Source organism: Mesorhizobium sp. M0037, assembly GCF_040323635.1.
Classification (GTDB): domain Bacteria; phylum Pseudomonadota; class Alphaproteobacteria; order Rhizobiales; family Rhizobiaceae; genus Mesorhizobium.
Map to the genome: position 1 here is coordinate 1 of NZ_JAMYVB010000006.1, position 53,219 is coordinate 53,219.

Annotated in this window: 63 protein-coding genes (1 of these 63 running past the window's edge); 30 read left to right on the forward strand and 33 right to left on the reverse strand. The window is 63.8% G+C overall.

The genetic code is table 11. The annotated features are described in order from the left end of the window. Positions 1-127: 127 nt before the first annotated feature. The 8 genes from NKJ78_RS11455 to NKJ78_RS11490 form a co-directional block, all read right to left on the reverse strand. Complete coding sequence (locus tag NKJ78_RS11455) at positions 128-748, reverse strand: 2,3-bisphosphoglycerate-dependent phosphoglycerate mutase (protein WP_352461061.1); 621 nt, start codon at positions 746-748, stop codon at positions 128-130. A gap of 27 nt (positions 749-775) precedes the next feature. Next, positions 776-1,597: a 4-hydroxy-tetrahydrodipicolinate reductase gene (gene dapB / locus NKJ78_RS11460; protein ID WP_352461060.1), complete on the reverse strand. Its 822-nt coding sequence runs from the start codon at positions 1,595-1,597 to the stop codon at positions 776-778. Then, positions 1,594-3,453 (reverse strand): ABC transporter ATP-binding protein, encoded by a 1,860-nt coding sequence (locus tag NKJ78_RS11465; RefSeq protein ID WP_023681221.1) that lies wholly within the window; start codon positions 3,451-3,453, stop codon positions 1,594-1,596. Before NKJ78_RS11465 ends, dapB begins: the two co-directional genes overlap by 4 nt. A gap of 280 nt (positions 3,454-3,733) precedes the next feature. Further along, on the reverse strand, positions 3,734-4,753 hold the full coding sequence (locus tag NKJ78_RS11470; protein WP_023740366.1) for a glucokinase: 1,020 nt from the start codon (positions 4,751-4,753) through the stop codon (positions 3,734-3,736). Between the two features lie 136 nt (positions 4,754-4,889). Further along, on the reverse strand, positions 4,890-5,972 hold the full coding sequence (mepA, locus tag NKJ78_RS11475) for a penicillin-insensitive murein endopeptidase (RefSeq protein ID WP_023740365.1): 1,083 nt from the start codon (positions 5,970-5,972) through the stop codon (positions 4,890-4,892). A gap of 72 nt (positions 5,973-6,044) precedes the next feature. Beyond that, positions 6,045-6,947, reverse strand: coding sequence for an SDR family oxidoreductase (locus NKJ78_RS11480; RefSeq protein ID WP_352461059.1), 903 nt, complete (start codon positions 6,945-6,947; stop codon positions 6,045-6,047). After that, on the reverse strand, positions 6,944-8,098 hold the full coding sequence (queG, locus tag NKJ78_RS11485; protein ID WP_352461058.1) for a tRNA epoxyqueuosine(34) reductase QueG: 1,155 nt from the start codon (positions 8,096-8,098) through the stop codon (positions 6,944-6,946). The genes NKJ78_RS11480 and queG overlap by 4 nt, the downstream gene beginning before the upstream one ends. Continuing rightward, complete coding sequence (locus NKJ78_RS11490) at positions 8,079-8,771, reverse strand: glutathione S-transferase family protein (RefSeq protein ID WP_023681225.1); 693 nt, start codon at positions 8,769-8,771, stop codon at positions 8,079-8,081. The genes queG and NKJ78_RS11490 overlap by 20 nt, the downstream gene beginning before the upstream one ends. 171 nt (positions 8,772-8,942) lie before the next feature. Here NKJ78_RS11490 and NKJ78_RS11495 point away from each other — a divergent pair, with 171 nt between their 5' ends. After that, positions 8,943-9,749: an undecaprenyl-diphosphate phosphatase gene (locus tag NKJ78_RS11495; RefSeq protein ID WP_023681226.1), complete on the forward strand. Its 807-nt coding sequence runs from the start codon at positions 8,943-8,945 to the stop codon at positions 9,747-9,749. Positions 9,750-9,925: 176 nt separating this feature from the next. Here the strand turns inward: NKJ78_RS11495 and NKJ78_RS11500 are convergent, their stop codons facing one another. Further along, on the reverse strand, positions 9,926-10,303 hold the full coding sequence (locus tag NKJ78_RS11500) for a YraN family protein (protein ID WP_023749682.1): 378 nt from the start codon (positions 10,301-10,303) through the stop codon (positions 9,926-9,928). Further along, positions 10,296-11,204 (reverse strand): 16S rRNA (cytidine(1402)-2'-O)-methyltransferase, encoded by a 909-nt coding sequence (gene rsmI / locus NKJ78_RS11505; protein ID WP_352461057.1) that lies wholly within the window; start codon positions 11,202-11,204, stop codon positions 10,296-10,298. The genes NKJ78_RS11500 and rsmI overlap by 8 nt, the downstream gene beginning before the upstream one ends. 173 nt (positions 11,205-11,377) lie before the next feature. Here rsmI and NKJ78_RS11510 point away from each other — a divergent pair, with 173 nt between their 5' ends. Together NKJ78_RS11510 and NKJ78_RS11515 are read left to right on the forward strand one after the other, a co-directional pair. Continuing rightward, positions 11,378-11,563 (forward strand): hypothetical protein, encoded by a 186-nt coding sequence (locus tag NKJ78_RS11510; protein ID WP_352461056.1) that lies wholly within the window; start codon positions 11,378-11,380, stop codon positions 11,561-11,563. Positions 11,564-11,570: 7 nt separating this feature from the next. Next, entirely contained in the window at positions 11,571-11,759 is a 189-nt protein-coding gene (locus NKJ78_RS11515) for a hypothetical protein (protein ID WP_023672058.1), read from the forward strand. A gap of 24 nt (positions 11,760-11,783) precedes the next feature. On the opposite strand, the gene hemW is transcribed toward NKJ78_RS11515, so the two are convergent. The 4 genes from hemW to rph all read right to left on the reverse strand — a co-directional run bounded on the left by hemW (position 11,784) and on the right by rph (position 14,905). Beyond that, positions 11,784-12,941, reverse strand: coding sequence for a radical SAM family heme chaperone HemW (gene hemW / locus NKJ78_RS11520; protein WP_352461055.1), 1,158 nt, complete (start codon positions 12,939-12,941; stop codon positions 11,784-11,786). Next, positions 12,941-13,588 carry an RdgB/HAM1 family non-canonical purine NTP pyrophosphatase gene (rdgB, locus tag NKJ78_RS11525; RefSeq protein ID WP_352461054.1) on the reverse strand — a complete coding sequence of 216 codons (648 nt, stop codon included), beginning with the start codon at positions 13,586-13,588 and terminating at the stop codon, positions 12,941-12,943. The genes hemW and rdgB overlap by 1 nt, the downstream gene beginning before the upstream one ends. Further along, positions 13,588-13,998 (reverse strand): VOC family protein, encoded by a 411-nt coding sequence (locus NKJ78_RS11530; protein ID WP_352461053.1) that lies wholly within the window; start codon positions 13,996-13,998, stop codon positions 13,588-13,590. The genes rdgB and NKJ78_RS11530 overlap by 1 nt, the downstream gene beginning before the upstream one ends. Before the next feature lie 190 nt (positions 13,999-14,188). Further along, entirely contained in the window at positions 14,189-14,905 is a 717-nt protein-coding gene (rph, locus tag NKJ78_RS11535; RefSeq protein WP_023672052.1) for a ribonuclease PH, read from the reverse strand. A 155-nt stretch (positions 14,906-15,060) separates the two neighbouring features. Here rph and hrcA point away from each other — a divergent pair, with 155 nt between their 5' ends. The 3 genes from hrcA (at position 15,061) to NKJ78_RS11550 (ending at position 17,842) form a co-directional block, all read left to right on the forward strand. After that, positions 15,061-16,146 (forward strand): heat-inducible transcriptional repressor HrcA, encoded by a 1,086-nt coding sequence (gene hrcA / locus NKJ78_RS11540; protein ID WP_023681233.1) that lies wholly within the window; start codon positions 15,061-15,063, stop codon positions 16,144-16,146. 36 nt (positions 16,147-16,182) lie between these two features. Continuing rightward, on the forward strand, positions 16,183-16,383 hold the full coding sequence (locus NKJ78_RS11545; protein ID WP_023672050.1) for a hypothetical protein: 201 nt from the start codon (positions 16,183-16,185) through the stop codon (positions 16,381-16,383). A 109-nt stretch (positions 16,384-16,492) separates the two neighbouring features. Next, the gene (locus NKJ78_RS11550) at positions 16,493-17,842 is read left to right on the forward strand and encodes a PQQ-dependent sugar dehydrogenase (protein WP_352461052.1); all 1,350 of its coding nucleotides are present in this window, start codon (positions 16,493-16,495) and stop codon (positions 17,840-17,842) included. A gap of 24 nt (positions 17,843-17,866) precedes the next feature. On the opposite strand, the gene NKJ78_RS11555 is transcribed toward NKJ78_RS11550, so the two are convergent. Then, on the reverse strand, positions 17,867-18,772 hold the full coding sequence (locus NKJ78_RS11555; RefSeq protein ID WP_352461051.1) for a hypothetical protein: 906 nt from the start codon (positions 18,770-18,772) through the stop codon (positions 17,867-17,869). 178 nt (positions 18,773-18,950) lie between these two features. Here NKJ78_RS11555 and NKJ78_RS11560 point away from each other — a divergent pair, with 178 nt between their 5' ends. The 3 genes from NKJ78_RS11560 (at position 18,951) to NKJ78_RS11570 (ending at position 21,549) form a co-directional block, all read left to right on the forward strand. After that, positions 18,951-19,568: a LysE family translocator gene (locus tag NKJ78_RS11560; RefSeq protein WP_023672046.1), complete on the forward strand. Its 618-nt coding sequence runs from the start codon at positions 18,951-18,953 to the stop codon at positions 19,566-19,568. 179 nt (positions 19,569-19,747) lie between these two features. After that, on the forward strand, positions 19,748-20,722 hold the full coding sequence (gene cysK / locus NKJ78_RS11565; protein ID WP_023672045.1) for a cysteine synthase A: 975 nt from the start codon (positions 19,748-19,750) through the stop codon (positions 20,720-20,722). A 200-nt stretch (positions 20,723-20,922) separates the two neighbouring features. Beyond that, entirely contained in the window at positions 20,923-21,549 is a 627-nt protein-coding gene (locus NKJ78_RS11570) for a glutathione S-transferase family protein (protein WP_352461050.1), read from the forward strand. A 9-nt stretch (positions 21,550-21,558) separates the two neighbouring features. Here the strand turns inward: NKJ78_RS11570 and NKJ78_RS11575 are convergent, their stop codons facing one another. Then, positions 21,559-22,803, reverse strand: a complete 1,245-nt coding sequence (locus NKJ78_RS11575; RefSeq protein ID WP_352461049.1) for an RNA polymerase sigma factor — start codon at positions 22,801-22,803, stop codon at positions 21,559-21,561. 7 nt (positions 22,804-22,810) lie between these two features. Beyond that, complete coding sequence (locus NKJ78_RS11580) at positions 22,811-23,179, reverse strand: YciI family protein (protein WP_023681239.1); 369 nt, start codon at positions 23,177-23,179, stop codon at positions 22,811-22,813. Positions 23,180-23,414: 235 nt separating this feature from the next. Between NKJ78_RS11580 and NKJ78_RS11585 the strand changes: the two genes are divergently transcribed. After that, positions 23,415-23,876, forward strand: a complete 462-nt coding sequence (locus tag NKJ78_RS11585) for a RidA family protein (protein WP_352461048.1) — start codon at positions 23,415-23,417, stop codon at positions 23,874-23,876. On the opposite strand, the gene NKJ78_RS11590 is transcribed toward NKJ78_RS11585, so the two are convergent. From NKJ78_RS11590 to NKJ78_RS11600, 3 genes are all read right to left on the reverse strand, one after another. After that, positions 23,839-24,093, reverse strand: coding sequence for a hypothetical protein (locus tag NKJ78_RS11590; protein ID WP_023749321.1), 255 nt, complete (start codon positions 24,091-24,093; stop codon positions 23,839-23,841). The two genes, NKJ78_RS11585 and NKJ78_RS11590, sit on opposite strands and share 38 nt — an antisense overlap. A 61-nt stretch (positions 24,094-24,154) precedes the next feature. Then, positions 24,155-24,580, reverse strand: coding sequence for a thiol-disulfide oxidoreductase DCC family protein (locus NKJ78_RS11595; RefSeq protein WP_352562439.1), 426 nt, complete (start codon positions 24,578-24,580; stop codon positions 24,155-24,157). Positions 24,581-24,759: 179 nt separating this feature from the next. Further along, positions 24,760-24,909 carry a hypothetical protein gene (locus NKJ78_RS11600; protein ID WP_196813601.1) on the reverse strand — a complete coding sequence of 50 codons (150 nt, stop codon included), beginning with the start codon at positions 24,907-24,909 and terminating at the stop codon, positions 24,760-24,762. Between the two features lie 345 nt (positions 24,910-25,254). Between NKJ78_RS11600 and ku the strand changes: the two genes are divergently transcribed. Together ku and ligD are read left to right on the forward strand one after the other, a co-directional pair. Beyond that, a complete protein-coding gene (gene ku, locus NKJ78_RS11605; RefSeq protein WP_023681243.1) occupies positions 25,255-26,121 on the forward strand; it encodes a non-homologous end joining protein Ku in 867 nt (288 codons plus the stop codon). Positions 26,122-26,132: 11 nt separating this feature from the next. Beyond that, positions 26,133-28,643 (forward strand): DNA ligase D, encoded by a 2,511-nt coding sequence (ligD, locus tag NKJ78_RS11610; RefSeq protein ID WP_352461047.1) that lies wholly within the window; start codon positions 26,133-26,135, stop codon positions 28,641-28,643. Between the two features lie 111 nt (positions 28,644-28,754). Here ligD and NKJ78_RS11615 read toward each other — a convergent pair whose 3' ends face one another. Then, positions 28,755-29,474 carry an ArsR/SmtB family transcription factor gene (locus NKJ78_RS11615; RefSeq protein ID WP_023740310.1) on the reverse strand — a complete coding sequence of 240 codons (720 nt, stop codon included), beginning with the start codon at positions 29,472-29,474 and terminating at the stop codon, positions 28,755-28,757. Positions 29,475-29,543: 69 nt separating this feature from the next. On the opposite strand from NKJ78_RS11615, the gene NKJ78_RS11620 reads away from it, so the two are divergent. The 3 genes from NKJ78_RS11620 to NKJ78_RS11630 all read left to right on the forward strand — a co-directional run bounded on the left by NKJ78_RS11620 (position 29,544) and on the right by NKJ78_RS11630 (position 30,530). Beyond that, positions 29,544-29,747: a DUF1127 domain-containing protein gene (locus tag NKJ78_RS11620; RefSeq protein ID WP_023681245.1), complete on the forward strand. Its 204-nt coding sequence runs from the start codon at positions 29,544-29,546 to the stop codon at positions 29,745-29,747. Positions 29,748-29,832: 85 nt separating this feature from the next. Beyond that, positions 29,833-30,189 carry an NIPSNAP family protein gene (locus tag NKJ78_RS11625; RefSeq protein WP_023740309.1) on the forward strand — a complete coding sequence of 119 codons (357 nt, stop codon included), beginning with the start codon at positions 29,833-29,835 and terminating at the stop codon, positions 30,187-30,189. Continuing rightward, complete coding sequence (locus NKJ78_RS11630) at positions 30,186-30,530, forward strand: antibiotic biosynthesis monooxygenase family protein (RefSeq protein ID WP_023740308.1); 345 nt, start codon at positions 30,186-30,188, stop codon at positions 30,528-30,530. Before NKJ78_RS11625 ends, NKJ78_RS11630 begins: the two co-directional genes overlap by 4 nt. 160 nt (positions 30,531-30,690) lie before the next feature. Here the strand turns inward: NKJ78_RS11630 and mbfA are convergent, their stop codons facing one another. Beyond that, a complete protein-coding gene (gene mbfA, locus NKJ78_RS11635) occupies positions 30,691-31,674 on the reverse strand; it encodes an iron exporter MbfA (RefSeq protein WP_023681248.1) in 984 nt (327 codons plus the stop codon). A gap of 162 nt (positions 31,675-31,836) precedes the next feature. On the opposite strand from mbfA, the gene NKJ78_RS11640 reads away from it, so the two are divergent. Continuing rightward, complete coding sequence (locus NKJ78_RS11640; protein ID WP_023681249.1) at positions 31,837-32,157, forward strand: hypothetical protein; 321 nt, start codon at positions 31,837-31,839, stop codon at positions 32,155-32,157. 194 nt (positions 32,158-32,351) lie between these two features. On the opposite strand, the gene NKJ78_RS11645 is transcribed toward NKJ78_RS11640, so the two are convergent. The 3 genes from NKJ78_RS11645 to NKJ78_RS11655 all read right to left on the reverse strand — a co-directional run bounded on the left by NKJ78_RS11645 (position 32,352) and on the right by NKJ78_RS11655 (position 34,181). Beyond that, positions 32,352-32,723, reverse strand: coding sequence for a hypothetical protein (locus NKJ78_RS11645; RefSeq protein ID WP_352461046.1), 372 nt, complete (start codon positions 32,721-32,723; stop codon positions 32,352-32,354). Positions 32,724-33,039: 316 nt separating this feature from the next. Next, complete coding sequence (locus tag NKJ78_RS11650) at positions 33,040-33,387, reverse strand: hypothetical protein (RefSeq protein ID WP_352461045.1); 348 nt, start codon at positions 33,385-33,387, stop codon at positions 33,040-33,042. 482 nt (positions 33,388-33,869) lie between these two features. Continuing rightward, positions 33,870-34,181 carry a hypothetical protein gene (locus NKJ78_RS11655; RefSeq protein ID WP_245271448.1) on the reverse strand — a complete coding sequence of 104 codons (312 nt, stop codon included), beginning with the start codon at positions 34,179-34,181 and terminating at the stop codon, positions 33,870-33,872. 503 nt (positions 34,182-34,684) lie between these two features. Here NKJ78_RS11655 and dcd point away from each other — a divergent pair. After that, entirely contained in the window at positions 34,685-35,254 is a 570-nt protein-coding gene (gene dcd / locus NKJ78_RS11660) for a dCTP deaminase (protein ID WP_031209598.1), read from the forward strand. Positions 35,255-35,492: 238 nt separating this feature from the next. Here dcd and NKJ78_RS11665 read toward each other — a convergent pair whose 3' ends face one another. The 4 genes from NKJ78_RS11665 to NKJ78_RS11680 form a co-directional block, all read right to left on the reverse strand. Further along, a complete protein-coding gene (locus NKJ78_RS11665; protein WP_023701925.1) occupies positions 35,493-35,864 on the reverse strand; it encodes a hypothetical protein in 372 nt (123 codons plus the stop codon). Beyond that, positions 35,861-36,382, reverse strand: a complete 522-nt coding sequence (locus NKJ78_RS11670) for a hypothetical protein (RefSeq protein WP_156951497.1) — start codon at positions 36,380-36,382, stop codon at positions 35,861-35,863. Before NKJ78_RS11670 ends, NKJ78_RS11665 begins: the two co-directional genes overlap by 4 nt. A 103-nt stretch (positions 36,383-36,485) precedes the next feature. Further along, positions 36,486-38,291 (reverse strand): translation elongation factor 4, encoded by a 1,806-nt coding sequence (lepA, locus tag NKJ78_RS11675; protein WP_352519091.1) that lies wholly within the window; start codon positions 38,289-38,291, stop codon positions 36,486-36,488. A gap of 139 nt (positions 38,292-38,430) precedes the next feature. Further along, the gene (locus NKJ78_RS11680) at positions 38,431-38,802 is read right to left on the reverse strand and encodes an endonuclease domain-containing protein (RefSeq protein WP_023681256.1); all 372 of its coding nucleotides are present in this window, start codon (positions 38,800-38,802) and stop codon (positions 38,431-38,433) included. A gap of 194 nt (positions 38,803-38,996) precedes the next feature. Between NKJ78_RS11680 and NKJ78_RS11685 the strand changes: the two genes are divergently transcribed. The 3 genes from NKJ78_RS11685 to msrA all read left to right on the forward strand — a co-directional run bounded on the left by NKJ78_RS11685 (position 38,997) and on the right by msrA (position 40,899). After that, positions 38,997-39,698 carry a DUF1223 domain-containing protein gene (locus NKJ78_RS11685; protein WP_352460026.1) on the forward strand — a complete coding sequence of 234 codons (702 nt, stop codon included), beginning with the start codon at positions 38,997-38,999 and terminating at the stop codon, positions 39,696-39,698. Positions 39,699-39,777: 79 nt separating this feature from the next. Further along, entirely contained in the window at positions 39,778-40,062 is a 285-nt protein-coding gene (locus NKJ78_RS11690; protein ID WP_023752369.1) for a hypothetical protein, read from the forward strand. 111 nt (positions 40,063-40,173) lie between these two features. Further along, positions 40,174-40,899 carry a peptide-methionine (S)-S-oxide reductase MsrA gene (msrA, locus tag NKJ78_RS11695; protein WP_352460025.1) on the forward strand — a complete coding sequence of 242 codons (726 nt, stop codon included), beginning with the start codon at positions 40,174-40,176 and terminating at the stop codon, positions 40,897-40,899. 244 nt (positions 40,900-41,143) lie between these two features. On the opposite strand, the gene NKJ78_RS11700 is transcribed toward msrA, so the two are convergent. Both NKJ78_RS11700 and NKJ78_RS11705 read right to left on the reverse strand, forming a co-directional pair. Beyond that, positions 41,144-42,148 (reverse strand): cytochrome d ubiquinol oxidase subunit II, encoded by a 1,005-nt coding sequence (locus NKJ78_RS11700; RefSeq protein ID WP_023701932.1) that lies wholly within the window; start codon positions 42,146-42,148, stop codon positions 41,144-41,146. A gap of 4 nt (positions 42,149-42,152) precedes the next feature. Further along, positions 42,153-43,514, reverse strand: coding sequence for a cytochrome ubiquinol oxidase subunit I (locus tag NKJ78_RS11705; protein ID WP_352460024.1), 1,362 nt, complete (start codon positions 43,512-43,514; stop codon positions 42,153-42,155). Positions 43,515-43,783: 269 nt separating this feature from the next. Here NKJ78_RS11705 and NKJ78_RS11710 point away from each other — a divergent pair, with 269 nt between their 5' ends. Continuing rightward, positions 43,784-44,710, forward strand: coding sequence for an ABC transporter ATP-binding protein (locus NKJ78_RS11710; RefSeq protein ID WP_023681262.1), 927 nt, complete (start codon positions 43,784-43,786; stop codon positions 44,708-44,710). After that, positions 44,707-45,468: an ABC transporter permease gene (locus NKJ78_RS11715; protein WP_023681263.1), complete on the forward strand. Its 762-nt coding sequence runs from the start codon at positions 44,707-44,709 to the stop codon at positions 45,466-45,468. The genes NKJ78_RS11710 and NKJ78_RS11715 overlap by 4 nt, the downstream gene beginning before the upstream one ends. A 188-nt stretch (positions 45,469-45,656) precedes the next feature. On the opposite strand, the gene NKJ78_RS11720 is transcribed toward NKJ78_RS11715, so the two are convergent. Next, positions 45,657-46,688: a phosphatidylglycerol lysyltransferase domain-containing protein gene (locus NKJ78_RS11720; RefSeq protein WP_352562440.1), complete on the reverse strand. Its 1,032-nt coding sequence runs from the start codon at positions 46,686-46,688 to the stop codon at positions 45,657-45,659. 163 nt (positions 46,689-46,851) lie between these two features. Between NKJ78_RS11720 and NKJ78_RS11725 the strand changes: the two genes are divergently transcribed. The 4 genes from NKJ78_RS11725 to NKJ78_RS11740 all read left to right on the forward strand — a co-directional run bounded on the left by NKJ78_RS11725 (position 46,852) and on the right by NKJ78_RS11740 (position 49,418). Then, on the forward strand, positions 46,852-47,301 hold the full coding sequence (locus NKJ78_RS11725) for an FAD-dependent oxidoreductase (protein WP_352460023.1): 450 nt from the start codon (positions 46,852-46,854) through the stop codon (positions 47,299-47,301). Continuing rightward, the gene (locus NKJ78_RS11730; protein WP_352460022.1) at positions 47,298-48,023 is read left to right on the forward strand and encodes an NAD(P)/FAD-dependent oxidoreductase; all 726 of its coding nucleotides are present in this window, start codon (positions 47,298-47,300) and stop codon (positions 48,021-48,023) included. Before NKJ78_RS11725 ends, NKJ78_RS11730 begins: the two co-directional genes overlap by 4 nt. 232 nt (positions 48,024-48,255) lie before the next feature. Continuing rightward, a complete protein-coding gene (locus NKJ78_RS11735) occupies positions 48,256-48,741 on the forward strand; it encodes a MarR family winged helix-turn-helix transcriptional regulator (protein ID WP_352460021.1) in 486 nt (161 codons plus the stop codon). Then, complete coding sequence (locus NKJ78_RS11740) at positions 48,738-49,418, forward strand: GNAT family N-acetyltransferase (RefSeq protein WP_352460020.1); 681 nt, start codon at positions 48,738-48,740, stop codon at positions 49,416-49,418. The genes NKJ78_RS11735 and NKJ78_RS11740 overlap by 4 nt, the downstream gene beginning before the upstream one ends. A 118-nt stretch (positions 49,419-49,536) precedes the next feature. On the opposite strand, the gene NKJ78_RS11745 is transcribed toward NKJ78_RS11740, so the two are convergent. Then, on the reverse strand, positions 49,537-49,761 hold the full coding sequence (locus tag NKJ78_RS11745; protein ID WP_023673272.1) for a hypothetical protein: 225 nt from the start codon (positions 49,759-49,761) through the stop codon (positions 49,537-49,539). 241 nt (positions 49,762-50,002) lie between these two features. On the opposite strand from NKJ78_RS11745, the gene NKJ78_RS11750 reads away from it, so the two are divergent. The 4 genes from NKJ78_RS11750 to NKJ78_RS11765 form a co-directional block, all read left to right on the forward strand. Beyond that, on the forward strand, positions 50,003-50,344 hold the full coding sequence (locus NKJ78_RS11750) for a hypothetical protein (protein ID WP_352460019.1): 342 nt from the start codon (positions 50,003-50,005) through the stop codon (positions 50,342-50,344). Positions 50,345-50,348: 4 nt separating this feature from the next. Then, entirely contained in the window at positions 50,349-51,059 is a 711-nt protein-coding gene (locus NKJ78_RS11755; protein ID WP_023687516.1) for a phosphatase PAP2 family protein, read from the forward strand. A gap of 271 nt (positions 51,060-51,330) precedes the next feature. Next, entirely contained in the window at positions 51,331-51,600 is a 270-nt protein-coding gene (locus NKJ78_RS11760) for a helix-turn-helix domain-containing protein (protein ID WP_023673276.1), read from the forward strand. A 79-nt stretch (positions 51,601-51,679) separates the two neighbouring features. Beyond that, positions 51,680-53,219, forward strand: partial view of a SulP family inorganic anion transporter gene (locus tag NKJ78_RS11765; protein WP_352460018.1) — the 5' portion only. 182 nt of this gene lie beyond the right edge of the window; only the first 1,540 of its 1,722 coding nucleotides appear in the window; its start codon is at positions 51,680-51,682; its stop codon lies off the right edge, out of view.

Here is a 53,219-nt window from a genome sequence, read left to right on the forward strand (position 1 = left end):
CGCCGCAGCGCCGCGCCAACCAATCCGCTTGGCGCTGCGGCGGACGCATAGGGGGAGAGAAGTGTCACCTATGTATCCGGTTCAATGAGGGGCAGCGCCGACTCGGCGAATGAGTTGGCCGAAAACCTCACCCCTCCAGCACGTCCTTCGACGCCACAGTGGAATCGGCGTTGAGCTCGTAGATCACCGGCACGCCGGTGCCGAGCTCGAGCTTGACGATCTCCTCGCCGCTCTTGCCGTCCAGCGCCATGATCAGTGCGCGCAGCGAATTGCCATGCGCGGCGACCAGCACGGTGCCGCCTTTCAGAACATGCGACTGCATGTCGTGCAGGTAATAGGGCCAGACGCGGGCGCCGGTGTCCTTCAGGCTTTCGCCGCCGGGCGGCGGCACGTCGTAGGAGCGGCGCCAGATGTGCACCTGCTCCTCGCCCCACTTCTGGCGCGCGTCGTCCTTGTTGAGGCCGGAGAGATCGCCATAGTTGCGCTCGTTCAGCGCCTGGTCGCGGATCGTCTTCAAATCGCTCTGGCCGACCGCGTCGAGAATGTGCTGGCAGGTCTTCTGCGCCCGGATCAGCGCCGAGGTGAAGGCAATGTCGAATTTCAAGCCGCGTGCCTTGAGCTTCTGGCCGGCTTCCTTGGCCTCCTTGTGGCCCTGCTCGGTAAGGTCGACATCGCGCCAGCCGGTGAACAGGTTCTTCAGGTTCCATTCGCTCTGGCCGTGGCGCACGAGCACGAGAGTTCCCGACATGTTTGCTCCTTCCAAATTATGGATAGTTTAGCTCAAGCCGAGCACGTCCCGCATGGAATAAAGTCCGGGCTTTTTACCGCGCGCCCAGAGCGCGGCCTTGACGGCGCCGCGGGCAAAGATGGCGCGGTCCTCGGCATGGTGCGACAGCGTGATGCGCTCGCCGGTTCCGGCCAGGATGACGCTGTGGTCGCCGACCACCGAGCCGCCGCGCAAGCTGGCAAAGCCGATGGTTCCTGGCTTGCGCACGCCGGTATGGCCGTCGCGTGACCGCACATCTTTGCCGGCAAGGGAAATGCCGCGTCCCGCCGCCGCCGCTTCGCCGAGCAGCAAGGCGGTGCCCGAGGGCGCGTCGACCTTGTGCTTGTGGTGCATTTCGAGGATCTCGATGTCGAAATCCTCTGGACCGAGCGCGCGCGCGGCCTGCTCGACCAGCACCGCCAGAAGATTGACGCCGAGGCTCATATTGCCGGATTTGACGATCGTCGCGTGGCGCGCCGCGGCCTCGATCCTGGCGTCGTCTTCCGCCGAGCAGCCGGTGGTGCCGATGACATGGGCAATGCGTGCCTGCGCGGCATAGCCTGCGAATTCGACGGTGGCTGCCGGCATGGTGAAATCGAGCACGCCGTCGGCCTTGGCGAACACCGGCAGCGGATCGTCGCCGATCGTCACATTGATGATGCCGATGCCGGCAAGCTCGCCCGCATCCCTGCCGAGATAGGGCGATCCGGTTCGTTCGACCGCGCCGACGACGCGGGCGCCGGGGATCGAATGGATGGCGCGGATCAGCGTCTGGCCCATGCGGCCGGCCGCCCCCACCACCACCAGGCCCATTTCGCTGGATTCGCTCATGCTGTTCTCCCCACCGCCTTCTTGGCGCGGCTGCGCCGGACCGGAGTTTGGACGGGCTTCGAGTCGTCGACAAGCCCCAGTCCGTTCTTGCCTTGAATGCGGTGGAAGCGGGCGTAGACACTGTTTGGATCGGCCATCAGTGCGGCATGGGTGCCTTCCTCGACCAGGCGCCCCTCTTCAAGCACGATAATGTGGTCGGCGTTGACGACCGTCGACAGGCGATGCGCTATCACGATGGTGGTGCGCCCTTCCATCACATGGGTCAACGCCTCCTGGACGCGCGCCTCGGCCTCGTTGTCGAGCGCCGAGGTCGCTTCGTCGAGCAAAAGGATCGGCGCGTTGCGCACGATCGCCCGCGCAATCGAGACGCGCTGGCGCTGGCCGCCGGAAAGTGTCGAGCCGCCCTCGCCGACGGGCGTGTCGTAACCCTGCGGCTGCTGACGGATGAACTCGTCGGCCGCCGCCAGCACCGCCGCCCGCTCGATCTCGGCGTCGGTCGCCGAAAGTCGGCCAAAACGGATGTTGTCGCGTATGCTGCCTTCGAACAGATAGGGGGCCTGCGAGACATAGGCGATCGAGCCGCGCAGCGAGTGCTTGGTGACTTTGGAAATGTCCTGACCATCGATCTCGATCGAACCCTTGTCGACATCGTAGAAGCGCTGCAGCAGCGCCACGAGCGTCGTCTTGCCGGCGCCCGAGGCCCCGACCACCGCCGTAACCTTGCCGGCCGCGGCGGTGAAACTCAGGTTCCTGATCACCGGCATGTCGGCGCTGTAGCCGAACGTCACATTGTCGAAGCGAACCTCGCCGGTGGTGATCCTGGCTTCGACCGCGTCGGGCGCATCGCCCTGTTTAGGCTCCAGGTCGAGCAGCTCGTAAATCATCCGGGCGTTGACCAGGGCACGTTCCATACCGACCTGCGTACGAGCCAGGCGCCGTGCCGGATCGTAGGCCATGATCAGCGCGGTGATGAAGGAAAACACAGCGCCTGGTGGTTGTCCGAGCACCAGCGCCCGGTAGCCGGAATAGGCAAGGACGGAGGTAATGGCGAGACCGCCCAAAATCTCGGAAATCGGCGACAGCCGCTCCGCGACCCGGGCGATCTTGTTGTTACGCTGCTCGGCCGTATCGGCCATGATGCCGATCCGGCGCGCCAGCTCGGCTTCCAGAGTGAAGGCCTTGACGATGGCAATGCCTTGGGTGGCCTCCTGCACGGACCCGTTCAGCCGCGAGTTGATCAGCACCGATTCCCGGTTGATGCGCCGCAATCGGCGGGTGATGTAGACGACGGCCCAGATCAGCGGCGGCCCGATCAGCAGCGAGCTGAGCGACAACACCGGATCCTGGTAGATCATGACGCCGACGAGGGCGATCAGCGAGACCGCGTCGCGGCTGATGGAGGTCAGCGTCAGCGATAGCAGATCGCGAACGCCCCCGACATTCTCGTTGACCTGTGCCGCCAGCCGACCGGAACGCGTATCGTTGAAGAAGTCGACGCCGAGCTTCATCAGGTGGTCGAAGCTGCGCTTCTGGTAGCGGGCGACCAGATTGTTGCCGATCTTGGCCAACGCGACCGCCTGGCCGTAACCGGCGAAGCCGCGCAGCACGGAGGCGGCCATGAACCCGGCGCAGATCCAGACGATCATGTCGCCGCGTCGTTCGTAGAAGATCTCGTTGATCATCGGGGCCATGATCCACGCCGTGAAGGCGGTGGTGGCGGAAACAATCAGCAGGCAGCCGACGGCAACGACATAGGTCCAGCGATATTCACTACCGTTTTCGGCCAGGATGCGGCGCAGCACCGCAGTGACCTCAGCTGGCTGGACTTTCAGTTTGAGTGGACTTTGAGCGGTCAAATCGCGGGCGCTTCGTGGTTTGCTAGAGCATGATGCCGAGAAGTGTGAAGCGGTTTTCGGACGACATCATGCTCTATCTCTTTGATTTAGAGCCGGATTCAGATTTCAGGTCGATTCGATCTGAAATCATCCGGCTCTAGGGATGCCAGGCTGGAATTCGGCCCCCTCTTAGCGCCCCGGCTACGGCTTGCCTATGGCGAAACTTCATCGCGGCCCGAGGTTAGGGTCACGAAAGCGGCAGCCATTTCCAGGAAAAGACCCGTTTTCGGGACGAAATGGATCATGCCCGCCAGCGCCGCCCCGCGGTCTGGACGCCGAACAGCGACGGGTTGCGGGCATAGGCGGCAAGGCCCAGAAGCGCCGCCAGCGGGTGGGTGATGACATAGACCGGCATCGAGGCCATCAGCGCGCTGTGCGGCGCCTTGTCCTCGAAGGCGGCGCGGAAATTGCCCTCCTTCAGTGCCGGAACGATCTTTTGCGCGATGCCGCCGGTCAAGAACACGCCGCCGCGGCTCATGAACACCAGTGCGAGATCGCCGGCGGTGCGGCCGAGGCAGGTGACGAACAGCGCCAGCGCTTCCTCGGCGACCGCATCGGTCTTGGCCAGAGCCGCCCCGGTGATTTCGGCCGGCGTGGCGAACGGCGCCGGCTTACCGTCGGCCTTGGCGACCGCCCGGTAGACATTGACCAGACCGCGCCCGCACAGGATCTGCTCGCCCGAAATGCGGCCGTCCAGCTTTTCGATATGCGGGAACACCTCGAAATCGCGCGGCGTCCGCGGACCGATATCCATATGGCCGCCTTCGCCAGGCACCGGTATCCAGTGGTGGAGGGCATGAACCAACCCAGCGACGCCGAGGCCGGTGCCGGGACCGAGCACGACACGCCCGGCATTCTCCTCCGGCGCGCCGCCGCCGATCTTTTCCATATGCTCTTCGCCGAGCGCCACGACGGCCAGCGCCTGCGCCTCGAAATCGTTGAGCACGACGATGTCGCCCAGGCCCAGATTGGCAAACATCTGCTTCGGCTTCACCACCCAGGGACAGTTGGTAAGCGGGATCTCGTCGCCATCGACCGGCCCGGCGATGGCCAGCACTGCCGAATTCGGCCGGATGGACGACCGGTCGAGCACCGCCGCCTGGATCGCCTCGTCTATGGTGGCGAAATTGGCGGTTTGCACGATATGCGGCTCACCGGCTTCCGAATTTGCGTCGAGCACGATCGAAAAGCGCGCATTGGTGCCGCCGATGTCGCCGATCAGCACTGGAAACCGCAACGCGGTGTCGTCGTCGCCTGACATGCTCTTGCTCGTCCCCTTTGCGGCGCCGTTGCGACCGTTTCAATCGCCCGGTGTTCAATCGCCCGGTGTTCAATCGCCCGGTGTTCAATCGATTGACTAGCGCATGGCCCCGGAAAGGGAAAGCGTCAGTTCGCCATCACTGTCCGACGTTTGCCGGCGGCCGTCGCCTCGGCAGGGGAATGCCGATCTCCGGCGTGGCGGTGAAGGCGTTGGCTGCGCCAGGCAAGCCGCCCGCATTGCCCGCAATAGGCGGAGGCGCGTCGGGTTCCGGCGCCCTGGCGGCCATCGGCACGCCGCCGCCGCGATAGGTGACGGCTTCGGCCGAGTCGGCATCGGGCTGGTCGAGCACGAACTGGCATTGTTTCGGCAGGTTCGCCATCGTCATCAGGTCGCGCGCCTTGGGCGCGTCCGGGTTCTTGTTGGGCCGCCACGGCTCCTCGGTAAACCACCAGGCCAGCGGCTTGCCGCAGCCGTCGTCGTCGGGCGTCGCTTCCTGCCCCTTGCAGTTGGGCGAGCCCGGCTGGCAGCCGATGCGGATGTGGAAATGATAGTCATGGCCCCAGAACGGCCGGATTTTTCTCAGCCAGGTACGGTCGCCGGTGACGGTGTCGCACAGCTTCTTCTTGATCCCGGGATTGACCAGGATGCGCTCGACTTCCGGATAGCTCGCGGCGCGCTTCAACAGCTTGGTATGTATCGGCTTCCACAGCCTGTCCTTCACCAGATGCGTCTTGTCGTCGACCATCAGCGTGGCGCTGATGTTTTCGCGCTCCTGGGTCGTAAGCTTGCGGTCGGGCATCGGCGTCAGCCAGATGTCGGCGTCGAGGCCGATCTGGTGCGAGGCGTGCCCGGTCAGCATCGGGCCGCCGCGCGGCTGCGAAATGTCGCCGATCAGAAGCCCCGGCCAGCCGTCGGCGGCGGCATCGCGCGACAGCTTCTCGATCAGCGCGATCATCGTTGGATGACCCCAGCGCCGGTTGCGCGAGGGACGCATCACCTCCCAGTTCTGGCCGTCCATCGGAATGGCGACGCCGCCGGTGAAGCAGCCCTTTGAATAGAAGCCGAAGGATTGCGCCGCAGCCACCGCCGGCAGCTTCTTGGCGCCGAACAGGTCTTTTGCCCGTGGCTCGGCCGTGATTGCGCCCGCCACCAGCCCGGCCAGCGCCACGATCGCCAGCGCCGCCGTCAGGAACGGCCGTCTGCCGGTTAAGGATCGCATTGAAATCGTCATGAACCCCCGCTGCAAAAGTCGGCGACACCGAATCATATCACGCTCGGGCTCGCGTTTCGATTATCCGCCGTTCATCGGGCTGCGCGGCTCGCCGTCGCGCCAGCTGCCGTCGGCCCACATTCGGTCGAACGCCTGGCGGTAGTCCGGATAGCGGAACCGGTAGCCCGCTGCCTTGATCGCGGCGTTGGCGACGCGCTTGTTCTCGCCATAGAAGGACCGCGCCATAGGCGAAAGTTGGGCGGTCTCAAAAGGAATTTCCAGCGGCGGCTCAATGCCCATCAGGCCGGCGGCATAGGTGACGACATCCTGCGGCGGCGCCGGCTCGTCATCGGTGACGTTGAAAATGCCGCCTCTATTGCCACCGATGAGGTGCCAGAGCGCGCCGGCGATGTCGTCGCAATGGATGCGGTTGAACACCTGGCCGGGCTTGACCAGCCGCCGCGCCGTGCCGTTTTCCAGATTGACCAGCGCGTTGCGTCCTTGCCCGTAAATGCCGGAAAGCCGCAGGATCGCCACCGGCTTGCCGGTATCGAGGCCAAGCTGCAGCCAGTCTCGCTCGGCCGCCACTCGCATCGACGAGCGTTTCGACACCGGCCGGCACTCGGCCGTTTCATCGACCCAGGCGCCGTCATAATTGCCATAGACGCCGACGGTCGAAAGATAGCCGATCCAGCGAAGCGCCGGCATCGCCTCGATCGCCTTGCGCGCGGCGAGAAGCACAGGGTCGCCGGCCTCCTCCGGGGCTACGGAGATGACAAGATGGGTGGTGGTCTCCAGCGTTTCGCCGATTTCAGGTGTCAGGGCGCCGTGAAACAGCAGCGGCGCGATGCCGGCCTGACGCAATGCCTCGAATTTCTCGGCCGAGCGCGTGGTGCCGAAGATCGTAATCGCCTCCGCATTGGCCCGTGCAAAGGCTTTGCCCGAATAGCCGGCGCCGAAGATAAAAACCTGTTTTTCGCTCATGCGTGCGCCTCAATTGGCAATGCGGACAGCCATTCGTCCTGCACTGTCGTGTCGGTTTCGGTTTTCAAGTAGATCGCCGCCTGCCCGTTGAATTCGGCGGCCGTCACCAGCCGCGCCAGCGCCCAGATCGCCGCGCCGCGCACCAGCGGCGAGGCGTCGCCAAGGAGGGTGCGGACAGGGTCAGCCAGCAAAGTATCGCCGGAATTGCCGGCCGCAACCAGCACGTTGCGGACAAAACGATCGCGGCCGATGCGCTTGATCGGCGAGCCCGAGAAGAAAGACCGGAACGCCGTGTCGTCCAGCTGCAACAGCTCGCCGAGCGGCGGCTCGCGCAGTTCGTCGCGGGCAGCAAGCTTGGCTTCCGAAGCGGCGCGGGCAAACTTGTTCCACGGGCAGGCGGCGAGACAATCGTCGCAGCCATAGACGCGGTTGCCGATCTTTTCGCGGAATTCTTGCGGGATGGGCCCCTTGTTCTCGATGGTCAGGTAGGAGATGCAGCGCCGGGCATCGAGCCGGTAGGGCGCCGGAAAGGCGTCGGTCGGGCAGGCGTCGAGACAGGCGCGGCAGGACCCGCAATGGTCTACCTCGGTCGCATCGGGCGTGAGCTCAGCCGTGGTGAAGATGGTGCCGAGAAACAGCCAGGAGCCGTGCTCGCGGCTGACCAGGTTGGTGTGCTTGCCTTGCCAGCCGAGCCCGGCGGCCTCAGCCAGCGGCTTTTCCATCACGGGCGCCGTATCGACGAAAACCTTCACGTCGCCGCCGGCCCGCGCGACGATCTTGCCGGCGATCTCCTTCAGCCGGCCCTTCATCACCTCGTGATAGTCGCGGTTTTGCGCATAGACCGAGATCGCGCCGAGATCGCGCCTTGCCTGCAGCGCACGCGGATCGTGGTCGGGGCCGTAATTCATTGCCAGCACGATGATCGAGCGCACCTCGGGCCACAGCGTCGAAGGCTCGCTGCGGCGTTGAAGCGTCGCCGCAATCCACGCCATCGAACCGTGAAAACCATCGGCGACGAATTCGGCCAATCTGGCTGGCGCCAGCGGGATCGCATCGGGCGTGGTGACGGCAACCGCATCGAAGCCGGCGCGCCGCGCCTCGGCGTCGACTAGCGCGCGCAGGGTTTGGCTTCTAGAAGTCGAGGTCCGCATAATGCGACACCGGCGACAGGCCGCGCACTCGGTCTGTGAGCAGCGGCCGGAACGACGGCCGCGATTTCACCCGCGTGTACCATTCGCGCGCCGCGGCATGCTCGCGCCAATCGATCTCGCCGAGATAATCCAGCACCGACAGCGTCGCGGCCGCCGCCAAGTCGGCATAGGTGACCTTGCTGCCGGCCAGCCAATGACGGGTGCCGGCCAGCCAGTTGGTGTACTTCATGTGCTGGCGAATGTTGGCGCGCGCCGCGCGGATTGCCGCCGAATCGGGGGAACCGCCGCCCGCCGTTTCCGGCATCACCGGCTTCAGCACGCGCTCGCGCACCAGATGTCGGGTCACTTCGCTCTCGGCCTTGTTGAGATACCAGTCGGTCAGGCGGCGGATTTCGGCGCGCTGCATCGGGTCTTCCGCAAACAGGCGCTTGTCGCGCTTTAGGACACCGCGCGTTTCGTCGAGATATTCAGCGATCACCATGGCGCCGACGATCGGCACGTCGCCCTCGGCCAGCAGGATAGGCAAGGTGCCGGCCGGGTTCAGCGCCAGAAACTCCTTGCGCCGCGTCCACGGCTTTTCCTCGATCAGCGCCAGCTCCTCGCCATATTCGCCGAAGGCGAGGCGCACGAAGCGGCAGGTGGCGAACATCGGGTGATGGAAAAGCGTCAGCATGATTCCGCGATATTAAGGCGCACTGGCGAATCGCCGTCCGCACCGGTAAGTCTTGGCGGCCCGTCATGCGGCCGTCACGGTGCTGCGACCTATAGGGGGACTTCCGCGCCGTGACAAGCAAGCCCTTTTGCCCGCCGTTTCCTTCCGTCCCTTGAATGCCGAGGTTGCCATATGGATAGCCATACCATTGTCGAAGCCCTGCTGCTCGGCCTGCTGGAGGGGCTGACCGAGTTCATCCCGGTCTCCTCGACCGGCCATATCCTGCTCGCCGGCCATTTCCTCGGCTTCCATTCCACCGGCAAGGCCTTTGAGATCCTGATCCAGCTGGGCGCCATCCTGGCGATCCTCAGCGTCTATTTCCGCCGCCTGTGGCAGATGCTGCTCGACCTGCCGCATGACCGGCTGACGCGGCATTTCGTCCTCGGCATCCTGATTGCCTTCCTGCCGGCCGCCATCATCGGCGCGCTGGCGCATGATTTCATCAAGACGGTGCTGTTCGAATCGCCAAGGCTGATCTGCATCATGCTGATCATCGGCGGCGTCGTGCTCTTGGTCGTCGACCGCATGAAGCTGCAGCCGGTCTACCGTGACGTCGAGCGCTTCCCGACAAGGCTTTACCTGCAGATCGGCCTGTTCCAGTGCCTGTCGCTGATCCCCGGCACGTCGCGCTCCGGTTCGACCATCGTCGGCGCGCTGCTGCTGGGCGTCGACAAGCGCGCGGCGGCGGAATTCTCCTTCTTCCTCGCCATCCCGACCATGGTCGGCGCCTTCGCCTTCGATCTGTTCAAGAACCGCAACGTGCTGAGCAGCGCCGATCTGCCGATCATCGCCATCGGCTTCGTCGCCGCCTTCGTTACCGCGCTGATCGTCGTGCGCTTCCTGCTCGATTACGTCTCGCGCAACGGCTATTCGCTGTTCGGCTGGTGGCGCCTGGTCGTGGGTGGCGTCGGGCTGGTGGCGTTGATGATCTGGGGGTGAGCTTTACTCTCCCCCTTGTGGGGGTCCGAAGGACGGGCGAGACAGGCGGCTCGGCCCGGTCAGTCGATCCGCAAAGCGGATCGGGGTGGGGGCGCCACACCCCCGCCCCGTTTCGCCAAAGACTCGTCGCGTCGCTTGCTCACCGACCCTCCCCACAAGGGGGAGGGTAAAGGCCGCTAACTCCTCCCAAAAAACGCGTTCTCGACATGCACCGGCCAGCGCCAGGGCAGCACCGCCACCATGTCGAAGCGCATCGACAATCTGCCGTAGTCCGGCTGCCGCGACAGCCAGATGTCGGCGGCGCCTTCGATGCGGCGCTCCGATTCGTGGCCGATCGCCTCCATCGCTTCCATCAGCGTGCGCCGCGCCTTGACCTCGACGAACAGCACCAGGTCGCCGCGCCTGGCGATCAGGTCGATCTCGCCGAAGCGGGTGCGATGCCGGCGGGCGAGGATGCGATAACCTTTCAGCATCAGCGCCGCTGCCGCCAGCCACTCGCCGCGATGGCCGCGCCGATAGGCTTTTTGGCGGCTGGCGGCCGGGCGCTCAGCCACCTTCGCCTTCTCCAACCGCATCCCTGAGTTCCAGCAGCCGGCGGTAGAGCGACTGCTTCTGCCCGCCTGTCATCTTCGCCGCTTCCGCCGCCGCCTTGGACGCCGGCATTTCGGCGGCCAGCGACAGCAGCAGCCTGTCGATGTCGGCGGGTTGGTCGGCCTTGATCTCGGCGGGCCCGACGCAGATGACGATCTCGCCCTTCGGCGTGTCAGCCGCCGCATAGTGGTCGGCCAGCGCCTGCAGCGTTCCCGTCCGCATCTCTTCAAAAGTCTTGGTCAGCTCGCGGCCGATGGCGGCCTTGCGCCCACCACCCAGCGCCTCGACCATCGCAACCAGCGTTTCGGCCAGCCGGCGTGGCGACTCGAAGAAGATCAGCGTTGCCGGCACCGCCCTGAACGTTTCCAGCTTTGTCATCCGCTGCCCTGATTTCACCGGCAGAAACCCGGCAAACAGGAAGGCGTCGGACGGCAGGCCCGACGCGGTCAGCGCCGCCAGCGGCGCCGATGGGCCGGGGATCGGCACCACGCGCAGGCCGCGCTCCAGCGCTTCGCCGACCAGCCGGTAGCCTGGGTCGGAGATCAGCGGCGTGCCGGCATCCGAAATCAGCGCCACGCTCTGCCCGGCCTCGAGTGCCGCGATCAGCTTCGGCCCGGCCTCGCCGGCGTTGTGCTCGTGATAAGCGGTGGTGCGCCGCCGGATGCCGTAGCGATCGAGCAACACGCGCGAGACGCGAGTGTCCTCGCAGGCGACGATGTCGGCGGCGGCCAGCGTCTCCAGCGCGCGCAGCGTGATGTCGGAGAGGTTGCCGATCGGCGTCGCCACCAGATACAGCGCCGGCGCCAGCGACCGGACCGCGATCTCGGTCTGCCCGATCACATAGCTGCGCTTCTCGCCGGTCACCGGGGTCTCTCCATTTCGCCCTGTTTGGCACGGCCTGCGCCGGGTTGCAAAACTCCCGAACGTCGAGCCAAACCTGACGCCGATGTAACCCGGCGGCCATGTCTTTGCCACAGTGGGGAACGAAAGCGTGGCTGGCGGATTGAATACCTGAGTCTCTTGAGGAGGAGGACAGGATGGACAGTCTGGAATTGCAGGACGTTTTCGAGCCCTATTATGCCGAGCGCAAGCGCTTCACTGCGCGAAAGGGCAAGCGTAGGCTCGCCGAAAGCGACCCCGGCCTGGCCAGTCGGGCGGCCACCGCCTTGCCGACGAATGTCAGGCTTTCGGACAACAAACCGGACAGCACGACGGAGCACTGACCGTACGATGCCCAATCGTTTCGATATCTTCATCACCCGTCTTGAAACGAAGAGCGCCCGCGAAGGCGCGCCGCCGCATCCGATGAACGACCAGAACAGCGTCCGCCGGGACAAGAGCGACGCCAAGCCGGCCCGGACCGGAGAGGCGCATGCCGAGAAACACCGCGGCAAGCGCCGCTTCAAGCACGACGCTTGACGAAGAGCACGTTTTTCAAAGGCGTTATCGCGCCAAATCCGCCACCACGGCATCGAGCACGATCATGCCGGCTGGCGTGGCGCGTAGCCTGGCATTGCCGATCGGCGCCACCAGCCCCTCATCCTGCAGCACGGTCAGCCGGGCGCTCGACAGGCCGCGCCCGGAAAACGCCTCGTAGCGGGAAAGGTCGATGCCTTCGGCCAACCTCAGCCCCATCAGCAGGAACTCGTCGGCCTCTTCGGAGCGCGTCAGGATCTCGCCGCCGGTGACGCCATGGCCCCTGGCCTCCACCAGATTGGCCCAGGTCTCCGGCATCCGCTCGGCGATCGTCACGGTGCGGTGGCCGTTCTCGATAAAGCGGCCATGCGCGCCCGGTCCGACGCCGACATATTCGCCATAGCGCCAATAGGTCAGATTGTGCCGGCTCTCGGCGCCCGGCCTGGCGTGGTTGGAAATCTCATAGGCCGGCAGGCCATGCGCTGCGGTGATCTCCTGCGTCAGCGCATAGAGATCGGCGGCCCGGTCATTATCGGGGATGATGAATTTCTTCGCCGCATGAAGGGCATGGAACGGCGTGCCTTCCTCGATGGTCAGCTGGTAGAGCGACAGATGGTCGGCGGCATGGCCGATCGCCTGTTCGAGCTCCGCCTGCCAGTCGTCCAGCGTCTGGCCGGGGCGGGCGTAGATCAGGTCGAAGGAAAGTCTTGGGAATATGTCCCGTGCCAGGCCAATTGCATGCAGCGCCTCGTCGACATTGTGCAGCCGGCCGAGGAAGCGCAGATCCTTGTCGTTCAGCGCCTGCACGCCGAGCGACACACGGTTGACGCCGGCGGCGCGGTAGCCGCGAAATCGCTCGGCCTCGACCGAGGACGGATTGGCTTCCAGCGTCACCTCGATGCCGTCGGGCACCGTCCAGTTCTTCGCCACGGCCTCCAGCACCGACGCCACCGTCTGCGGCTGCATCAGCGACGGTGTGCCGCCGCCGAGAAAGATACTGGTCACTTCGCGCGGCCCGGTCCGCTCGCTCATGGTCTTCAGCTCGGTCTCGAAGGCGCGGGCAAAGCGCTCCTGGTCGACCGGCTGGTGACGGACATGGCTGTTGAAGTCGCAATACGGGCATTTGGCCGCGCAGAACGGCCAATGGATGTAGACCCCGAAGCCCGGGCTGCGGTCCAGCGACATTAAGCTGAGCCTAACCTGGCGCGGGCGAATTTCTGGAAGGCGCGGGCGCGGTGCGACAGCGCCGTCGGCTGACCGGGCTTCCAGCCGTGTTTTTCCTCAGCGCTCATCTCGCCGAACGTCTTGTCGAAACCGTCGGGCAAAAACACCGGGTCGTAGCCGAAGCCCAGTTCGCCGCGCCGCGGCCACACCAGCGTTCCCTCAGCTTCGCCGCGATAATATTCAGCCTCGCCATTGGGGAAGGCCAGGCAGATGACGGCGACGAACCGCCCCTTGCGCTGCGCTGGCTTGGCGGCGCCGACCTCCTGCAAGGCCACTTCGGTGCGCTGCATGGCCATCCCGAAGTCGCGGCTGCCATCGGGAGCTTCGGCCCAATTGGCGGTGTAGACGCCGGGGGCGCCGTCGAGCGCGTCGACGCACAGGCCCGAATCGTCCGACAGCGCCGGCAGGCCGGTCGCCTTAGCCGCGGCGAAGGCCTTGATGTAGGCGTTTTCCTCGAAGGTGGTGCCGGTCTCCTCCGGTTCCGGCAGGCCGTAGTCCTTGGCCGACTTCGCCTCGAAGCCGAACGGACCCATCAAATCGGCGAATTCGCGCAGCTTGCCTTCATTGTGGCTGGCAACGACGATCTTCTTTCCATCGAGAGAATGCATCAAAGGCCCCAGATCCTTGGCTCGGCGAATTCGATCGAATTGCCCGAGGGGTCGCGTATGTAGATCGAGCGCCCGCCCTGCGGCCATTCGAATTCGCTTTCGATGGCGATGTTTTTCGCCTCAAGTTGCGCCTTCCACTGTGCGAGTTCATCCGCACTTGCGGCAAAGCAGAGATGGCCCTCGCCGACCGTGCCATGTGGCGGCACTTTCAGCCGCGCATCGGGCGCCGGCGGGATTCTGGTGGCTTCGGCATTGAAGACCAGCAGCACGCCCGGGCCGCAGCGGAAGAAGAGATGGCGGCCGTCGACCTTGCCGAGGAGAGGGAGGCCGAGGACATCGGAGTAGAAGGTCTCGGCAGCCGGCAAATCAGTGACGTAAAGTGCCGATTCCAGAATCGCGGAGGGAGTCACGAGGCACCCCCCTCTGCCCTGCCGGGCATCTCCCCCGCAAGGGGGGAGATTGGCAGTTCCGCTGGCGGCGTCTCAACGTTGATGGTTGGCGAAAACGGTAGCGACCTCTGATCTCCCCCCTTGCGGGGGAGATGGCCGGCAGGCCAGAGGGGGGTGTGAAGGATCGCCGACGTCATCACGTTAAATTCAATCAGGCCACAGCCATCTGCTGCAAGCTCACCAGCCGCTGAATGCCCTTCTTTGCCAGGCCCATCAGCTCCGCGAACTGCCCTTCCGAGAACGGCTCGCCCTCGGCGGTGCCCTGGATCTCGACGATGCCGCCCTTGCCGGTCATGACGAAATTGGCGTCGGTGCCGGCAGATGAATCCTCGATATAGTCGAGGTCGATGACCGGCTGGCCGTCATGGATGCCGCAGGAAATTGCCGCGACATGGTCCTTCAGTACCTTGGCAACACTGGCCATCTGCCGCGCTTCCATCCAGCGCAGGCAATCGTAGAGCGCCACCCAGCCGCCGGTGATCGAGGCCGTGCGGGTGCCGCCATCGGCCTGGATGACGTCGCAGTCGACGGTGATCTGCTGTTCGCCCAGTGCCTGCAGGTCGACAACGGCGCGCAAGGAGCGGCCGATCAGCCGCTGGATTTCCAGCGTGCGGCCGCCTTGCTTGCCGGCCGAGGCTTCACGGCGCATGCGCTCGCCGGTCGAACGCGGCAGCATGCCGTATTCCGCCGTCACCCAGCCCTTGCCGGAATTGCGCATCCAGCCTGGCACCTTTTCCTCCAGGCTTGCCGTACACAACACATGCGTGTCGCCGAATTTCACCAGGCACGAGCCTTCGGCGTGTTTGGAGACGCCGCGCTCGAACGAGATGGCGCGCATTTCGTCGGCTTGGCGTTTAGAAGGGCGCATCGAGGCCTCTTTCTGTTCTTTTACGGTTGCGTCGGCGGCTTGTAGACGCATGCAGCCCATGGCGCAAAGGAAAAGGCCGGGCGATCTGGCACAGACGCCGGGTTGCGCGGGGGCGATGGAAGTCTATATCCTTGAGCCGGAGGTTTTTGGCTCGAATGACCAAGGCAGTCACCGAACCCAGTCTGCTGGCGCCCGCGCTGCAATCGCTCGACATGCGTTCGCGCGACATTTTTAGGCGCATCGTCGAATCCTATCTGAAGGACGGTGAGCCTGTGGGATCGCGCAGCCTGTCGCGCATCCTGCCGTCGTCGCTGTCGCCGGCCACCATCCGCAACGTGATGAGCGACCTCGAGCATCTCGGCCTGATCTATGCCCCGCACATCTCGGCCGGGCGCCTGCCGACCCAGACCGGCCTGCGCTTCTTCGTCGATGCCTTCATGGAGCTTGGCGATCTCTCCGACGAGGAACGCCGGGTCATCGAGGCGCAGGTGCGCGCCTCCGGCTCGGGCGCGACGCTGGAACACATGCTGACCGAGGCCAGCCAGATGCTGTCGGGCATGTCGCGCGGCGCCGGCCTAGTGCTCGCCACCAAGAACGAGGTGGCGCTGAAGCACATCGAGTTCATCCAGCTCGAGCCGACCAAGGCGCTGGCGGTGATGGTGTCGCAGAATGGCGATGTCGAGAACCGCGTCGTCGACCTGCCGGCCGGCATCACCGTCTCGCAGCTGCACGAGGCCTCCAACTTCCTCAACGCCCATATCAGGGGCCGCACGCTCGCCGAGGCGCGCATCGAGATCGCCCGCATCAAGGACGAGACCAGGGCAGCGCTGGACACGCTGTCGCAGGATCTGGTCGAGAAAGGCCTGGCGGTGTGGGCCGGCGCCGATAGCGGCCTGCCGGCGCGCCTTATCGTGCGCGGCCGCGCCAATTTGCTCGAAAACGTCACCGCCCAGGCCGATATCGAATTGCTGCGCCACCTGTTCGAGGATCTGGAGACGCAGGACGGGCTGATCCAGCTGCTCGACCTCGCCGAGGACGGCCCCGGCGTGCGGATCTTCATCGGCTCGGAAAACAAGCTGTTCTCGCTCTCCGGCTCGTCGCTGGTCGTGGCGCCTTACCGCGACAAGGACGCCCGCGTCGTCGGCGCGCTCGGCGTCATCGGCCCGACCAGGCTGAATTATGCCCGCATCGTGCCTATGGTCGACTACACTGCGCAATTGATTACCCGGATGTTAAGATAATTCCGAAGCCGGGATCACCGTAAAGGAGGGCGCAGAATGGCGCTTGAATCGTTCAAGGCCCAGATCAGCATGCTGCTCGAAGAAATGGTCAACCAGCCGGAGGACGAGCACGAAATCCAGGAGCAGCTGCGCGAAAAACTGCGCGAAATGCGCGCCATGGGCTTGCCGCTGCCGGAAGATCTCGTCGCATTGGAAAAGCGTCTCGACGACGATCTCGACGTCGAAGAGGAAAGTTGAGCGGTTCTCTCGTCGAATCTGCGCGCGCGCACGCTTCTCTTTTGCGGCGGCCGCACAATATCTCCCTTGTGCATGGCGCGCCGACCGGCGCGAGTTCGAGGAGAACAGCATGATCCGGATTGCCGGCTTGGCAGGCCTTGCCCTGCTTCTGGCCACCAGCGCCTTCGCCCAGGAGGCCGATCAACCGCTGCTGACCGGCAAAGACGCTTTCGGCGACTGGACGGCCGACAAGCCAGGTGTGCGCCGGCTGATCAAGCCGGATGATCTGCAAAAGCCCAACATCACCGAATCCGCCTCCAACAGCGCCGGCCTTGGCGATCGGCCCGAGGGCGCGAAGCCCGTCCTGCTGCCTGGGTTTTCGGCCGAACTGGTTGCTTCCGGCATTTCCAATCCGCGGGTCGTGCGCGTGGCGCCGAACGGCGACCTGTTCGTCGCCGACAGTGACGCCAACCAGATCCGCGTCTATCGGCTGGCCAAGGGTAGCGCGAAGCCGGCCGAAGAGGGCATTTTTGCCGACAATCTCAACCAGCCCTATGGCATCGCCTTCTACCCGCCTGGCGACAAGCCGCAATGGGTCTACGTCGCCAACAATGACAGCGTGGTCCGCTACGCCTATCGCGACGGCGACCTTAAAGCCTCCGGCGAACCGGAGACGATTGTCTCCGACATCCCTACCGGCGGCCACTGGACCCGCGATATCGCCTTCTCGCCGGACGGGAAGACGCTGTATCTCTCGGTCGGCTCCGGATCTAACGTCGCGGAGGGCATGGGGAAGGCACCGAATAGCGGCGTTGACGCCTGGGCAAAATCACAGCCACTCGGCGCCACCTGGGGTTCCGAGGATGGCCGTGCCGACGTGCTGGCCTTCGGCCCCGACGGCAAGAATGGCCGCATCCTCGCTACCGGCCTGCGCAATTGTTCGGGCATGACCGTGCAGCCGGCGACCGGCGCGGTGTGGTGTGTCGTCAACGAGCGCGACGGTCTCGGCGACGATGTGCCGTTCGAATATGCCACCTCCGTCAAGGACGGCGCCTTCTATGGCTGGCCCTGGTATTATATCGGCGCCAACGAGGACCCGCGTCACGAGGGCGCGCGCCCAGACCTCGCCGGCTCGGTCACCGTGCCCGACGTGCTGATGCAGGCGCATTCGGCGCCGCTCAACATCGCGTTCTATGACGGCGGCAATTTCCCGGCAGAGTACAAGGGTGACGCCTTCGTCGCCCTGCACGGCTCCTGGAACCGTGGTATGAGGACCGGCTACAAGGTGGTGCGGCTGAGATTCAGCGACGGCAAGCCGACCGGCGAGTACCAGGATTTCATCACCGGCTTCGTCCTCTCCGACGACGCCGTCTGGGGCCGGCCGGTCGGCGTCGCGGTGGCCAGGGACGGTGCGCTTATCGTAACCGAGGATGGCAACGGCACCATCTGGCGCATCACCCATGTCGATGGCCCATCCTGAGCCGGCGAACAGCGCAATCCGGCCCTAATGCACGTCCCGATGGATCACCTTGGGATAGGTATGGATCACCTCGGCCGATGAGACGCGGTCATCGAAACCGGTATCCCTGAGATTGAAGAGGCCGACCGAGCCGAAGGACTTCTTCGCCCCTTGCGCGAAGCGGCCGTCGCTGAAATCGTGTTCGTAAAGCGTCACCGTGACGTGGCCGGCATTGAGCTTCGGCACGTAAACACTGCTGATGGTGTCGTTGGCGACGCCAAGCTGGTTGACGTTGAAGCGATAGAGGTCCTGCACCAGGCGCCGGGCCGCATTGCCATTGATCATCCAGTATTCGCGGCGCGAAGCGCGGTTCGGGTCGATGAGTTTGAGCGGCGCCTTGCGGCCAAGCCCGAGCCAGTGCTCGAACACCATCACATTGGCGCCCCAGGGATAGGGATAGTTGGACTTGTCGATGATGCGTGGCGGGCCATCCTCGGCAATCTCGGCGGTATCGACATAGTCCAGCCATTGCAGCTGGAACGACGCTTCCACGTTGAGGTCGGTGTTGCGCGGATCGGCAGCGATGATGCGCCAGTCGGAGACCGGCGGATATTTGGTGTCGAGGTCGATGTAGAATTCGCCTTTGGCGGTGTCGTCGGGGTCTATCTTTTGCGGTCCGTCACGCTCGATCGCCACCAGTCGCACCTTGAACCGGTTGTTGACGACCAGCGGATAGATCATCGGACGAATGGGGTGAGCGCCAGGGTCCCGGCTGTCGGTAAAATATCCAGTCTGCGGAACGACATCGCTATCGCCCTTGTCGAACAGGCTGAAAGCCTGACGCCCCTCGAACCACAGATAACATTCCAGCTCGTGGACGTGACCGCGTGCTTCGGAATAGTTGTTGGGCATCCACTTCATGAGCTGGATGTGAAGTCTTTTGGCTAACATGGGTGCTCCTGCCGTTCGGAGCCATGCGAGATAGCCGACCGCCTTCGGGGCGTAAGTGAACCATCTCTCGCTTTCAGGCGATGATGACCGGCTTTCATGTCCTGGTTGGCGCAATCGAATCCGTTTTGCCGTTGCAGGCTTTCATGGCATCAGAGTCGTTTCACGAGGTGCGACCGTCATGACCCTCACCGGCTTCCTTGCCTATAGTGCTGCGCTGGGCATCGCCGCCGCCATTCCCGGCCCCGGCGTCACCGCGCTTGTGGCGCGGGCGCTCGGATCCGGCTTCCGCTCATCGCTGGCGATGTCGTTCGGCCTGATGCTCGGCGACCTCATTTATCTCACCGCAGTGGTGCTCGGCCTTGCCTTTGTCGCGCAAAGCTTCGGCATGGTGTTTCTCGCCATCAAATGGCTGGGCGTCTCCTATCTCGCCTTCCTCGGCTGGCGTTTCTGGACGGCCGGGATCACGCCCGAGACTGTCGAGGCCAGGAAAGGCAAGGGCGGCCTGGTATCGAGCTTCCTTGCCGGCCTCACCGTCACGCTGGGCAACCCGAAAACGATGATCTTCTACCTCGCCATCACGCCGACCATCGTCGACCTGAAGACCATCACGCTCGCCGACTACGGCATCCTGGTCGCGCTCACCGTTATCGTGCTCTTTGTGGTGCTGGTGCCCTATCTTGCGCTGGCCGCCAAGGCGCGCTGGTTCCTGAAATCGCCACGCGCGCTGAAGGCGCTGAACCGCACCGCCGCCGGCTTCATGGTGGGCGCGGCCGCTGCCATTGCCGCACGTCAGTAGATCGGTTCAGGCCCATCCATTCCGCCGATCGGTCCATCCTGAAAATGCGGCTTGAGGAGACAAGCGTTTTCAGCAAGCGGCCCACTCGATATTTTCGGCCGGCAGCCTATCTTGCGCGGACGAAAGCCTTATTCTGTCCGCCGACGCCAATTGCCTGATCTGATTTGGGAGCGAAACCAATGAACAAGCCTTCCGCGCGCGTGCCCGGCCGCGGCCGTGTCTACAACTCGATCACCGAGACGATCGGCGACACGCCGCTGGTGCGGCTCGACAAGTTCGCCAAGGAGAAGGGCGTCGTTGCCAACCTTCTTGCCAAGCTCGAATTCTTCAATCCGATCGCCTCGGTCAAGGACCGCATCGGCGTTTCCATGATCGAGGCGCTGGAAGCGTCGGGCCGGATCAAACCCGGCAAGACGACGCTGATCGAGCCGACCTCGGGGAATACCGGCATCGCGCTCGCCTTCGCCGCCGCCGCCAAGGGCTACAAGCTGATCCTGACCATGCCCGAAACCATGTCGGTGGAGCGCCGCAAGATGCTGGCGCTGCTCGGCGCCGAACTGGTGCTGACGGAAGGGCCGAAAGGCATGAAGGGCGCCATCGCCAAGGCTGACGAACTGGCCGCCACCCTGCCTGACGCCGTCATCCCGCAGCAGTTCGAAAACCCGGCCAATCCGGAGATCCACCGCCGCACCACCGCCGAGGAGATCTGGAACGACACCGATGGCGGGGTCGACATCTTCGTCGCCGGCATCGGTACCGGCGGCACGATCACCGGCGTCGGCCAGGTGCTGAAGCAACGCAAGCCCTCGGTGCATGTCGTCGCCGTCGAGCCGGAGGCCTCGCCGGTGCTGTCGGGCGGCCAGCCCGGCCCGCACAAGATCCAGGGCATCGGCGCCGGCTTTGCGCCCAAGATCCTCGACACCTCGATCTATGACGAGATCGTCAAGGTCTCCAACGAGGATTCGGTCGCCAACGCCCGCCTCGTCGCCCGCCTTGAAGGCGTGCCGGTCGGCATCTCTTCGGGCGCTGCCCTGCAGGCCGCCATCGCCGTCGGGTCGCGGCCGGAGAACAAGGGCAAGAACCTAGTGGTGATCATCCCGTCCTTCGCCGAGCGCTATCTGTCGACGATCCTGTTCGACGGGCTGGGGGCTTAACGTCTTAACTGGATAGGCGGCGATCCTTCGCACCCCCCTCTGCCCTGCCGGGCATCGGGGGGTGCTGTCCCTCCGACATCGGAAGTCTCATGGCTGGACCGCAGAAAACCCGGCTGTGGCGTCCGCCATCGGCTTGAGCGGGAGGCGGCTTCAGGGTCAAATCGCCCCGGCCTGCTTCGCGCGGGCAGGGGGAGAATCACATGTACAAGCTTTACACGCGCCCAGGCAGTGGCGGTTTCGTCGTCGAGGCCGCATTGGCGCTGGCAAACGCGCAATTCGACCAGATCGATGTGCCCAAGAAGGATCCGCCGGACCCGGCTTTCCTCGACATCAGCCCGTTGAACCAGGTTCCGGTGCTGACCTTGCCCAACGGTCAATCGATAACCGAATCGGCGGCGATTTGCATCCTGCTTGCCGAGCGCCATCCGGAGGCGGGTCTGGCGCCGGCCGCCGGATCGCCGGATCGCGCCGGTTTCCTGTGCTGGATGGCGTTCATGTCATCGGTGCTCTACCCCGCCATCCTGCGCCTCTACTATGCCCATCGCTACACCACCGATGCCGACGGCAAGAAAGCCGTCAAGCAGGCAGCCATTGCCGAGATGGACCGCGGCTTCGCCATTGTCGATGCAGCCCTCGAGGGGCGCGGCTGGCTGGTCGGCGACGCGATGTCGCTGGCCGACATCTACCTCGTCATGCTGGTGGCCTGGCACCCCGATATGGACAAGGCGCGGGCCGACTGGCCGAACATCGAACGCTTATGGTCGGCGCTGCGCGCGCATCCGCTGATAAAACGGCTCAACACCGCGCATGAGATGTGGCCGGCCTGAACGGACGCTTCAATTTCGCAGGATCGCCCGTTTCGCCTGCAGGAAGCGGCGCACGGCGGGGTCGCGTTCAAGGCCGATCGCCCGGTCATAGGCTTCGACCGCTTGCGCCGCATTGCCGAGCCTGGCCAGCAGGCCGGCGCGGGCGGCCCAGTAGGGCTGGTAGTCGTTGAGCCGCTTGTCGTCGCCCAGCACGTAGAGCGCCGCCAGTCCTGCCGCCGCCCCTTCGCCCTCGGCAATCGCCACGGCGCGGTTGATCGAAATCACCGGCGAGCCTGATATCGCCGACAGCGCATCGTAGAAGTTACGGATCGCCGCCCAATCGGTTTGGCCGGTCCGTCGCCGCGTCGCATGCACCGATTGTACCGCCGCTTCGAGCTGGTAGCGGCCGATGACGCCCATGGTGGCGGCGTGGCCCAGCAGCGCCTCGGCTTCGTCGATCAGCGCGTGATCCCAAAGACGGCAATCCTGTTCGGCGAGCGGCACATAATCTCCAGCCGCATCGCGCCGCGCCGGGCGGCGCGCCTCGGCAAACAGCATCAGCACCAGCAGGCCGAGCGCTTCCGGTTCGTCCGGCATCAGCGATGCCACCAGCCGCCCGAGCCAGATGCCTTCGGTCGCCAGATTGCGCGCACTCGTCTCGGTCCCTGCCGGGTCGGTCCAGCCTTCGGCGAAAGCCGCGTAGATCGCTTCCAGCACCGTTCCCAGCCGCTCGCCGAGTTCGGCGCGATCCGGCACGCGGAACGGAATGCCGATCTCGCGGATGCGGCTCTTGGCGCGCACCAGACGCTGGCCCATCGTCGCCGGCGAAACCAGGAAGGCCGAGGCGATCGTCGCCGCGTCGAAACCCAGAATGGTCTGCAGGATCAGCGGCGCCCGCACGCTGGCTTCGATCGCCGGATGCGCACAGGCAAACATCAACCTGAGACGTTCGTCGGGAAGGTCTTCGTCTTCCATGCTCGCCTCCATCTCCTCGGCCATCAGCTTGAGATGGTCGCGGCTCGCCTCGCTGGTCAGCCGACGGCGCACCGCGTCGACGCGCCGCCGGCGCGCCACGGCCAGCAGCCATGCTTCCGGCTTGTCGGGCACGCCGGTCTGTGGCCAGCGCTCCAGCGCCGCGGCGAAGGCCTCGGCCAGCGCGTCCTCGGCGCCGGCCACGTCGCGGGTGCGCGCCGCTAGCCAGGCGACCAGCTTGCCGTAACTCTGCCGGGCGGCCGCTTCGGCCGCCGCCCGCGCGATCTCCGGGCGATTGTCCATCACGGTGTCATTTCTTGGGCATGTAGTCGGCCATTTCCCAGATCGGCCGCAACTCGACCGTGCCGGCGCTCGCCGCCGGACAGCGCGCCGCCCAGTCGATGGCGGTATCGATATCGGCCGCCTCGATCATGTAGAAGCCGGCAAGCTGCTCCTTGGTGTCGGCATAGGGGCCGTCGATCACGTTGGTCTTGCCGTCTGTGATCCGCACCGAGGTGGTCGCCTGGGTCGGGCGCAACCGTTCGCCGGCGAGCCATGCGCCGGATTTCTTCAACGCTTCGGTATAGGCGGCATATGCTGCGCTCATCTGCTGAGCCTTCTCGATTGGCGTGTTCGCCTGCGCGGCTTCGTCGCTGTTGATCAAAAGCATGTATCGCATGGGTCTTCTCCCGTGGTTTCGAAGGCCGCGTCCTAGCGGGGCCAGACGTATGTCGCGCGGCGGCGGCCGATTTCGACGGGCTTCAGAAAAAACTTTCGCCTCCGCCAGGAGATTTCGCAAGGACCAGATGTTCCTCCGTCTGCTGGCGGATGACCGGCAGCGGACTGGCCGTGGCTCCGCACAGCACTATCCTCCGTCGTTGGCGGGCACGTCACACGAGGCATGGGAGAAGAGAATGGAACTCGTGACCCACAAGAAATTCAAGAACGGCCGGTTGATGCCATGGGGCAAAGGCACGGTCGTCAGCGGTGCGAAAGGCACCGTCTATCTCTGCGGCAACACCGCGACATCGGCTGACTACGATCCGGCCGGCAAGAAGGGTGGCGGCTTCGCCGGCGATGCCGCGGCGCAGTGGCGGGAAGTTCTCGGCAACATCAAATCGGATCTGGAAGAACTTGGCAGCGGGCTCGACCATCTCATCAGGCTGACCTTTTTCGTCAAAGGGCCATTTCCCGACGGCGGCGTCCTCAGCTCGCCTAATTTTCGTCTCGACGTGCTGGACGCGTTTTTCGCCGAGCATTGTCCGAAGCATTGTAGCGACAACAATCCGCCGCCTTCGGAGGTAATCGGCGTCGCAGCGATTGCCCAGGCAGACATCGTCATCGAGATCGTCGCCGTCGCGGCGCTGCCGGACTGAGGCGCGAACGAACAGGCCGGCCTTGCGCGAGGTCGCCGTTGCGATCGAAGCGCGCCGGCACGAGCTGCGCCGCCGCGCCGGTGCGGGCGTTGCACAAGGCCTCGGCTCTGGCCAGTGAGCGCCCGGCGACGAGCAGGATCAGGCGTGGCTCGCTCTCCAGCAATTGCACGATGCGGCCGCCGAAAATGCCATAGCCGCCAACGACCAGAAGCCTCATCGCGCCGCTCTTTTTGCGTATGTCGTTCCCGGAACCGAGGTCACTTTTGGGTGACATGTGATTAGCCGATCACGTGCGCACGTATCGCGGCGGACAGGATCTCGCAACTGTCCTTGCGGCCGAACATGGCGTAGCGGTTTTTGGCGATGCGTTCGTAGAGCCAGTCACGCAAGGGGCGCGGGATGAGCAGCAGGGCCTTCGCCGCCCGCCACGGCCAGCCGAGTTCGGCCATCACCGCGATGAAACTGTCCAGCCGGATGAAGGGAGCGCCGCCGACAAGGACCAGATTGGTCTCGTAGCTGTCGGTGCGCAGCCCGTATCTCTGGAACAGCGCCTCGCCGAAGGGCGACTGCGCCGTGGCGAAGCGGAAGCGGTTTTTGCGGTCGAGCCCGACCACCGTGCGTACGAAGCCCGAGCACAGCACGCAGACGCCGTCGAAAACGATCAATGGCTGGCTGGCATCGAAGGGTTCAGGAGAAGGAGTCACGGGACGTCCGGCAGCTTGTGTCTTCAGACACTAAGCCCGCCGGCAGCGGGATCAAAGTCGCGGCGTTGTCGCACGGCTTCTCGCGGCCAGCGCGGGGCGCTCGGCGCGATAGGTGGTTGCGCGGGGATCGGCCTCCGGTCTGCAGATCCGGCTGTCGTGACGCGTTTCGAATGTCATGATCAATGCGCGCCGAGCGAGCTGCCGCGACGGGCGCAGGCCGGACCCGGGCCGCGCATGTAGTAGCGCTCCGGTCGATAGGTCGGCGCGATGAACTCGCGGATGGCGGCGGCATAGCCGGCGATGTGGCCCCAGAATTTCATTTTACTCAAGTCCCTGTCCCGATTTTCGGATGTCCCGTCCGATTGCGGGGATCATAGCGTCGAGGCGTGAATAGTCGGTGAACACGATGTTAATCTTTGGTCGAAAACCCCATGCTTCGTGGCCGGAATGCGGCTGTTTGGGGGTCTTTCGGTGTGGTTCGTCGCCATTTCCGGCATTGTGACTTTTGCATCACATATGTTTCGTCTGGATGTCGCTTGAGCGCGGTTCTGTTTCAGATTTGGCGAGCCTCTCGAAATTTCCATGCTCGCTGCCGAAATGCCCCTGGTTGCGCGCCCGGAACCGGAACGGGCCTTGCCCGTTCTCGCTTGAACCGCATCGCGCAGGAGTTCGCCATGGCACCTCGCCCCGCCTGGAAGGGCTATCTGAAACTGTCGCTGGTCACCTGCGCTGTCGAACTGACCAACGTCGTCACCCACGCCGAAAAAGTTTCGTTCCGGGTGCTCAACCGCAAGACCGGCAACACGGTCAAGCGCATCTATGTCGATTCTGAAACCGGCAAGCCGCTGGGCGATGGCGACGAGATCAGGGGCTATGAGGTGAGCCCCGGTGAGTTCGTCCATATCGAGGACGAAGAGATCGAAGCGGTGCAGATCGAGTCCTCGCACACGATGGCGCTGGACGGCTTCGTCGACAAAGCCTCGATAGAGCAGATCTATCTCGACACGCCCTATTATGTCACGCCCGCCGACAAGGTGTCGGAGGAAGCCTTTGCCGTCATCCGCGATGCCATGGCGGACAAGAAGATGGCCGGGCTGGCGCGCGTCGTGCTCTATAGCCGCGAGCGGCCCGTGGTGATCGAGCCGCGCGGCAAAGGCATGGTGCTGACCACCTTGCGGTACGGCAACACGGTGCGGGAGCCGGAGAGCATCTTCGGCGACATCAAGGCGGTGAAGACCGACCAGGAGATGACCGATATGGCCGAACGCATCATCGACAAGAAGAAGGGGAAGTTCGATCCGTCGACATTCGAGGACAAGTATGAGGACGCGCTGCTCGAACTGATCCGCGCCAAGAAGGCCGGCAAGAAGGCTCCGAAAGCGCAGGCCGCGCCCAAGCCGTCCAATGTCGTCAATCTGTTCGACGCGCTGAAGAAGAGCCTGTCCGATGGCGGCCAGGCGGAAGGCCCGGCGAAGAAGGCCAAGCCGGCGGCAAAAAGCGGCAAGGCGAAAGCTTCTGCGCCCAAGCGCAAGTCGGCTTGAGGGTCGGCGCCGTGGCCAGCCTCGAACAATATCAGTCCAAGCGCGATTTCAAGAAGACGGCCGAGCCGGCGGGCAAGGTCGCGCGCGGCAAGCAGCCCGGCGGCATCTTCGTCGTCCAGAAGCACGACGCGACCAGGCTGCACTATGATTTCCGCCTCGAGCATGAGGGCGTGTTGTGGAGCTGGGCGGTGACGCGGGGCCCGAGCCTCGACCCGCACGAAAAGCGGCTGGCCGTGCATGTCGAGGACCACCCGATCGACTATGCCGGCTTCGAGGGCACCATTCCCAAGGGCGAGTATGGCGGCGGCACCGTCATCGTCTGGGACGAAGGCACATGGACGCCCGAGATCGACCCGGCCAAGGCGATGAAGAAGGGCCATATCGACTTCGAACTCAACGGCCAGAAGCTGAATGGGCGGTGGCATCTGGTCAGATTAAGACCCCGCCCGGGCGAAAAGCGCGACAACTGGCTGCTGATCAAATCCGACGATGCCGCCGCCCGCCCCGGCGAGGATATCCTGAAGGACGCACCGAGATCGGTGAAGTCCGGCCTGACCATCGAAGAGGTCGCGGAAGGCAAGACCGCCGACGGCAAGAAGCCGAAGGTCTGGCACTCCAACAAGCCCGCGGCATCCAGCAAGGCGAAAGCCGGCAAGCGCCTCGACTTCGTCGAGCCGCAGCTGGCGACGCTGGAGCGCGAGGCGCCGCCCGGCGAGGACTGGCTGCATGAGGTGAAGTTCGACGGGTACCGCATGCAGGCGCAGATCGCCGGCACGGAGGTGCGGCTGCTGACCCGCACCGGCCTCGACTGGACGGGGAAATTCGGCCCCGAGATCGTCGCGGAACTCGCCCAGCTGAAATGCAGCGACGCCATCATCGATGGCGAGATCGTCGTGCTCGCCGACAGCGGCGTTTCGTCCTTCTCGCTGCTGCAGCAGGATCTCTCCGCCAATCGAACCGACCGCTTCACCTACTATGTGTTCGACCTGATGCGGCTTGACGGCAAGGATTTGCGCCGCGAGCCGCTGGTCGAGCGCAAGCAGGCGCTGCAGGAGCTGCTCGGCGAGACGGCCGAAAATGCCGCTGTTCGCTTCAGCGACCATTTCGCGGAACCGGGCAAGATCATGCTGCAGCACGCCTGCCGCATGGGCCTCGAAGGCATCGTCTCCAAGCGCGCCGATGCGCCCTACCGCAGCGGCCGCGGCCCAGGCTGGGTGAAATCGAAATGCACGGCCCGCCAGGAATTCGTCATCGGCGGGTATCTGCCCTCGGACAAGACCGGCCGCGGCCTGCGTTCGCTGCTGGTCGGTTACCACGAGGGCGGCAAGCTCCACTACGCCGGCCACGTCGGCACGGGCTTCACAGCCAGGAGCGCCACCGATTTGAAGAAAAAACTCGATGCGCTGAAGGCAGACGCCTCGCCCTTTGCCGCCGCCGTGCCGAAGGGCAAGGGCCTGGTCTGGGTCAGGCCCGAACTTGTCGGCGAAGTGGAGTTCCGCAGCTGGACCTCGGACCGTATAATACGCCACGCGTCGTTCCAGGGACTGCGCGAGGACAAGCCGGCGGAGGAAGTCGTGCAGGAAAAGCCATCGAAGGCGGCGAACAAGGCAAGGCCCGCGGCAAGCGGCGCCGGCAAGGCCGCCGGGGCTAAGGCGCCCGCGACGATCACGACCAGCGTAAAACTATCCCATCCCGACAAGCTGCTGTGGCCCGAGGAAAAAATATCCAAGCAGGCTTTGCTTGAGCACTACGCGCTGGTCTGGCCGCGCATGGAGCAGTTCGTCGTCAATCGGCCGCTCAGCCTGGTCCGGGCGCCGGATGGCATCGGCGGCCCGCGCTTCTTCCAGAAACATGCTTCGGCCGGCATGAGCGACAAGATCGCCCGGATGAAGGACCCGACCGATGGCGAGGAAATCCTGTTCATCCGCGATTTCGACGGCCTTGCCGCTCTGGTCCAGTATGGCGTGGTCGAGGTCCACATCTGGGGCTGCAAGATCGAGGAGCTGGAAAAGCCGGATCAGATCATCTTCGATCTCGATCCCGATGAAGGCGTCGACGTCAAGGCGGTGCGCGAGGCCGCACTCGACATCAGAGGCAAGCTTGACGATCTGTCGCTGCCGAACTTCGTCAAGCCGTCAGGCGGCAAAGGCTACCACGTGCTGGTGCCGCTGAAACCCTCGGCGGATTGGGAGGAAGTCAAAACCTTCTCCCATGATTTCGCCAAGGCGCTGGAGCAGGCCGCGCCCCACCGCTACACGGCGACGCTGTCGAAAAAGGCGCGCACCGGAAAAATCTTCGTCGACTATCTGCGCAACGGCCGGGGTTCGACCACCGTCGCGCCCTACTCTTCCCGCGCCAAGAAGGGCGCGACGGTGTCGATCCCGGTGACGTGGGCGGAGGTTGAAAAGGGGCTGGCGCCGAATTCCTTCCCGATCGGCGACAAGACGACGCTGAAGGAACTAGCGGAGGCCGATCCGTGGGTGGACTTTTTCAAGCAGGGGAAGGTGCTGAAGCGGGGGTGAGCGTCGCGCGCCTCACCTGCTACGCAAGCGTTCCGTCACACCCCCCTCTGTCCGGCAGGCCAGAGGGGGGTGCTGTCCCGCCAGCGTCGCCCAATTAGCGCTGCCGAACCTCTACGCCAAAAACACCCGTTCGAACGCCTGCTTCCCCGGCGGTGAAAACACCACCGCGCGGCTGTCCTTCTCCCGCCTTGCCCATTTCTCCGACAGGATCTTGTCCAGAATAGCCGCGCCGAGCGTTCCCGCGAGGTGCGAGCGGCGCACGCTCCAGTCGAGACAGGCGCGGCAGACCGGCCGGCGCGGCTTGACGCCGACATCGATACCGAGGGCCGAAAAATATGACGCCGCCGACGGCCCGAGCCTGATCTCCCCCGGCCGGATCTGCCCCGGCCTGATCTCCCCGAGCCTGATCTCCTTGTCGTCGCGCAACAGGATGCCGCGCGCGAGGAGCCGGTCGAGCATCGCCACCGCATGTTCGCCGGCGAGGTGGTCGTAGCAGACGCGGGCGACGCGCATCGCGCCGTCGCGCGGGCCGGGCCGCACGCGCTTGGGGCCGACCGCTTCGGCCACCCCGGTGATCGCCTCGATCATGCCTGCCACCTGCGGCCCTGCGAGGCCGTAATAGCGATGCCGGCCCTGGCTGGCCAAGGTCAGCAGCCCACCCTCCATCAGTTTCGACAGATGCGAGGACGCCGTCGGCAGCGAGACGCCGGCCTCCAGCGCCAGTTCGCTGGTCGTCAAAGCCGTGCCGCCCATCAGCGCATTCAGCATGTTTGCCCGCGCCGGATCGCCGACCAGGCTGGCAATGCGGGCAATGTCGGGTCCTTCACGCATAGTTAGGTCTCCATCGAAGCATTCTCGTCAGATAAGCATTATTGTCGGGCGGGATCAAGGAGAACGCCGATGCCAACCGCTTCCGCCCCATTCGCCGACCGCCGGCCGTTCCCGTTCGTCACCTGGCTGCAACGGCGGCTGCTCGCCCGCTGGTACGACCGCCACCTGCAGCGGCTCGATCTCGCGGAGATCGACGACCATCTGCTGCGCGATCTCGGCCTGACCCGTGAGGATGTGCGCCGCGAATGCGCAAAATCCTTCTGGCAGGCCTGACCGCCAGCGCTTTTGCTTAGCAGACACTGCGGCATAACGTTTCGACGCCGCTCGAACTATCCACGCGAAACCCAAGGAGATCACGATGACCATCACCTGCTTCATCCGCTATGAGATCGACCCGTTCGGCAAGCCGGCCTTCGAGCAATATGCCAAGGCCTGGGGCCAGGCGATCCCGCGCTGCGGCGCCGATCTGATCGGCTACTACGCCCCGCACGAGGGCTCGGCCACCACCGCCTACGCCGCCTACAACATCGACAGCCTCGCTGCCTACGAAGCCTATCGCGCCCGGCTTGCCACGGATCCCGCGGGCAAGGCCAATTACGAATTCGCCCGCCGCGAAAAGTTCATCTTGAAAGAAGACCGCATCTTCCTGAAGCTGGTGTCGGGGCCGCATGGACCGCGGCACCTGTTCCAGACCGCGGTCAAGGAGGAGATATGATCGCTGTCATCTTCGAGGTGCAACCGGCTGAGGGAAAGCGCGATGCCTATCTCGGCATCGCCGCGGAACTCAGGCCGCTGCTCGACGGCATAGACGGTTTCATCTCGATCGAGCGCTTCCAGAGCTTGGCCGACCCGAACCGCGTGCTGTCGCTGTCCTTCTGGCGCGACGAGGAAGCGGTCGAGGCATGGCGCAACACGGAAGAGCACCGGCAGGCGCAAAAGGCCGGCCGTGGCGGAATCTTTGCCGGCTACCGGCTGCGCATTGCGCATGTGGTGCGGGACTATGGGCTGACGGAGAGGGATGAAGCGCCGGCGGACAGCAGGGCGGTGAACGGGTGACTAGGTATCGGCGTCGCGCCAGGCCCCCTCATCCGGCCGCTTCGCGGCCACCTTCTCGCCGCTGGGGAGAAGAGACTGGCGCAGGCGTCGAAAATCTCCTCTCCCCTCGGGGAGAGGTCAGCCGAGCGAAGCGGAGGCTGGGTGAGGGGGCGCTTGGCGCTCACGCATTCCCGATCAGCACCCCGGCCGCAAACACCAGCGCCCCGCCCAGCACCACCTGAAACGCTGCGCGCAGGAACGGCGTCTGCATGTAGCGGTTCTGCACGAAGGCGATCGCCCACAATTCGAAGAACACCACGACGGCCGCCACCGCCGTCGCCGTCCAGAAATGCGGGATGATGTAAGGCAGCGCGTGGCCGAGGCCACCCAGCGTCGTCATGATGCCGACGGTCAGTCCGCGCTTGATCGGCGAGCCACGCCCCGACAGCTTGCCGTCGTCGGAAGCGACTTCGGTAAAGCCCATCGAAATGCCGGCGCCGATCGAGGCGGCGAGGCCGACCAGCAGCGTCTGCCAGGTGTCGTGCGTGGCAAACGCCGCGGCAAAGATCGGCGCCAATGTCGAAACCGAGCCGTCCATCAGCCCGGCCAGTCCCGGCTGCACATAGGTCAGGATGAACTGGCGTTGCTCGGCGCTGGCTTCCTCGTCCTTCACCTCGCCAGGCACAAGTTTCTGCTCCAGCCGATGCGCCGAATTCTCATGGCTTTGCTCGGCCGCGGCCAGGTCGCCGAGCAGTTTCCGCGTCGAAGCATCGCCGGTGCGCTTGGCCGCTTCGACATAGAAGCGATAGGCCTGCCGCTCCATCTCTTCGGCTTGGCGCCGCACATGCTCGATGCCGAGCGGCCGCACCAGCCAGTCGGGTTTGCGCTCGTAATAGCCTTTCACGTGCTCGCGGCGCAGCAGCGGAATGCGCTCGCCGAAACGCTTGCGGTAAAGCTCGATCAGGGAATCGCGATGGCCGTCCTCCTCCTCCGCCATCGCCTCGAACACTTTCGCCGATTGCGGAAAACTGTCCGCCAGCCCGTCGGCATAGGCGCGGTAGATGCGCCCGTCATCCTCTTCGGACGAAATTGCCAGCGCCAGGATCTCCTGTTCCGACAGCGTTTCGAAAGGACGGCGGCCGAAACCGAAGACACGGGAAAGCATGAGAAATCCACCCAGTTTAGAACAATTCTAAACTAGGCGCTGCAGTCTCCGCGGTCAATCGCCAGTCAAGAAATGTTGAAGCGCCGAATTGCAGCGCACCCTTCATTATCGGCAAATGTTCACCTATATTGTCGCGACACGCAAGCGAAAGGCATGAGCAAGATGACGGCAAAGCCGCACGACCACTTCGATCCGAAACCCGTCCTCGATCTTATCGCCAGCATCGAGGCCGATTTGCAGCGGCTGAAAGGCCTGGTCGAACAGCAGGTCGAAAAATTCGACCCCGCCAATCCGCACAACAAGGCGCCCGACGGCAAGCTGACCGAGGAGGGCGTCGAGTGCTGCTACCGCCTGTTCGACGAAGGCAAGTCGCGCTATTCGGTCGCCCAGCAGATGAAGATCTCGTTTGCCGCCGCCACGCACCGGTTCAATTCCTGGCGCAAGGCGGGCGGGCCGAAGCGGCAGAGGGCGTTGCTGGGATAATTGGCGAAAGCCGAAGCGACATCTGATCTCCCCCCTTGAGGGGGAGATGCCTGGCAAGGCAGAGGGGGTCGGTCCGACCGGGCTCGACGTCCTGCGCGGCAGATGGAGGGCTAGCGCTTCACGCGAGGCGACCCCCTCTGTCGCCTTCGGCGACATCTCCCCCTCGAGGGGGGAGATTAGCAGCTTCGCCCGCCCTACGGCGTCAGTTCAATTTCCTCCGTCTCGCCGCCATTGCAGGTGTAGCAGCAATCCTCGCATTTTTCCTTGTTGTTGGGGCCGACGCCCCAATAGGTTCCCTCGTCGCCGTCGACCCAGGCGCCGTAGCAGATGGACTCGCCCTCGTCGCACGAGACCGGGATCTGCTTGGTTTCGCCATCGTCGAGATAGAAGTCCTTGTCGTTGCCCGGCCAGACATAGTCGCGGTCCTGGCTGTAGAGCTCGAGGCGCATGGCATTGGGATGGCTGTTCTTGACGGCGAAGGTGATGTCGGCGGCATGAGCGGCCGGCGCAAACAGCGCGGCAAGCGAGAGCGCAACGACGATGCGGCGCAGACAAGTGAAGGACATGGTGTTTACCCCGAGGCAAATCGGCCCCCCGGCCGAGGGAATCAGCATCGCATGATGGCGGCTGACATTGAAGGGGAGCGGCTGACTGATTTTGGGGGGATTGGGAAAGGGCGGAGCTGCTGATCTCCCCCCTCGTGGGGGAGATGCCTGGCAAGGCAGAGGGGGGCGCTGTCCCGCCGACCTCTCATTCCTGCAGCCGCGTCATTTCAATTTTATGCTTGCTGATCCATACGCTGGCGATCCTTCGCGCCCCCCTCTGTCCTGCCGGACATCTCCCCCACGAGGGGGGAGATCAGCAGCTTCGGCGCCCCGCCCCTCACTCAACCAGATCGATCGTCTCGGTCGTCTTCTCCACGCAGATGAAGCAGCACGTATCGCACGGCTGGTCATTATCCGGCCCGACCCCGGCGGAGATCGCATCATTGCCGTTCACCCAGGCGCCGTAGCAGATGTTCTCGCCCGGATTGCACGAGATCGGCACCGATTTCTGCGAGCTCGGCTCGATCAGAAACACCTGACCACCGCCCGGCCACGACATCTTGCGGTCACGGCTGAACAGCTCCACCGCCACCGCCTGGCTGCGCAGGTTCTTGACGAAGAACGCCATGTCGGCGGCATGCGCCGGGGTGGCGATGAGGAGGACGGCAAGGGTGAGGCGGAGCATGGCGGCGGTCCCGAATCGGAGATGCGAGGGTCGCACGCCGCGAGGGCCGGGCCTAGAGCCACGGCTAGGCAAGTCCCCCTCACCCGGATTGCCAGCCGAATTGCGAAAGGCAATTCGGGGCAATCCGACCTCTCCCCGAGGGGAGAGGAGCTCGCTCGGCGCTGGTGCTCGCCTCTTCTCCCCAGCGGGGAGAAGGTGGCCGCGAAGCGGCCGGATGAGGGGGCGGCCTCGTGATACCCTACGCCCCCTACTGCCCCACCTTCACATGCGGCGCCAGCCGTCGGATCGCGTCAATCACCTCGGGGACTTCAGCAAGGTCCAGATCCAGCCGACAAACGCCAGCACCAGGAACGGATAGCCGACGGCGGGCAGCGGCGCCGAGGTGGGCAGCAAGGGCGCGCCCCACCATGCCCACCGTCACGACAAACAGGATGGCGCGCCGGCGAGCCGCATCCAGAGCGCAAAGGTATTCGCCGCGGCGATCAGAACGAGTGCCGCCGCCCACAGCGAAATGCCGCCGACATAGGAGGGCACGCTGGCCTCCAGCCCCGCCGCATTGCCGGCCAAAAGCAGGTTTCGCCGGCGAGGAAGGTGAGGAAGCCCGCGGCTACGCAGTCATTGCCCAGCCGCTGGTATTTCATCGTCAACAGTGCGGTGGCCACCACGAGTGCTGCCCCATCGATCGCCCAGAGCGTTTCGCGCAGCGGAGCGCTGGCGACGAAGGTGCCGGCCAGGCCGAAGGCGCCACCTATTGCGAGGCCGAGTGCAGCGACGGTGTCGGAAGTGGTGCGCATTCTCCCCCCAAGTGTCACAAAGATGGTTCTGCTACCAGATGGTTAACCCGGAACTGGTGACACTGAAACACGTTGTGATTCGCTTTTGGAATCCAATTGAGCCACGGTGTTCTTGGTTTGTTCTCTGTGACTCGAAAGGCACGCACAAGGAGAATGTGAATGAATCATGTCAGGGACATATGCGAATCATCATCTACAGTTCACTCTGAGTAAAAACTAAGGCAGCGAAGGGAGAAAATTATGAGGGTCAAGATAGAGAAGATCCGCTCGGGTAGTCACCCAAGCGAAGTTCTGGTTTCTGTCCACACCGTTAATGGCGACGAGCATCTGGTCGTGCATGAACGATCTGTAGCAGATGGGATGCTAGAAATAGGCTACCCCATCAATTCTCGCGGCTCAGAACATTTGGTGGAGTTACCCCGTGAGACTGTGAACGGAGCTTGGAGAGTTTGGGTTCCGTCTAATTCGGTGTTATAGCTCCCGCTAAATAGTTGGGGGCGGGAATGATTCTAACAGACAGAGAGATCCAAATCGCCATAGACAGTGGCGCAATAGTTGTTGATCCCGCCCCTTCTGACGTTGCTTATAGCTCTACAAGCCTCGATCTAACCCTCGATAAAACTCTGACGGGCTTTAAACAAATAACGGCTGGCTTGAATCTCTGCATCGATCCTTCGATAAAAGGGTTTGACCACGAAAAAGTCCTGTCTGATACGACCGAACAATTCGAAATTCACCCCGACAGGGGGTTCGAATTTGAACCCGGCAAGCTAATTCTCGCATGGACCCGAGAATTTGTTGAGCTGAAGCCTCATTCAAGAATCGCTGCCCGGGTTGAGGGCAAGAGTTCGATGGCCCGACTTGGGATCGGCGTGCACCTGACAGCACCAACTATACATGCTGGATTCTCGGGGCAAATCCGTTTGGAAATGGTCAACCACAACACCATTCCAGTTAAACTCAAGGCGGGCATGCGCATTTGCCAGCTAATTTTCGAGCAAACCGTTGGAACTCCAGTGCGTGGCTACAAGGGTAGGTTTGCCGGACAGACGGCCACCGAACGGAAGGGCTGAAAGGCCGTCCTCGCTTAATTAGCTGGCGCTCCTCACGCCCAACCGGCGGAGAGCGATCGCGCCTGTGTGAATCGCGCCCGCGAATCTGCCCGAGAGGAAACCTAGCCTTTTAAGGCGCCGCGATCTCCGCGGTTGGCATTTCCTCTCCCTCACAAGGTGGGGAGAGGTGGCCCGGCGAAGCCGAGACGGAGTGGGGGAGGACCCGCAAGCGCCACGAGTCGTCGGCAGATCAATCTATCTACATGCGCTTCGCAAGGTCTCCAACCATTGCCTTTCTAAACGGCTTGGTTTTGTCTGGCATTTCTACCACCTCTTCAGTGGTGGGGGTCAGCCATCCTTGCAAGCCGGTCGATTTTCGTATCACTTTCCGTCCGCCCTCCAACACCTCGGACGATTCCAAGGTCGCGATGCGCTCTTGAACATACGTTATGACGCCGCGCCCAATGACTTCTTCAAATATCCCGAGCTGTTCTCCCGTATCGGGATCCTTGATTTCTTCGCCCTGTCTATAGATAATATAATCTTGGCCGACCTTAACGCCTTCATTTTTGCCGACATTTAGGACGACCTTATATTCACTTATTACCTTGGCGACTTTGGGGTGCTTCATGGATCAATTAACCCGATTCGAGGGGTGCCAGGTTTGATGATTATTTCCTTGAAGTGATCTTTCGATCCGGACGCGAGGCTAGTCCAAATGTCGTCCGAGCCATCGTCGCGCTGAATTACCGACAGCTGCACTCTTCTATCGTCTTGGATATTAAATACCTCGGCGATTCCCAACAACCGCTCGAATCCATCATTTTGAGCAAGAAACAAGGCGTACACAAAACGATAAGATAGCCACGGGGCAGGCGAGATGAGAAATATGCCGGGGCCTTCTTTTTTGAATAATAAGACCTTGGGCCTCACAAGATCGGCGGACGGTCGACTAAGATAAAAATGGAGTGCAGTCCCGATATACACGAATGCCACTGTCGCCAGTGCTATCGAGATAGCTGGCGAGGTGAGTGTTGCGGTAGCTGGCAGAAGCAGTCCGGCAACCCATCCTATGAACGCCGCAACGCCGAAGGCGAAACCCCACGGCGCAAGCCACCAGCCGCGATCTCCTTCTCCGCCAGGTGCCACCCAATCTCCCCATTACTGAGGCACCACTTAGCATAGAACTCGCCCGCGCGTAATCCTGGTCTGGCTAACTCTTGGCCGCTATTCGTAGGCACCAACCGGCTTCTCAATCCCCCATCTTCAGCGCCTGGATAAACGCCTCCTGCGGGATATCCACCTTGCCAAACTGGCGCATCCGCTTCTTGCCCTCTTTCTGCTTGTCCAGCAGCTTGCGCTTGCGGGACACGTCGCCGCCGTAGCACTTCGCGGTGACGTCCTTGCGCAGCGCCGAGATGGTTTCCCGCGCAATGACCTTGCCGCCGATCGCGGCCTGGATAGGGATCTTGAACAGATGGTTCGGGATCAGTTCTTTCAGCTTCTCGCACATCTGCCGGCCGCGCTTTTCCGCCGCCGTGCGGTGGACCAGCATGGACAGCGCGTCCACCGGCTCCTCATTGACCAGGATCGACATCTTCACCAGGTCGCCTTCCTTGTAGTCGGTCAGGTGATAGTCGAAGGAGGCGTAGCCCTTGGAAATCGACTTCAGCCGGTCATAAAAGTCGAAGACGACTTCGTTGAGCGGCAAATCGTAAATCAGCATGGCGCGCTTGCCGACATAGGACAGGTCGGCCTGGATGCCGCGCCGGTCCTGGCAGAGTTTCAGTATGCCGCCGAGATAGTCGTCGGGGGTCAGAATGGTGGCGCGGATCCACGGCTCCTCGATGGCCGAGATCTTGACCACGTCGGGCATGTCGGCCGGGTTGTGCAGTTCCTTCATCGAGCCGTCGGTAAGCAGCAGCCGGTAGACGACTGATGGAGCCGTGGCGATCAGGTCGAGGTTGAACTCGCGCTCCAGCCGCTCCTGGATGATTTCCAGATGCAGCAAGCCGAGGAAGCCGCAGCGATAGCCGAAGCCGAGCGCGGCACTGGTTTCCATTTCATAGGAGAAGGAGGCGTCGTTGAGGCGCAATTTGCCGACGGCGGCGCGCAGATCCTCGAAATCGGCGGCGTCGACCGGGAACAGGCCACAGAACACCACCGGCTGCGCCGGCTTGAAGCCGGGCAAAGCGTGCGGGGTCTGGCGCTTGTCCTCGGTGATGGTGTCGCCGACGCGGGTGTCGGCCACTTCCTTGATCGAGCCGGTGAAGAAACCGAACTCGCCGGGGCCGAGCTCGTCGACATTGATGCGGGCGGGCGTGAACACGCCGGTGCGCTCGACCAGATGTTTTGCGCCGGTGCCCATCATGCGGATGGTCGCGCCCTTTTTCAAAACGCCGTCGATGATGCGCACCAGAACGATGACGCCGAGATAAGCGTCGTACCAGCTGTCGACCAGCATGGCTTTCAGCGGTGCTGACGCGTCGCCTTCGCGCGGCGGCGGCAATTGGTGGACGATTGCCTCCAGCACATCGGGAATGCCGAGGCCGGTCTTGGCCGAGATCAGCACGGCGTTGGAGGCGTCGATGCCGATGACTTCCTCGACCTGCTCGCGGATGCGCTCGGGCTCGGCGGCCGGCAGGTCGACCTTGTTCAGCACCACGACGATCTCGTGATTGTTGTCGATGGCCTGGTAGACATTGGCCAGCGTCTGCGCCTCAACGCCCTGGGAGGCGTCGACGACCAGCAGCGAGCCCTCGCAGGCGGCCAGCGAGCGCGACACTTCATAGGCGAAGTCGACATGGCCGGGCGTGTCGATGAGGTTGAGGATATAGTCCTCGCCATTGTTGGCGCGGTATTTCAGCCGCACCGTCTGCGCCTTGATGGTGATGCCGCGCTCGCGCTCGATGTCCATCGAGTCCAGCACCTGCTCCTTCATGTCGCGCAGCTCCAGCCCGCCGGTGGACTGGATCAGCCGGTCGGCAAGCGTGGATTTGCCATGGTCGATGTGGGCGACGATGGAGAAATTGCGGATGTGGTCGAGAGGCGTGCTCATGGCGCGCGCTTTAGCAGGGGCGGGTTGCAGGGGCAAGCGGGGTGGCGGTGCCCTTGCCTTCTCCCCTTGTGGGAGAAGGTGGATCGGCGCGCAGCGCCGAGACGGATGAGGGGTGTTCCAGCTTGACGCCGGCGTTCTTTCACCGCCATGGCTGCAAACTGACATCCCTTACATAAGCGATTATCGTCGTGCAGACGCTGTCCATGTCTTTCAGGACATCGTCGTTCCAAAAGCGCAACACACGAAAGCCTCTCGCCTCCAGTTCCGTTCTACGGGCCTGGTCTGACTCTGAGTCCGCATGCTGACTCCCATCGATCTCGATGATGAGGAGTGATTCAAGACAAGCGAAATCGGCGACGTATTTTCCAACAGGAACTTGGCGCCGAAATTTGATCCGATCGAGCCTGCGGTCACGTAGTTCGTGCCACAGTTTGTCTTCCGCCTCCGTCATTTCACGTCGGAGCGAACGGGCAAAGTTTCGTTTGGCAGGAGCGACGGGCTGATGTGGCATGACGTTAGATTAACCAACGTCTCACTCCGCTGGAACACCCCTCATCCGTCTCGGCGCTTCGCGCCGATCCACCTTCTCCCACAAGGGGAGAAGGCAACGACGCGTCCGCCCCCAATCACGAAGCGGTGAACCATGTAACGAAGCCTCGGGCAGCGACGAAGTGTGGGATGAACCCGCCGCAACGGAGACCGCCGATGACTGGACTTAACCCAAAACGCGCCGGCATGCTGGCTGCCGCAGGTGCGGCGCTGATGATGCTTGGCGGCACCGCCTTCGCCCAGCCGCTCACCGTGGTCGAATTGTTCACCAGCCAGGGCTGTTCGTCCTGCCCGCCGGCCAATGCCAATCTGATCAAGGTCAAGGACGAGCCGGGCGTTCTGGCGCTGTCGTTCAACGTTACCTACTGGGACTATCTCGGCTGGAAGGACATTTTCGGCCGCGAGGAGTTCACCCAGCGCCAGGTGCGCTATGAGCCGTCGCTCGGCCGCTCCGGCCCGTTCACGCCGCAGGTCGTGGTCAATGGCGGTGCCGATGCGGTGGGTGCAGCGCCCGGCGAGATCGAGCAGCTGATTTCCGCGAGCGGTCACACGAACGGGCCGACGCTGTCGCTCGACGGCGGCGAGATCAGCATCGGCGCCGGTTCCGCGCCGGCCGGCCGCGCCGATGTCTGGCTGGTCCGCTACAACAAGGGCGTCGTCGAAGTGCCGGTGGCACGCGGCGAGAATACCGGGCGCACGCTGCCGCATGCCAATGTCGTGCACTCGCTGGAGAAACTCGGCAGCTGGAGCGGCGACGCCACCACACTGCCGCTGCCGGCGGCAAGCGGCGGGCTGAGCACCGCGGTGCTGGTGCAGTCGCCGGGTGGTGGGCCGATCCTGGCTGCAGCCGCCGACTGATTCTTTTTCTACGCAACGCCGCTAGCGCGGCATAACCGGGCTCGCATCCGCGCGCCCTCTTCAAGGAGGAAATACCATCATGACCAAGACCCTGACCGCGCTCGCTTTTGCGCTTTCGATGACCGCCTTCGCCTCCGGCGCCCGCGGCGACGAAGCGACCAACGCCATGAAGCCGGCGATGGCAACTGATGCGATGAAGCCCGCGACCGATGCCATGGCGCCGGCGACCGATGCCATGAAGCCAGCCGATCCGATGGCGACGAATGCAATGAAACCCGCCACCGACGCCATGAAGCCGGCCGATGCCATGAAACCCGCAACGGATGCGATGAAGCCGGCGGACGCCATGGCGCCCGCGCAATAAGGCTGGGTCCCATGGCCCGGCCGCACAGTGGCCGGGCCGGCGCACGGCAATTTGAGAAACCAGGCGGGACGTTCTGTCGTATAGTCTTCGCCACCATCAAGGAGATCAGACATGACCGGCATTGCAAGGACGAGAACGCCGATCTTCAAGAGCGCGCTTGCGGCGCTCATCGTCGCTGCTGCTGCGGCTGCCCTCTGGCAGAGCCCGGCGCGTTCGGCCGAGGACGCGGTGGTGATCCCGCCGCCGGCAGTGGACGAGAAGGCCGCCAGCGGCAGCGCGAAGGCTATCTTCGCTGGCGGCTGCTTCTGGGGCGTGCAGGGCGTGTTCCAGCACGTCAAGGGCGTGACCAAGGCCGTCTCCGGCTACACCGGCGGCGCCAAGGATGACGCCGTCTACGAAACGGTCGGCAGCGGCCGCACCGGCCACGCCGAATCGGTCGAGATCACCTACGATCCGTCCAAGGTGACCTACGGCCAGCTGCTGCAGGTCTATTTCTCGGTCGCCCACAACCCGACGCAGCTGAACTATCAAGGGCCGGACTCGGGCACCCAGTACCGCTCGACCATCTTTGCCGAGAACGATGCGCAGCAGAAGATCGCCCAGAGCTACATCGCCCAGCTCGACCAGGCCAAGGTGTTTTCAAAACCCATCGTCACCACGCTGGAGACGGGCAAAACCTTCTATCCGGCCGAGGAATATCACCAGGACTTTCTGACGCTGAACCCGACCTACCCCTACATCGTCTACAACGATCTGCCCAAGGTGGCGAATTTGAAATCGCTGTTCCCGGGGTTGTACAGCGAGAAGCCGGTGCTGGTGCTGGCGGGGAAGAGCTGAGGGGCGATAGGACTTGCCCGGACGCAGAGAGCGGCGACGCCCTACCTGAGACGCCAGCGGGACAGCACCCCCTCTGCCCTTCCGGGCATCTCCCCCTCAAGGGGGGAGATTGGCAGCGTCGCTGACGGTGCTCATCTTGCAAGGTTGGCGAAGGCCGCAGTGAGAGCTGATCTCCCCCCTTGAGGGGGAGATGGCCGGCAGGCCAGAGGGGGGTGCCTCGCGCAAACCGCGATTAGCGAGCCCTTCAATCATACGTCAGATCCGTCGCCTTCCCGCCGAACACCCGATACGCATAGAACGAATAGAAGATGATCACCGGCAGCACGACCACCGTGCCGGCGAGGATGATGGCCAGGCTTTCCGTCGCCGACGCCGCCTGCCAGATGGTCAGCCTGTCGGGCACCACGAAGGGGTAGAACGACCAGGCAAGCCCGGCAAAGCCGAGCGCGAAGATGGCGGCGAGCGTCAGGAACGGCCGCAGCGCATGGCGGTCGTCGGGCTTGGGCAGGTGGAAGGTCTGCCGCCACAGCCACAGGAACAGCAGCGCCGACAGGATCGGCAGCGGCGACAGATAGAGCATTTCGGGCCAGACGAACCATTTGGCGAAGATGCGCGGGCTGGCGAATGGGGTCGCCAGCGACACCGCCGCCATGCCGAGCGCGGTCAGCACCAGGGCTGTCCGCAGCCAGGCCACCGCCTTCCTCTGCAATTCGCCCTCGGTCTTGTAGATGACCCAGGCCGCGCCCATCGCTGCATAGGCCGCCGACAGGCAGAGCGCCACCAGCGCCCCGAAAGCGATGCCGCCAAAGCCGACATCGAGGCCAAGCACATAGACGCCGAGCATATAGCCTTGCGCCAGCGAGGCGATGACGGAACCGAGGAAGAAAATGCGGTTCCAGCGGTGCTTCTTGCCGGCGGGCACCTTGGCGCGGAAATCGAAGGCGACGCCGCGCAGGATGAGGCCAACCAAAAGCACGAAGACCGGAATGTAGAGCGCGGTGAGGATGACGCCATGCGCCAGCGGGAAGGCGACCAGGAGCAGGCCGACGGCCAGCACCAGCCAGGTCTCGTTGGCATCCCAGAACGGGCCTATTGCCGCGATCATGGTGTCCTGCTCGGCATCTTCGGCGACCGAGAACAGGATGCCGATGCCGAGATCGAAACCGTCGAGAATGACGTAGATCAGGATGGCGAGGCCCATCAGGCCGGCGAAGATCAGGGGCAGCGCGGTTGGCCAGTCGAAGGTCATTTTTTCACTCTCCCGCGGCCGGTTGCGACATCGCCGTCTTCATGACGCCCGGGAGCGGCGAGGTATCGCCGTCCTTGGCGGCCTTCAGCGCCAGGTGCACCAGCACGCCGAGATAGGCGATCAACAGCAGCACATAGAGGATGAGATAGATGGCGAGCGTCAGCGCGACATGGCTGCCGGCGACCGGGCCGATAGCGTCGGCGGTTTTCAGCACGCCGGTGACCAGCCAGGGCTGGCGGCCGATTTCTGTGGTGTACCAGCCGGCGAGCGTCGCCAGCCAGCCCGACAGCGCCATCGGCACCATCAGCATGGCCAGCGGCCTCGGCAGGCTGTGGCGGCGCTTGAGGAAGAAGGTCGCCGACCACGAGACGATGAGCATCAAAATGCCGGTGCCGACCATGATGCGGAAGCCCCAGAACACCGGGAAAACCGGCGGATGCAGGCCGGGATAGTCGTTCAGCCCCGGCACGATGCCGCTGGTGGAATGGCGCAGCACCATGCTGGCGCCGTCGGGAATGGCGATCTCGAATTTGTTTTCCTTGGCGGCCTCGTCGGGCAGCGCAAACAGCACCAGCGGCACGTTGGGGCCGGTGTTCCAGTTGGCCTCCATGGCAGCGATCTTCTGCGGCTGGTGCTCCAGCGTGTTCAGCCCGTGCTGGTCGCCGGCAAAGATCTGGATCGGGATTAGGATGGCGGCGGTGAAGACCCCGGTGCGCAGCGCCTTCCACATCGATTCCGACCGGTCGCCGGTGAGATAGCGCAGCGCCGACAGGCCGGCGATCAGGAACGACACCGTCAGGCCGGAGGCGAGCAGCATATGCGTCAGACGGTAGGGCATGGACGGGTTGAAGACGATCGCCCACCAGTCGACGGGATGCGCCTTGCCGTCGATCATCTCGAAGCCGGCCGGCGTCTGCATCCAGGAGTTCAGCGCAATGATCCAGAAGGCCGACAGCGTGGTGCCGCCGGCGACCAATACCGTCGCCAGCGTGTGGACGCGGTTGGAGACGCGGCGGAAGCCGAACAGCATGATGCCGAGGAAGGCCGCTTCGAGGAAGAAGGCGGTGAGGATCTCGTACGCAAGCAGCGGCCCGGCGATGTTGCCGACCTTTTCCATATAGCCCGGCCAGTTGGTGCCGAACTGGAAGCTCATGGTGACGCCCGAGACCACGCCCATGGCGAAGGACAGCGCGAACACCTTCACCCAGGTGAAATAAGCGCGCATCCAGGCGGAATCATTGGTGGCGTTGTAGCGGAGCTTGAAGAACAGCAGCACCCAGCCAAGCGCAATCGTGATGGTCGGAAACAGGATGTGGAACGAGATATTCGCCCCGAACTGCATTCGCGACAGGATGAGCGGGTCCATGCGGGCTCCGGCTGCTGTTGTTGGCGCAGAATAGGCGGCGGATGCGGTCCGGTCAAAGCGGCTTGGCGTCACGCGGGGCGCGTTGTCGCAGGAGATGGGATCAATCCGTCAGTGCCCCGATACCCCCATGACGAAACGGCAAAAGGGGAACGTTTGTCCACAATTGTCAGCAGCGGCATTGACTTCCGAGCCTGCACACCGACATTCAGCGCAATAATAATCCCCGCCTCTTTCAAACAGTCGTTTTCGGCCTCATGTCTTCCACGAATTTGCCTTCCATCATTTCGATTGCCGGGGTCACGAAGACCTACGCCACCGGCTTCAAGGCGCTGAAGGAAATCAACCTCGACATCGAACGCGGCGAGATTTTCGCGCTCCTGGGGCCGAACGGCGCCGGCAAGACGACGCTGATCTCGATCGTCTGCGGCATCGTCAACCGTTCGTCGGGAACGGTGACCGTCGACGGCCACGACATCAACCGAGACTACCGCGCCGCGCGCAGCCTGATCGGGCTGGTGCCGCAGGAGCTGACCATCGACGCGTTCGAGAGCGTCTGGGCAACCGTCACCTACAGTCGCGGCCTGTTTGGCAAGCCGCCCAATCCGGGCTTCGTCGAAAAGGTGCTGCGCGACTTGTCGTTGTGGGACAAGAAGGACGCCAAGGCGATCACGCTGTCGGGCGGCATGAAGCGGCGGCTGATGATTGCAAAGGCGCTGTCGCATGAGCCGCGCATCCTGTTCCTCGACGAACCCACGGCCGGCGTCGACGTCGAACTGCGCCAGGACATGTGGGCGATGGTGCGACGGCTGCGCGACGACGGCGTCACCATCATCCTCACCACGCACTATATCGAAGAGGCCGAGGCGATGGCCGACCGTGTCGGTGTCATCAACCGCGGCGAGATCATCCTGGTCGAGGGCAAGGCCGAACTGATGCGCAAGCTCGGCCGCAAGCGCCTGATCGTCGAATTGCGCAACCCGCTCACTGCCATTCCCGATGCATTCTCGCACTACGCGTTGGAGCTGTCGGGCGATGGCACACAGCTGACCTACACCTATGACAATCAGAGCGAACGCCCCGGCGTCGCATCGCTGCTGCGCGAACTCGAGACGGCCGGCATCCAGTTTCGCGACATGGACACGCAAAACAGCTCGCTCGAGGAGATCTTCGTCAATCTGTTGAGGCAAGAGCCATGAATTGGCGAGCAGTATGGGCGATCTACCGGGTCGAGATGGCGCGTGCGTTCCGCACCGTGCTGCAGAGCATCGTCTCGCCGGTGATCTCGACATCGCTTTATTTCGTCGTCTTCGGCTCGGCCATCGGCTCGCGCATCACCGAGATTGACGGCATCAGCTACGGCGCCTTCATCGTGCCCGGCCTGATCATGCTCTCACTGTTGACGCAGTCGATCTCCAACGCCTCCTTTGCCATCTATTTCCCGAAATTCGTCGGCTCCATCTACGAGCTCCTGTCGGCGCCGGTGTCGTATCTGGAGATCGTCATCGCCTATGTCGGCGGCGCCGCGACCAAGTCGATCATCCTCGGCCTGATCATCCTGGCGACGGCCTCGCTGTTCGTGCCGCTCACCATCCAGCATCCGTTCTGGATGCTGGCCTTCCTTGTCTTGACGGCGGTGACCTTCAGCCTGTTCGGCTTCATCATCGGCATATGGGCGAAAAGCTTCGAGCAATTGCAGCTGGTGCCGCTGTTGATCATCACGCCGCTGACCTTCCTCGGCGGCAGCTTCTATTCGATCAACATGCTGCCCGAGACCTGGCGCACGGTGACGCTGTTCAACCCGGTCGTCTACCTGATCAGCGGTTTCCGCTGGAGCTTTTACGGCAAGTCCGATGTCTCGGTCGCCGTCAGCCTGGGCATGACGATGGTGTTCCTCGCCATCTGCATCGCCATCGTCGCCTGGATCTTCCGCACCGGCTACCGGCTAAGGAATTGACCTGGCGCCTAAAGCGCGTCGCGTTTGAACGGACTCAGGCGACGCGCTTTAGGTCTTTGTTTTTATGCATGTTGTCTCAAAACCGGGACCACTTTTGAGCGACATGCAAATAGGCGATCGCCCGTGCGCCGGTCAAATCAACAGTTTTGCTGAGGGCAAATTGGCCACGTTGGCCGCCACGGATCTTGCTAGATCGCCTTGATGAGGCGCAGCAACCCCAGCATCTCGATCAGCCTTCCTTGGCGGAAGGCGATGTAGGTCGGTTCCTCGACGCCGTGGAAGCGGCGCTTGAACGCCGCCTGGCCCTTGAGGTTGAAGTTGCTGCGGTTGACCCAAGGCGACTCATAGGCCCGCTCGAAGGCGTTGCGCCAGAAGCTCGATTCGGCAAAGCCGTTGGCTCCGACGTCGAGCATCGGCGACAGGCCGAGCGTGACGACAGAAATGCCCTCATTGCGAAACCGGTCGACGGCGAATTTGGTCAGCCCGATTTCGGCATGCGGCGAGGCATCGATGTGCTTGCGCTTGAACGAGGTGGTGTAGCCGATCACCTTGCCGCCGCTGAACATCGGATCGAAATCGAGCAGGGCGACGAGCTCGCCTTCCGGGCTGTAGAGCACGAAACGGCGCATATCGATGCCGAGATGATCGGCAAAGGGCCGGTTGAGGAAGGCCATCTCCCAGCGCTTGACGATGCGGTCGGCCCGCCAGTTCTGTGACAGGCGCTGGACTTCGTCGAGATAGACCGCTCCTTCGCCAAAGGAAAACCCCTTCTTCAAGAGCCAGCGTTCGGAATAGCGCACGGTTTCGTTGCGCTTGCCGGAAAAATCGTGAGCCGGCAGTTCCAGCCGCGTGTCGACGCCGAGGCGGTTGACCTGGTAGCCGAGCCCTGCCAGAACGCGCGCCGTCGGTTCGCCGATCTGCACGAACCACGGGCTGTCGGCGGCTTCGACAAAGCGCCTGATATAGTCAGGCCGATCGGCCGGATGGGCGACCGGGTCACCGAGCGCGAAATGGTGCTTCATCTTTGTGCCGAAGGCGATGTAGCCGTCGGCGTCGCCGAAATAGGACAGTTTTTGCTGCACGGCGGTCGAATAGGCCAGCGAGAAGTCGCCGTGCCGGCGGACAAGCGCCAGCCGCTCGACATGCGAAAAATCCTGGCGCGGCACCTTGGCTGCGGCGCCCTCCAGCAGTCTGTCGAGAAAGATGCGCAAGGAGGGCATGGTCGAGCTTCCGCGTGCCGATGATAAACAGAGGCTTGCCCCCAAGGCCTCGAATCAGTCGCATTGACGCGACCTCATTAGCGATCATATCGCCCCTGTGCCATATGGGACGTGCCATATAGGACGGGTCCCCATGGCGCACCTGAAAGGAAATCTCGACCGAATGGCAGCTACGACAAGCGAAACGATGCCTATCGTCCTGGGGCCGAAAGGACCCGACTATACGGTTATCGTCATCGGCGCCGGAGCGGCGGGGCTGGCGGCCGCCGACGCGCTTGGCCGGCGCGGCGTGCGGGTCGTCGTGCTTGAAAAGGAGCCGCGGATCGCCGAACCGTGGCGACGGCGGCACGAGAAGCTGACCCTAAACACGCATCGCGCGCTGTCGACCCTGCCCGGCCTTGCCTATCCGCCCCGCACCGCCGCCTTTCCGAACAAGGATGCCATCGTCGGTTATCTCGAGGATTTTGCCCGCGCGCGCGGCATAAGGGTCGAATTCGGCACCGCCGTCGAGCGGATCGAACGCAGAGGCAATGGCTGGCTCGTCCATACGGGCCGGGAAACGCTGAGCGCCCGCAATGTCATCGTCGCCACCGGCCGCGACCGCTTGCCATGACGCCGGACTGGCAAGGCAAGGCGACTTTCACCGGCAAACTTAGCCACGCCGCCGATTTCGGCACAGCACAGGACTATGTGGGCAAAAGCGTGCTGGTGGTCGGAGCCGGAAATTCCGGCTTCGACGTGCTCAACCACCTCGCCCGCGCCGACACCAAGGCCATCTGCTTGTCAGCCACGCAGGGTCCGTCGCTGATGCCGAAACGGATCGGCAAGGTCGCCGTGGCGCGCTTCGGCGGTTTCATGGCGATGCTGCCGACGTGGATTGCCGATGCCGCGATTGCCGCGACGCAGCGGCTGGTGTTCGGCGACCTCACCCGCTTCGGCCTGCCGCCAGCGCCGAAGGGCGGCGCCAGCCGGCTCGGCGTCGAGCAGATCGCTATTGCCGTTGACGACGGCCCCGTCGCAGCGCTGAAGGCCGGACGGATTTCGGTGGTGGCGCCGGTGGCGGCTTTCGAAGGCGCCGGCGTGCGGCTGAACGACGGCACGGTGCTCGAGCCGGATGTAGTGATTGCGGCAACCGGCTATCGCACCGGCCTGGAGGCCATGCTGGGCGATCTCGGCGTGCTCGACGCCAAGGGCGTGCCGAAGGCCAATGGCGGCACCCCGAGCGGCCAGCCCGGCCTGTGGTTCATCGGCATGCGGCCAAGCCTGACCAGCTATTTTCACAGCGCCGGACTGCAGGCCGAAGCGATTGCCCGTCAGATCGCCAAGGGGTTGTAGACGCTGCGGTGCGCTTGGTCCGACACATCTGCATGGCGGGATCGTATATTTTGGCGGTTAGCCGAAGCGCCCTGTCCCTTCGTCATTCTCGGGTCTTCGCGACGCCGCTGCGCGGCTGCTTCGCCCGTGGGATGACGAAGCTGAGAGCTTGCGGCCAATCTCCCAACGCAGGCGCTTGAATCCACTTCATGTCTTGTTATATAACATGTTATCAAAATTGGACAAACCGACCATGGAAGACATCATTCGATCCCTTGGCTATCTCACCCTCGGCAGCAGGCTGAAGCGTATCGGCGAGCAGTTGCAGGCCGATACCCAGCGCATGCTCGATGGGCTGGAGGTGCCGGTGCAGTCCAGCCAGTATCCTCTGCTGGCCGCGCTGGACCGGCTCGGGCCGCTGCCTGTCGGCGAGCTGGCGCAGTCACTAGGGATCACCCAGCCGGGGGTGACGCGCAGCGTGGCGCTGCTGGCCGAGTTGGGGCTGGTCGAGGCCGCGCCATCGAACGACGACCAGCGCCGCAGGATGATCTCGCTGACCGCCAACGGCCAGCGCCTGGTCGACAAGGCGAAGCGGAACGTTTGGCCGCGCATCGAGAACGCCGTTGCCGACCTGTGCAAAGGCCTTGCAGGGCCGCTTCTCGAACAACTTTCGGCAATAGAGGACGGCCTGGCGGCGGCCCCGCTCGACCGTCGTGTGAAACAGGATGTCGCGCCATGAGCCATGTCCTCGATCGTCCGGTCTGGAGCGCGCTCGACACGCGGCATCGGATCTTTGCGTATGGCGACAGGCTCGCCAGGCGCTATCCCTCCTCGATCGTCCCCTTCGCGGCTTCCGGGGCAGACGACGCTGAGAGCCTGCAGGCGCTCGCAAGCCTCATTCCTGCAGGTGAGAGCGTGTTCATGCTCCAGGCGGACCCCATTGCCTTGCCGCCGGAACTGACCGCGACCGTGACCGCCTTCGGCGTTCAGATGGTTGCCGAGGCGCCATTGCCTTCCGTGTCGGACGAGCGTGTACAGCAGCTGACGCACGACGACGCGGCCGAGATGCTTGCTTTGGCGTCACTGACCAAGCCCGGCCCGTTCACGCTCAAGGCGCTGAGCCTCGGCGAGTTCTGGGGCGTGAAGATCGACGGCCGGCTGGCGGCGATGGCCGGCGAGCGCATGAAGCAGCCCGGCTACAGCGAACTCAGCGGCGTCTGCTCGCATCCCGAATTTCGCGGCAGCGGCCTCGGCCGGCTGCTGTCGGTGTTCGTGGCCAACCGAATTTTTGCGCGCGGCGAAGTTCCCTACCTGCATGCCTATGCCAGCAATGCCAACGCGGTTGGGTTGTACGAATCCATCGGCTTCAGGCTGCGGGCAGAGATGAATGTGGCCGTCGTGCAGCGCGCCGGCTAGAGCGTTTCACCGTTTCACGGAAACGGCGAACCGCTCCTAGGCCTCTATTTTTACGCAATTCCGGACGGAAAACCGCTTCACACTTTTCCTGGAATTGCTCCAGGCCGCCTTGCGGGCCTCAGGCTGATTTCGGCTCCAACCTGCGGAAACCCACGGTTTCCATAAGCATATCTTCCTCGACCATCCCGGCATTGTGCAGCGCAAGCAGGTTCAGCGCGATCTCCCGCGCCTCCGCCGAATCGGGATGCACGTCGCGCCTGCGGCAGGCTTCGTCGAACACGCGTTGCAGCCTGGCGATGTCGTCGGGTTTCAGCAGGCCACGGTCATAGACGGACTTTGGCATGGCACTCTCCTCCAGAAGAGGTAGGGCGCCATGTTTAAATGTCCATTCTTTACCGGGGCTTGGGTGGGCAGCTGCCTGGGTTTGCGTTAATCCGGCCCGAGCGTTGCAATCAGACCGCGATCGTGCTGCCATTCATTCAGCCCCCTCTCGTCATCGTCGGGGCCTGTCTCGCCGCAGTCTGCTTGACGTGTCGGCGCGCTTGCGAAACAAGGGCTGCCACAAACGACAGCGAGGCACAAAAGTGAGTTTCTGGAGACTGGCGCAGCTCGTCATTTCGACGGTGATCTTCCTGCTGGCGGCCATCGCGGCCAAGCAATGGGGGCTGGCGCCAAGCCTTGGCAAGATCGTGCTGACACTGGCGCTCTATACGGCGGGCAATCTGATGATGCTGCGGCTGGTTCGTGAGTTCGGCATGTCGGTGTCGTTCAGCCTGTCGGCGGTGATCCAGCTGGTGGCGGTCAATGTGGTGGCGCTGGTGTTCTTCGGCGAACGCGTCAATGCCTTGCAGGCGACCGGCATCGTGCTGGCCATCGCGGCGGTGGTCCTGATCTCGCTCGGGCCTTACCTGCAGGGGCGACTGTAATCCGATGAAGACCCCGCGTGCGTTCACCAACTGGCTTGAATTTCCGGTGCTGCTGGCCGGGCTGGTGATAGCCGCCGGGCTGTGGGGCTTCGAGGAACTGATGGAGGTGGCGCGGGCCACCACGCCGCACGCTTTCGATACTGAGATCCTGCTCGCTTTCCGAAAAGTGGGTCAGCCGGATGTTCCCGTCGGCCCGGCATGGCTGGAAGGCGCGATGCGCGACATCACCAGCCTCGGCAGCTCCAGCGTGCTGGTGCTGATCGTAACGGCGGTGATCGTCTACCTCCTGCTGATCCGCAGGCCGAGGACGGCGCTGCTGATCTTTGTCGCGGTGGCCGGCGGGCAGCTGCTGTCGACCTTGCTCAAGGCCGGCATCGACCGGCCGCGCCCCGATCTTGTCTCGCACCTGGCCAACGAGACGTCGCTGTCGTTTCCCAGCGGCCACGCCATGCTGTCGGCGGTGACCTATCTCACGCTGGGCTCGCTGGCAGCGCGCTTCCTGCCGGGACGAACGACGAAAATCTATGTCCTCAGCCTGGCGGTGCTGGTAACGCTGCTGGTCGGCGTCAGCCGCGTCTATCTCGGCGTCCACTGGCCTTCCGACGTGCTGGCGGGATGGTGCGCCGGCTTCACCTGGGCGACGCTGTGCTGGCTGGCGGCGCGAATGCTGCAGCGGAACAAGGCGGTGGCCGATGGCAACGAGCCCGAAGACTGACGATCCGGAGCGACATTCAAATCAGTGTCCGCAGCCTGCCAGCAGAAAAACCGCCGACAGCAAGGCTGCCGACGTCGTCAAGGTCCTGAAAATCTTCAACTGATATTTCCCCGCCAGTAAGAGCCAAGGCGGTAGCGTAGCATGCTCATCCCGTATCCCGCCATCCGGCTATGTGGAGAGATCATGTTTCATGTATGCTTTATGATGGTTGAAACATCACTATGATTGTATTACACGTCGTCTCCGCAGACTCAGACGGGGGCTCCGACCGATGATCACTGCCGCGCAGATGCGCGCCGCGAGGGCGCTGGCCGGCATCGATCAGAAGACGCTCGCCGAGCGTGCCGGCGTTTCGCTTCCGACAATCCAGCGCATGGAAGCGAGTGACGGCGTGGTCAGGGGTGTGGTCGATACGCTGATGAAGGTTATCCAGGCTCTCGACGAGGCCGGGGTGGAGCTCATCGGCGAGAACCAGACCAGCGAGCGCGGCGGCCGGGGCGTGCGCCTCAAGCCGGTCGCGCCGCCGAACCCGCAAGGCTGAGCCGGCATATAGTCGCGACGGCGACCGCCGACAGTCCTGCCGACGATCCCGCCGCCTTCACGCAAGCGGAAGGCAGTCCATGGATCAGATCCGGCGGGCAGTGCATCAACCGGCCCAGAAGTCGGCAAAGCCGACATTTTCAGAGCTGTTCACGCCCAAGCTGGTGACGGTCTGGCGCGAAGGTTACCGCCTGCCGCAGTTCGAGGCCGACTTCATGGCCGGGCTGACCGTCGCCATTGTCGCGTTGCCGCTGTCGATGGCCATTGCGATTGCTTCGGGCGTGACGCCGGAGCGCGGCCTGTTCACGGCCATTGTCGGCGGCTTCATCGTCTCGGCGCTCGGCGGCAGCCGGTTCCAGATCGGCGGCCCGGCCGGCGCCTTCATCGTGCTGGTGGCGGCGACGGTGCAGCGCGAAGGCGTCGACGGACTGCTGCTGGCGACGATGATGGCCGGCATCTTCCTGCTCGCCATCGGCTATCTCCGGCTCGGAACCTATATCAAATTCATCCCTTACCCGGTGACGGTCGGCTTCACCGCCGGCATCTCGATCATCATCTTCACCGGCCAGATCGTCGAACTGTTCGGGCTGAGGCTTGCCGGGCCGGAGCCCGGGCCGCTGCTGCCGAAACTGATGGCGATCGGCCACGCGGCCGGCACGCTCAACATCTCAGCGACGCTGGTGGCGGCGTTGACCATCGCCACCATCGTGGGGGTGAAGCGCTGGCGGCCCGGCTGGCCGGGCATGCTGATCGCCGTCGGACTGGCCTCCCTTGTCGTGGCGCTGCTTTCGCTGCCGGCGGAAACGATCGGCACGCGCTATGGCGGCATTCCGCGCAGCCTGCCGTTGCCGGCACTGCCGGGACTCAACCTCGACAAGGCGATTGCGGTGCTGCCGGATGCGGTGGCTTTTGCGCTGCTCGGTGCCATCGAATCGCTGCTCTCGGCCGTGGTCGCCGATGGCATGACCGGGCGGCGTCACCGTTCCAATTGCGAACTGGTGGCGCAAGGCTTTGCCAACATCGCGTCTGCCCTGTTCGGCGGCATCTGCACCACCGGCACCATCGCCCGCACCGCCACCAATGTGCGGGCCGGCGCGCATGGGCCGGTTTCCGGCATGCTGCATTCGCTTTTTCTGCTGGTCTTCATGCTGGTGGCCGCACCAATGGCGAGCTACATCCCGCTTGCCGCCCTTGCCGGGGTGCTGGCGGTTGTCTGCTGGAACATGTTCGAGAAGCAGGCCTTCGCCACATTGCTGCGCGCTTCGCGCGGCGACGCCCTGGTGCTGATGGCAACCTTCCTGATCGTCGTCTTCCGCGACCTCACCGAAGGCATCGTCGTCGGCTTCGCACTAGGCTCGATCCTGTTCATTGATCGTATGGCCAAGTCGATCGCCGTGGAGGCGGATTTGCCGCTGGTGCAGGACGATGTCGCCGACAGCAGCGGCCGCGCCTACGATGCAAGCGAGGCAAGCGACGCCGACACCGTCGTCTATCGCATCTCCGGCGCCTTCTTCTTCGGCGCCGCCTCGACTGTCGGCACGGTGCTCGACCGCATCGCCGACCAGCGCAAGAACTTCATCCTCGATTGTTCGGCGGTGCCGTTCTTCGATTCCACCGCGG

Coding starts and splice junctions, on each gene's coding strand:
- NKJ78_RS11705 (WP_352460024.1), bottom strand. CDS start 43,514: ATGGACCCGCTCATCCTGTCGCGAATGCAGTTCGGGGCGAATATCTCG.
- NKJ78_RS11640 (WP_023681249.1), top strand. CDS start 31,837: ATGACGGCAAAGCCGCACGACCACTTCGATCCGAAACCCGTCCTCGAT.
- mepA (WP_023740365.1), bottom strand. CDS start 5,972: ATGCGATCCTTAACCGGCAGACGGCCGTTCCTGACGGCGGCGCTGGCG.
- NKJ78_RS11495 (WP_023681226.1), top strand. CDS start 8,943: ATGGATAGCCATACCATTGTCGAAGCCCTGCTGCTCGGCCTGCTGGAG.
- NKJ78_RS11620 (WP_023681245.1), top strand. CDS start 29,544: ATGCCAACCGCTTCCGCCCCATTCGCCGACCGCCGGCCGTTCCCGTTC.
- cysK (WP_023672045.1), top strand. CDS start 19,748: ATGAACAAGCCTTCCGCGCGCGTGCCCGGCCGCGGCCGTGTCTACAAC.
- NKJ78_RS11690 (WP_023752369.1), top strand. CDS start 39,778: ATGACCAAGACCCTGACCGCGCTCGCTTTTGCGCTTTCGATGACCGCC.
- dcd (WP_031209598.1), top strand. CDS start 34,685: ATGATTCTAACAGACAGAGAGATCCAAATCGCCATAGACAGTGGCGCA.
- NKJ78_RS11730 (WP_352460022.1), top strand. CDS start 47,298: ATGACGCCGGACTGGCAAGGCAAGGCGACTTTCACCGGCAAACTTAGC.
- NKJ78_RS11645 (WP_352461046.1), bottom strand. CDS start 32,723: ATGTCCTTCACTTGTCTGCGCCGCATCGTCGTTGCGCTCTCGCTTGCC.
- NKJ78_RS11630 (WP_023740308.1), top strand. CDS start 30,186: ATGATCGCTGTCATCTTCGAGGTGCAACCGGCTGAGGGAAAGCGCGAT.
- NKJ78_RS11550 (WP_352461052.1), top strand. CDS start 16,493: ATGATCCGGATTGCCGGCTTGGCAGGCCTTGCCCTGCTTCTGGCCACC.
- lepA (WP_352519091.1), bottom strand. CDS start 38,291: ATGAGCACGCCTCTCGACCACATCCGCAATTTCTCCATCGTCGCCCAC.
- NKJ78_RS11625 (WP_023740309.1), top strand. CDS start 29,833: ATGACCATCACCTGCTTCATCCGCTATGAGATCGACCCGTTCGGCAAG.
- queG (WP_352461058.1), bottom strand. CDS start 8,098: ATGCGGACCTCGACTTCTAGAAGCCAAACCCTGCGCGCGCTAGTCGAC.
- NKJ78_RS11510 (WP_352461056.1), top strand. CDS start 11,378: ATGGACAGTCTGGAATTGCAGGACGTTTTCGAGCCCTATTATGCCGAG.
- NKJ78_RS11760 (WP_023673276.1), top strand. CDS start 51,331: ATGATCACTGCCGCGCAGATGCGCGCCGCGAGGGCGCTGGCCGGCATC.
- NKJ78_RS11655 (WP_245271448.1), bottom strand. CDS start 34,181: ATGCGCACCACTTCCGACACCGTCGCTGCACTCGGCCTCGCAATAGGT.
- NKJ78_RS11590 (WP_023749321.1), bottom strand. CDS start 24,093: ATGAGGCTTCTGGTCGTTGGCGGCTATGGCATTTTCGGCGGCCGCATC.
- NKJ78_RS11585 (WP_352461048.1), top strand. CDS start 23,415: ATGGAACTCGTGACCCACAAGAAATTCAAGAACGGCCGGTTGATGCCA.
- NKJ78_RS11515 (WP_023672058.1), top strand. CDS start 11,571: ATGCCCAATCGTTTCGATATCTTCATCACCCGTCTTGAAACGAAGAGC.
- mbfA (WP_023681248.1), bottom strand. CDS start 31,674: ATGCTTTCCCGTGTCTTCGGTTTCGGCCGCCGTCCTTTCGAAACGCTG.
- NKJ78_RS11545 (WP_023672050.1), top strand. CDS start 16,183: ATGGCGCTTGAATCGTTCAAGGCCCAGATCAGCATGCTGCTCGAAGAA.
- NKJ78_RS11455 (WP_352461061.1), bottom strand. CDS start 748: ATGTCGGGAACTCTCGTGCTCGTGCGCCACGGCCAGAGCGAATGGAAC.
- NKJ78_RS11490 (WP_023681225.1), bottom strand. CDS start 8,771: ATGCTGACGCTTTTCCATCACCCGATGTTCGCCACCTGCCGCTTCGTG.
- dapB (WP_352461060.1), bottom strand. CDS start 1,597: ATGAGCGAATCCAGCGAAATGGGCCTGGTGGTGGTGGGGGCGGCCGGC.
- NKJ78_RS11560 (WP_023672046.1), top strand. CDS start 18,951: ATGACCCTCACCGGCTTCCTTGCCTATAGTGCTGCGCTGGGCATCGCC.
- NKJ78_RS11665 (WP_023701925.1), bottom strand. CDS start 35,864: ATGAAGCACCCCAAAGTCGCCAAGGTAATAAGTGAATATAAGGTCGTC.
- ku (WP_023681243.1), top strand. CDS start 25,255: ATGGCACCTCGCCCCGCCTGGAAGGGCTATCTGAAACTGTCGCTGGTC.
- NKJ78_RS11720 (WP_352562440.1), bottom strand. CDS start 46,688: ATGCCCTCCTTGCGCATCTTTCTCGACAGACTGCTGGAGGGCGCCGCA.
- hrcA (WP_023681233.1), top strand. CDS start 15,061: ATGACCAAGGCAGTCACCGAACCCAGTCTGCTGGCGCCCGCGCTGCAA.
- NKJ78_RS11615 (WP_023740310.1), bottom strand. CDS start 29,474: ATGCGTGAAGGACCCGACATTGCCCGCATTGCCAGCCTGGTCGGCGAT.
- NKJ78_RS11570 (WP_352461050.1), top strand. CDS start 20,923: ATGTACAAGCTTTACACGCGCCCAGGCAGTGGCGGTTTCGTCGTCGAG.
- NKJ78_RS11480 (WP_352461059.1), bottom strand. CDS start 6,947: ATGAGCGAAAAACAGGTTTTTATCTTCGGCGCCGGCTATTCGGGCAAA.
- NKJ78_RS11745 (WP_023673272.1), bottom strand. CDS start 49,761: ATGCCAAAGTCCGTCTATGACCGTGGCCTGCTGAAACCCGACGACATC.
- NKJ78_RS11715 (WP_023681263.1), top strand. CDS start 44,707: ATGAATTGGCGAGCAGTATGGGCGATCTACCGGGTCGAGATGGCGCGT.
- NKJ78_RS11575 (WP_352461049.1), bottom strand. CDS start 22,803: ATGGACAATCGCCCGGAGATCGCGCGGGCGGCGGCCGAAGCGGCCGCC.
- NKJ78_RS11740 (WP_352460020.1), top strand. CDS start 48,738: ATGAGCCATGTCCTCGATCGTCCGGTCTGGAGCGCGCTCGACACGCGG.
- NKJ78_RS11650 (WP_352461045.1), bottom strand. CDS start 33,387: ATGCTCCGCCTCACCCTTGCCGTCCTCCTCATCGCCACCCCGGCGCAT.
- NKJ78_RS11755 (WP_023687516.1), top strand. CDS start 50,349: ATGAAGACCCCGCGTGCGTTCACCAACTGGCTTGAATTTCCGGTGCTG.
- NKJ78_RS11470 (WP_023740366.1), bottom strand. CDS start 4,753: ATGTCAGGCGACGACGACACCGCGTTGCGGTTTCCAGTGCTGATCGGC.
- rdgB (WP_352461054.1), bottom strand. CDS start 13,588: ATGCATTCTCTCGATGGAAAGAAGATCGTCGTTGCCAGCCACAATGAA.
- NKJ78_RS11580 (WP_023681239.1), bottom strand. CDS start 23,179: ATGCGATACATGCTTTTGATCAACAGCGACGAAGCCGCGCAGGCGAAC.
- NKJ78_RS11555 (WP_352461051.1), bottom strand. CDS start 18,772: ATGTTAGCCAAAAGACTTCACATCCAGCTCATGAAGTGGATGCCCAAC.
- NKJ78_RS11725 (WP_352460023.1), top strand. CDS start 46,852: ATGGCAGCTACGACAAGCGAAACGATGCCTATCGTCCTGGGGCCGAAA.
- NKJ78_RS11685 (WP_352460026.1), top strand. CDS start 38,997: ATGACTGGACTTAACCCAAAACGCGCCGGCATGCTGGCTGCCGCAGGT.
- hemW (WP_352461055.1), bottom strand. CDS start 12,941: ATGTCGCTGGACCGCAGCCCGGGCTTCGGGGTCTACATCCATTGGCCG.
- rph (WP_023672052.1), bottom strand. CDS start 14,905: ATGCGCCCTTCTAAACGCCAAGCCGACGAAATGCGCGCCATCTCGTTC.
- NKJ78_RS11680 (WP_023681256.1), bottom strand. CDS start 38,802: ATGCCACATCAGCCCGTCGCTCCTGCCAAACGAAACTTTGCCCGTTCG.
- NKJ78_RS11700 (WP_023701932.1), bottom strand. CDS start 42,148: ATGACCTTCGACTGGCCAACCGCGCTGCCCCTGATCTTCGCCGGCCTG.
- msrA (WP_352460025.1), top strand. CDS start 40,174: ATGACCGGCATTGCAAGGACGAGAACGCCGATCTTCAAGAGCGCGCTT.
- NKJ78_RS11735 (WP_352460021.1), top strand. CDS start 48,256: ATGGAAGACATCATTCGATCCCTTGGCTATCTCACCCTCGGCAGCAGG.